The following is a 55,573-nucleotide window of genomic DNA, read 5'->3' on the forward strand; positions in this document are numbered from 1 at the left end:
CCTGGATGTGACCGCCGGATTGCGGTTATTCGAGCTTCCCCGACCGGGCCAGAAGCCGGCACCCCCGGCTTGGTCCCGGTGCACAATCTGGGGTGCGGCCTGCACTGTGGAGGAGTGCTTACAGCTTGGGCACGAGGGCGACGAGCACCGGCACGACGCCCAGCGCGATGAAGGCGGGAAGGGCGCACAGCCCCAGCGGGAGTACAAGCCGGGTGCCGAGTGCGGCCGCGCGCTGCTGGTCCTCCTGGTGCCCGCGCCGCCGCAGCTGGTCGGCTTGGGCAAAGAGCACCGCCGCCGAGGGCGCACCCGTTGCGGCACCGAAGCGCAATGAATCACGCAACACGTCGAGTCCGGAACCGGGCTCGGCGAGCGCCCAGGCCTCCTGCCAGTCCACGCCCAGCAACAGCGCCGAGGCAACCTGGTCCAAACCCGCCTTCGTCGTTCCCCGGCTGGTGGCGGCGAGGGCGGCCACGGCGTGGGGCAAGGGCAGTCCCGCTGCCAGCATCGCGCCCAACAAGTCCAAATGCAGGGCCGGATCGTCGGCCGCTTCGTCCCTGCCGCCACCCTTCCGGGTTCCGCCTGAAACCATCGGCCGCTTCGCGGGGACGCGGCGGGCGCCGACCAGTCCCGGATTCAGCAGCCAGGCAGCAGCAAAGAGCAATACACCGGTCAGCACCGGGATCACAGGCCCTCCCGTCCGGCAGCATGGCGCACGAGTTGCCGGGACCAGAGGCGTGCGCCGACCATGAGCGCCGCCCCGGCGACCAGGACCGGCCACCCCGTCGGTGACAGCAGCAGCGTGGCGACCGGGTCGGCACCCATCGCGGCGCCGAGCCCAAGTCCCAGCAGCGGCAGCCACCCGAGCAGGGCCGCGGTGGTCTTCGGTCCCGCCAGCGCGGTTCTCCGGGCAGCCCTGGCATCAAGCCGATGCTGCAGGTGCCGCGCATAATTCTCCAGCAGCAATGACAGTGGTGCCCCGGTCCTCTCGGAAACCTCCCAGCAGGAAGCCAGATCATGCCACATCCGTTGCACGGCGGCGGCCTCGGGGCGTACCCGCCGCCCGTCACCCGGCCCCTGCCTGCGCAGAACCGGCCCAATTCCCAGGCCCAGGTCCGCGGCCTGTGCTGCGGCCTCAAGGGTCGGCAGCAACAGCCCGGCTTCCCGCGCTGCCGCACCTGGCGCCAGCCCCGTTCCGTCCCGCCGCCGTGCACCCGGAGTGGACCGGTCGGGCGGTCCCGCCGCCGCGTAGACCGAGAGCATGTCCGGCCAGAGCTGGGCCGGCGTGCGCCCGGCATTCAACAGCGCCGCGAGCTGCCGCACGAAGAGGGGCAACTGGTCCAATTCGGCGACGTCGGACCGCCGCCTCGTCCCGCTGCCGGCCGACGCCCGGCCGAAGCCACGGCGCACCTCGGCTGACCAGGATCCGCGCTTCGGCAACAGCAGCAGGCAGGCGGCCGCAGTCAGCAGGAAGACCGCGAGGCCTGTCATGGGAACAACCGTTCGTGGAGTTCGTCCGCTCCAGGCGAGTGCCTGATGCCGGCTCCGTCGGCGGCCAGCGCCGGAATGGTCTGCAAGCCACCGGAGGGATCGCGCTGCAGCAGGCAGATCTCCCGCACGCAGCGCCCTTCCCCGGTCCGGTGCATCGAGATCACCAGGTCCAGTGCGCTCGCCGCCTGAAGTACGACCGCTTCGGCGCTCATCCCGGCGAGCGCGCCCATGGCTGCCAGCCTGGCCGGGACCGCCGCGGCGGAGTTCGCGTGGATGGTGCCGCCGGCTCCGGCGTGGCCGGTGTTCATCGCCGCGAGGAACTCGCGGACCTCCGCTCCGCGGCACTCTCCGACCACCAGCCGGTCCGGCCTCATCCGCAGGGCCTGCCGAACCAGCTTCGCCATGCCGATCGACCCGGTGCCCTCGACGTTGCTGGTCCGGCTCTGCAGGCCCACCACATGCGGATGGTCCGGGTCCAGTTCGGCGGCATCCTCGACCAAGACCATCCGTTCCTGAGGACCGGCGATCCCCAACATCGCCGAAAGCAAGGTCGTCTTGCCTGACCCGGTGGCTCCGCAAATCAGGAAGTTCAGGCGCTGCCCGACGATGGCTTCGAGATAGGGCTGCCACTGCGGCGCGGCGATGAGCAGTTCCGCGAGCGTGAAGCGGCGCCGACGATGGAGCCGGATCGAGAGCAGCGTCCCGCCGGTCGAAACCGGTGGCAGCACGGCATGGATTCGGTAACCCGCCAAGCGCACATCCGCGCACGGGTTCCCGTCGTCGAGCCTGCGCCCGCCGGCTGCGACCAGGCGTACGGCCAGCGCCCGGACCTCGGCGTCGTTGGCAAAAGCGACGGAGGCACGGACCAGACCGCGTTCGCCGTCGGTCCAGATGTCCTGCGCGCCATTCACCAGGATGTCCGTGGCCCCCGCGTCCGCCAGCGGTTGCAGCGGCCCCAGTCCGCGCAAGTCGGCGGCCAGTGAGTCCACCGCCTGCAACGTACCGGCCGTTCCCAGCAAACGGCCGCTCGACTGAACGGCTGCTGCCAGTCGGGCTCCCGTCACCGGCGATGGATCGGAGAGCAGCGCCCGGCGGAAGGGCTCCAGACCGATGCCGGGGGCCGCTGCCGGGGCAGCCCGCCTGCGTCCCGCCCCGTTCATGACCTGTTGCCCTGCCCCGGTGCGGGGTTCAGGCGCTCCAGCAGGCCGGCGCACATCGCGCGGATCCGCCTGTTCGAGGCCAGATCCAGCAGGCGCCCGCCCCGCTGTGCCGCCGGGACCGCGCGCAGGTGCGGCACGTAGCCGGCCAAGGGCAGCCCCAGCTCGTCGGCGATCAGCTGTTCGTCGGCTCCCGCCGGCAACGGTCCCCGGACCACCAGGTGCAGGTTCGTTCCGGTTTCGGCCGCTGCCGCCGCTGCCGCCGCGGCCCGCAGGGAGCGACTGTCAGTCCTGGCCAGCAGCACAGTGTCGTGAGCCGGCGGCCCGGTCTGGGGCGGTCTTCTCAGCCGTCCGGCGTCGACAACCACCAGGCCAAAAGCACCTGCCGCGGCCGTCATGATCTCCGCCGCCACCTCGTCCTGCGGGGCGCCGTGCAGGGCGGGGTCCCCTGTCCCCGGCCAAGAGAGCAGGGAGAATCCGCCGGTCGCCGGCAAGGACGCCGCCAGTTGGACCGGGTTCACCGTTCCCTGCACCGCCGCCAGATCCGGCCAGGCCAGGCCCGGGACGTCGGCGGCGCCCAAAGCCGCCGAGAGCCCTCCGCCGAGCGGGTCGTCGTCCACCAAGACCGTGGCCGTTTCCGACCGGGCAGCCTCCGCGGCCAGCCAGGCCGCCAGGGCAGAAGCGCCTACTCCACCGCTGGCCCCGTGCACGACAACCACCTTCCCCGCCGTTTCACGCCGCCAGGTCCGGCTCAGGTATTCCGCCAACCACACCGCGCCCTCGGGCAACACCGCCACCCCGCCGGCGCCCGTGGAGGCCGCCAGATCCCACAGGGCCGGTGCTTCGTCGATGAATCCGACCACGATGATGTCCCCGCCGCTCCGCTGCACCCGGTGATGCCCGGCGGTGCCCAGAAGCATCGGGGCGGCTCCACGAGCGGCATTCGGGGTCCCCGGCAATCCGTCGGGGCGAAGTGCCAGCCCGGCCGCCGCCGCGATCCTGGCCACTTCATCCCGCAGCCGGTCGGTGCCGCCGACGAGGACGACGTCCGTCGCTTCCGCGGGTTTCCAGCGGGACCGCGCGGCGGCAGTGTGCTGACTTGGCATGCCCTGATCTTCGCTGAGCTCCCGGCCCGCGCCCGCCACGGCAACTCCTGATGTGGACCGTGAGGGACGGCTTGGAGCGTGTGGAGGACCGGTCGGTGCAGAATTGAGGTGTGTATATGGTCCTGGCCTCCGCCGCGCGGAACATTTCCGTGCCGGAGGGCACAGAACCCGTCGCTTACCTGCAGCGCACCGACGCGCACGGCACCCCCTCCGGGCCGCCCGTCGTCGTGCCTCAGGGACGACTCGCCTCGACGGTCCGGAGCCTAGATGGCGAGGGACCCCGCTGGGTCTTCGAAGCCACGCGCGCCGCGTACCAGCCGCTGCTGGCCGCCGGCACCGGCGTGGACCGCAGCCACGATCTCACGCTCGCCCGCAACATCCTGGCGCTGTCGGTCCACGCCCCGGACACCGGGTATATCCGGGCGCTGCGGGAGGCGCCGGCCACGCATCAGGACGAAGAGCTGCCCCGTCAGCTGCAGCCGCCGCAGCAGTCCCCGGACCAGTTCACCCTTTTTGACGAACCACAGCCCGGCGGCACGGAGCTGGAGGACCTCGTGGCCGAGCTGCAGGACCAGTTGGCGGCCGTGGCCGCGTCGGTCCACCGCGGCCGGCTGCAACTGCTGCTGGCGGCCGAGTCGGCCGGCGCCCTGATCGCCACCGAGATGGAGCACGCCGGCGTGCCGTGGCGCGAGGACGTGCACCTGGGCATCCTGACGGACCAACTGGGTGAACGCCCGCGGGAAGGCCAGCGGCCGGACAAGCTGGAGGAGCTCGCCGTCAGGCTCGGACAGGAGCTGGCCAATCCCGCGTTCAACCCCGACTCCCAGCAGCAGCTCATCCGCGCCCTGCACCGGGCCGGCATCGAGGTCAAAACCACCAGCTCCTGGGAATTGAAGCAGCATGCCCATCCGGCGATCGAGCCGCTGCTGCAATACCGCAAGCTCGCCCGCCTGTTCACTGCCAATGGCTGGGCGTGGCTGGACGCCTGGGTCCGGGACGGCCGCTTCCGGCCCGAGTACGTGGTGGGCGGCGTGGTCACCGGGCGATGGGCCTCACGCGGCGGCGGGGCCCTGCAGATACCCGGCCAGATCCGGGACGCCGTCCGCCCTGATCCCGGCCACAAGCTCATCGTCGCGGACGCAGCCCAGCTGGAACCCCGGGTGCTGGCGGTGCTGGCGCAGGACGAGGCCCTGGCAGCGGCCGGCCGCGGCAAGGATCTCTATCAGGGCATTGCCGACGCCGGATTCGCTGGCGACCGTGCCAAGGCGAAGATCGCGATGCTCGGGGCCATGTACGGTGCGACCACCGGCGAGTCCGGCCGGCTGATGCCCCAGCTCACCCGGACGTATCCGCAGGCCATCGCGGTGGTCGAGAGCGCGGCCCGGGCCGGCGAGGCGGGGCAGGTGGTCAGCAGCTACCTGGGCCGCAGCTGCCCTCCGCCGTCGGAACGCTGGCTGGCCTCCCAACGGACCGCCACAGCCGAAGAGCAGCGACGGGCCGATACCCTCGCCCGCAGCCGCGGCCGCTTCACGCGCAACTTTGTGGTGCAGTCGACGGCCGCTGAATGGGCGTTGTGCTGGCTGGCGGAATTACGACGGCGGCTGCGCGCCTGCGCGGCCGAAGGAACCTTCGTGGGGGAAATGGTGTTCTTCCTCCACGACGAGGTCATGCTGCACGTCCGCGAGGACCGTGCTGAACTGGCCTGCCGGCTGGTGGAGGAATCCGCCGCTGCCGCCACCCGCCTGGTCTTCGGCCGCATCCCTGTGGCCTTCCCGGTCAGTGTGGCAGTGGTCGATTCCTACGCCGAAGCCAAGTAAGGCAGCGCGCTCCCCCAGCCAGATTGGCCCCCGGCCAGGCCATGACCGCCAGCCGGCCGCGGGGCGCGGGGCGCAGGCTGCAGGGACCGGGCAACCGTCAACCGGCCGCGGGGCGCAGACTGCAGGCCGCGGACCTGGCGTCAGCCGGCCGCAGGGCGCGGAGCGATCGGTGCCGGGATTTCGCGCGACCTGTCCCAGTCCAACGACCACCCCAGGTCGTCAAAAAGATGACTAAGCACAATGGCGGTAAAGCCCCAGACCACCACTCCGTGGACCAGGAACGCGGGGCTGCGGAAGACCTGGCCGCCGCGGCGGAGCACCGACATGCGCCGGTTGGCCGGATCCAGCAGGTCGGCGACCGGCACACGGAAGACCTGCGACGACTCGGCAAAGTCGACGACGTCGACCGGCGAGGGAGCGGCCCACCAGGCCAGGACCGGCGTCACCAAAAAGTTGCTGACCGACAAAGGGATGTCCGGCAAGACACCCAGGACTTCGACGCCGGCCGCGTCCAGGCCGGTCTCCTCGACCGCTTCGCGGACCGCGGCGGCGGCGGGCCCGTCGTCGTCGGCGTCGATGCGGCCGCCCGGAAACGCCACCTGCCCGGGATGCGAGGAGAGGCCCGCGGCGCGTTCCACGAAGAGCAGGTCAAGGTCATCCGGGACGGCCGAATCGTGGAAGTGGGCCGGTGCGTCGTCCAGGGCGCCGAAGAGCAGGAGCACCGCGGCCGGGCGGGCCGTCCCCTGGTCAAGGGCGACGTCGTACCAGCGCTCCCGGCCGCGGACGGAGAGCCGCTGATCCATCGGCACCTCCACCAGCCGCTGCAGGTCCTGCTTGGCGCTCATCGTCAGGCTCCCAGCGGGAAGCCCGCCGCGCGAAGCTCCCGCCTCGTCTCCCCGGCCATCATCCGGGCCAGCAGTTCTTCACGTCCCGGCGCGAGTTCGTACTTCAGCAGTTTCCGCGCCTTGTCCGGGTCCACCTCTCCCTCGCCGTAGGAGGGGCACCATTGGGCGACGGGGCAGGCGCCGCATGCCGGCTTGCGGGCGTGGCACACCCGCCGGCCGTGGAAGACAACACGGTGCGAGAGCATGGTCCAGTCCTTGGGCTCGAACAGCTCCGCAACATCGAATTCCACCTTGACCGCGTCGGTCGATTCGGTCCAGCCGAAGCGGCGGGACAACCTGAGGAAATGCGTGTCCACCGTGATCCCCGGGATGCCAAAGGCATTGCCCAGCACCACATTGGCCGTCTTTCGGCCGACCCCGGCGAGCTTAACCAGGTCGTCCAGGTTTCCCGGGACCTCGCCGTCGAACTCGTCGACGATCTGGTTGGCCATCTTCAGCAGGCTCTGGGACTTGGCCCGGAAGAAACCCGTGGGCTTGATCAGCTCCTGCAGTTCGGCCTCATCGGCTGCTGCGAGCGCGCGGGCGTCCGGGTAGCGCTCGAAGAGCACCGGAGTGGTCATGTTGACCCGGACGTCGGTGGTCTGCGCGGAGAGGATGGTCGCCACCAGCAGCTCGAAGGGATTGGAGAAATCCAGTTCCGCCACCGCATACGGGTAGTGTTCGGCGAGCTCTTTGTTGATCCGGCGGGCGCGGCGCTTGCGCGCCAGCAGGGACTCTTCGGTCTTGCGCCGGCGGGTGGCCGGCGCCCGGTCAGGCACGCTCAATGTTCGTCAGGTCCCTCAAAACGCCCACCCGGCCGTCCGTATGCTGCACCAGGAATTCGTCGCCGCGGTCCTGCAGCGCCAGGATCCACGACCCCGGCTCCACCGTGAACATGACCTGGCCGGTGTTCTCGTCCAGCACCGGGCGGGTGCGCCCGACGGCGAACCAAAAGGCCTCGTATTCCCCTTCGGCTTCCTCGTCCTCGTAGTGCTCCCTGGTGGCGCTGATCGGAGCAGACGCCGAGGCAGCGTCGGCGACGGCGCGGGCGGCGGCCTTCTCCCCGACCGCCGGCATGGCCGTGGTGGCTGCTGTCGCCGTCTGGTCGGCGGCAGCGGGTGTGGCACTGGCTCCGGCCCCGGTCGGCTTGGCGGCTGCACCGCCGACGGCCGCACCGGCCGTCGGTGCACCGGCGGTCGGCTCGGCGGCTGCACCGCCGACGGGCCCGCCGGCGGGAACGGCCGACTCGTCCTGCCGTTCGGCTGCGCCGTGCTCGCCTGTGCGGCCGGCAAGATCCGCGGTTCCGGTGCGGCCCGTTGTGGCAGGCTCCCGGGACTGCCGGCCGCCGGCGGACGCGGCAGATCCGCCCACCACCGTTCCGGCGGAGTAGCCGACGTCCGTGGCCACGCCGCTCGCCGAGGACGCGGCGGCGCGCGCAGTTGCGGATCCGCTCGCATCGGCGGTCACGGGGATGCCGACGGCCTCACCGTCTGCCGCCCCCGGCGACAGGGAATCGTCCGGTTCAAGGTTCTCGGCCCGCTGCGTGCTGATCGGGCTGGCGTCGGTGTCCCGTCCCGACGTGATCGTCGCGGTGCCGGTGCCGTGTTCCGGCGGGTTCATGGCGTGGGCGGCCGCGGCGGCGCCTGCCACCCCGGCCGCTCCCTTACCGGAGGGTGCAGCGAACTGCCCGGTAGACGGTTGATGCGCTCCGGTGTGATGTGTACCGGACGGGGTATGGGCTGCGGAACCGGCAGGGACACCTGCACCCCGCGTTTCCGGCGCCGCCTCGTCAATCCGGACGCCACCTGCCCTGGCCGCACCCTTGCCGGCGGCTCCGCCGTGGGCGGCCGGTTGTCCGGCCCCCGGCTGGTTCGCGCCGGGCTGCCCGGCGGCCGGCTTGGGTTGCTTCGGCCGGGGTGCGGCCGGGACAGCGTCGCGCGCCACGGGGTGGGCGACTGCCTCGGGACGGCCGGCGAAATCGACGGCAAGCTGCGGAATCCAGCGCGCGCAAACGGTTCCCGCAAAGAGCACCACCGCGCCGATGAATCCGATGACTCCGCTAACGCTGAAGACGGTGACGATGGTGAGGAAGTAGAACGCCAAAGCCAGCGAAGCGACCACCGAGGCGAATTGGTCGACCGACAAAGAGCCCACCCGCAGCGGCGTCTGCGGGGCCAGCCGCCGCACGACAAACAGGACCAGAACCACCGCCGGAAGCAGGATGCCCAGCCCCAGCTGGAACAGGCCGCCCGAATTCCATAGGTTCACGCCGATGCCCTGGAGAACTTGCAGGGGCATCACCGACGAGAGGAAAAGCAGGACGATGCCGGCGCCCACCACCATGTCTCGCGCGGTGAACGGGCCGGCCACCGCAGTTCCTGCCGTGCCGTGAGTCTGGGAGCTCTGGGACATCTTCGATCCTCCGGTCGTTACGGTTGCAGCGCGGGCCGGGCCCGCCGTGGGTCGTTACGGTTGCACCGCGGGCTTGGGCCGCCGTGCAACCTTCTGGCACTGGTCTCAGCGTAGTCAAGGAACCCACCCTTCACTAGCCGGATTCCCGCGGGCGACGGCGGCACCGGGTGCCGTTCACCGCAGATTCACCTCCATTTACATCGTGCAGTGTGACGCTCAACACCGCTGCCGGCGCGCAAAGGATTAGGCTGGCAGCAGCAGGTGCGCCCGGCGAAGCCGGGGGCACGCCAATGACCCAGCACGACGAAGGGGCCCCCACATGTCTGAAGCCAACGCAACGCAGTCGACCGCCGCCACCGGCGACGCCCTGGAAAACCTGCTCCACGAGAACCGTAGATTTGCGCCAAGCGCTGAATTCGCCGCCGCGGCCGTAGCCAAACAGGACGTTTACGCGGACGCAGAGGCGGACCGCCCCGCATTTTGGGCCAAGCAGGCCCGCGAGGTCCTCTCGTGGGACACGGACTTCAGCCAGGCGCTGGACTGGTCGGACGCACCGTTTGCCAAGTGGTTCGTCGGCGGCGAGCTGAACGCGGCGTACAACGCGCTGGACCGGCATGTGGAGAACGGGCTGGGCGACCGGGTGGCGATCCACTTCGAAGGCGAGCCCGGCGACACCCGCACGTACACCTACGCCCAGCTGACCGAGGAGGTGAAGAAGGCCGCCAACGCGTTCGAGTCCCTGGGCGTAGCCAAGGGCGACCGGGTCGCCGTCTACCTGCCGATGATCCCCGAGGCCGTGATCACCATGCTGGCCTGCGCCCGGATCGGTGCGGTGCACTCGGTGGTATTCGGCGGTTTCTCCGCCGACGCGCTGCGCTCCCGCGTCGACGACGCCGAGGCCAAACTCGTGGTCACCGCCGACGGCACCTGGCGCCGCGGCAAGCCGTCGCCGCTGAAGCCCGCCGTGGACGAGGCCCTCTCGGCCCCCGGACACACGGTGACCAACGTGGTGGTGGTCAAGCGCAACGGCGAGCCGGTGGACTGGCAGCAGGGGCGCGATGTGTGGTGGGCGGACACGGTGGAGACGGCGTCCGCCGAGCATACGCCGGTGCCGCACGACGCAGAGCACCCGCTGTTCATCCTCTACACCTCCGGCACGACCGGGAAGCCCAAGGGCATCCTGCACACCACCGGCGGCTACCTAACGCAGTGCGCCTACACGCACAAGGTGGTGTTCGACCTGAAGCCGGAGACGGACGTGTTCTGGTGCACCGCGGACATCGGCTGGGTCACCGGCCACTCCTACGTCACCTACGCGCCGCTGATCAACGGCGCCACCCAGGTGATGTACGAGGGCACCCCCGATTCCCCGCACCAGGGCCGCTGGTGGGAGATCGTGGAAAAGTACAAGGTCTCCATCCTCTACACCGCCCCGACGGCGATCCGCACCATGATGAAGTGGGGCGAGGAGATCCCGGCCAAGTACGACCTGTCCTCCATCCGGGTGCTCGGTTCGGTCGGCGAACCCATCAACCCGGAGGCCTGGATGTGGTACCGGCGGGTGATCGGCGGCGACAACGCACCGATCGTGGACACCTGGTGGCAGACCGAAACCGGTGCGCACATGATCGCCCCGCTGCCCGGGATCACCGCCGCCAAACCCGGCTCCGCACAGGTCGCGATCCCGGGCATCGCCGTCGACGTCGTGGACGAACTCGGCGACTCCGTCCCGGACGGCCACGGCGGCTATCTGGTGATCCGCGAGCCCTGGCCGGCCATGCTGCGCGGCATTTGGGGCGACCCGGAACGGTTCAAGGAAACCTACTGGTCCCGGTTCGAGAACATGTACTTCGCCGGCGACGGCGCCAAGAAGGACGAGAACGGCGACATCTGGCTGCTCGGCCGGGTCGACGACGTCATGAACGTCTCCGGCCACCGCCTCTCCACCACCGAAATCGAGTCGGCGCTGGTCTCCCATCCCGCCGTCGCGGAGGCCGCCGTCGTCGGCGCCAAGGACGAAACGACCGGCGAGGCAGTGGTCGCGTTCGTCATCCTGCGCGGCGAAGCAGCCACGCAGCACGGCTCACACGAGGACATCGTCGCCACCCTCCGCGCGCACGTCGGCAAGGAAATCGGCCCCATCGCCAAGCCGCGCACCATCCTGGTGGTGCCGGAACTGCCCAAGACCCGCTCCGGCAAGATCATGCGCCGCCTGCTCAAGGACGTGGCCGAAGGACGCGAGGTCGGCGACGCCACCACCCTGGCCGACAACACCGTCATGCAGCAGATCGCAACCTCCCTGAAGGCCTGACGGCCAGGCGAGCCGGACAGCCAACTGAATGCCGGGCCCGCCCGCTGCCCCTGGCGGCGGGCGGGCCGCGGCCTTCACGCCGCGCGGAGAGGCGCCCCGCCTGCAACAGGTCAGCTCCACCGGGACGCGATTGAGGCATAGTAAAAGGCATGACTGCAGACATCCCCGGCACCCGCCGCGTCCTGATCCTCAACGGCCCCAACCTGAACCTGCTGGGCACGCGCGAGCCGGACGTCTACGGCACCGCCACGCTGGCCGACGTCGAGCGGCTCGCCACCGACGCCGCGGCCGCCCGCGGCTGGACCGCGGAGTGCGTGCAGTCCAATCATGAAGGGGAGCTGATCGACGCGGTCCACGCCGCCCGTGGCACGGCCGATGCGATCATCATTAATCCCGGCGGCTACAGCCACACGTCCGTGGCACTGCGCGACGCCCTTTCCGGCGTGGCCCTCCCCGTGGTCGAAGTGCACATCACCAACATCCACCGGCGTGAAGAGTTCCGCCACCACTCCTACATCTCCGGCGTCGCGGACGCCGTCATCGCCGGAGCGGGCATCACCGGCTACCGGCTGGCGGTCGAATACCTGACCGAGGCCCTGTAGAGGGCGGCACGGCGCGATGGGTGGACAGCGAGGGGACACCGCCGGCTGGTACCGGAACTTCGGCCTGCACGAGGCCGAAGGCCAGTCCCCGGTGTACGTCGAATGGACCCTGGGCATCAGCGACGATCCCGAGGTCCTGGCGCTGATCGACGCCCTGCCCGCGTCGAAGCGCCAGCCCAACCTGATCCTGGCGGCGGCCCGCTCGCTTGGCGCCGGCGCCACGGAGTACGCGGGCTTCCGCGACTTCCTGCTGTCGCGGTGGGACTCGGTCCGGGACGTGGCACTGGCGCGCACCACGCAGACCAATGAACCCGGCCGCTGCGCCGTCTTCCTGCCGTCCCTGGCGGCCATCGCCGCCTCCGAAGCCAAGCCGCTGGCGCTGATCGAGGTGGGCGCCTCGGCGGGGCTGCTGCTCTATCCGGACCTGTACCGCTACCAGTACGACGGCGGGGCGGTCCTCGCGCCACGGTCCTCGCCTGCCGCCGTGGCTGGGACGGGGGCGGAAGCCGGGGAAACGGCGTCGGCCGGGGCCGGGCCGGGCACCGCGGAAGCCGCGTCAGCCGCGTCGGGGGCGCAAGCCGCGTCCGCCGGCCGTGAAGCGCAGCCTCCGCTGCTGGAATGCTCCACCTCCGGCCGTCCGCCGCTGCCCGAGTCGCTGCCCGAAATCTGCTGGCGCGCCGGAATCGATCTGAATCCGTTGGAGATTAACGATCCCGACGATGTCGCCTGGCTCGAGGCCCTGATCTGGCCGGGCCAGGAGTTCCGCGTCCGTCGTCTGCACCAGGCCATCGAGGTTGCCCGCCGCACACCGGTCCGGCTGGTGGCCGGCGACCTGATCGAGCAGCTGCCGGCACTGGTGGCCCAGGCACCCGGGGATGCCGCCGTCGTCGTCTTCCATTCGGCAGTGCTGGCCTACCTGCCCGAAGAGGACCGTCGTCGGTTCCGCACCCTGGTGGAGGGGCTCATCCGTGAGCGGGGCGTGCACTGGCTCGCGCACGAAGGCCCCGGGGTGATGCCGGTGCCGGATGATGACTCCGGCATTCCCGGCCTGGACGACCGGACCCGCCGGGGCCGCTTCCTGCTCTCGCACAACGGGCGCCCCGTGGCAGTCAGCGGTCCGCACGGCCAGTTCCTGGAGTGGCTACCGCAGGAGAGCCGCTAGCGGGTCACGCATTGGCCGGCGGAGATCGTCTCCTGATAGCCGAGGGCTTCGTCGACGACCGGCTGGACCTCCGCCAGGGTCAGGGCGTAGCCCACCGGCACGTTTTCCGTGGATTTGGCGAATACCACGCCGGCCACGTTTCCGTCCGCATCCAGCAACGGTCCGCCGGAGTTGCCCTGCTGTACGTTCGCCGCCAGCGTGTAAACCTCGAGCGACGACGGGTCCGCGCCGTAAATGTTCTGCACCAGCACCTGCGAACGGCCCTGCACGGTGGCCGGCTTGCTCTGGAAGGGACCGCCGGCCGGGTAACCCTGGAACGCCGCCAGGTCGCCTTCGGACAGTTCGCCCCCCAGCGGCAGCGGCCGCACGTCCAACCCGTCCACGGCCAGGACGGCCAGGTCGCGCACCGGGTCGAAGAACACCACCCGGCCGGGCAGCACCCGGCCGTCGGCAACCTCCACCACCGGTTCGTTGACGCCGGCCACCACGTGAGCGTTGGTCAGCACGCGGTCCGGGGCCACCGCGAAGCCGGACCCGGTCTGGTTCTGCCCGCATTGGAAGGCCGTCCCCGCGATCCGCAGCACGGAGGCCGCCGCCTCGTTCAGGGCAGCGGTATCGGTGCTGGCATCGGGAACCGGCGCCGACTCCTGCGGCACGCGCGGGTCGAGGACCAGCGGGATGCCGTCCGCCACAACGATCGAGCGCACCTGCGCCGCCCATGCCTTCACCGGATCCGGGGTGAGGTTTTCGATCGAGGCGATCACCTTGGACGCGGCAATCTGCTGCGAGATGAACGGCACGCCCATGGTGCCCAGGCTGAACGCCAGCATGGAGATCACCAGCGCGGTCACGGCAAGGTTCATCACGCCGCCCAGCAGCCGGTCCAGCGGCCGCAGCGGCGGGAAGTCCATCCGGCGCCGGATGGCCGCGCCGATACCCGTCCCCAGGGCGTGCCCCAGCACCACAAGCAAGATGGCCACGGCAATGGCTGCGGTCAGCCGCCAGGCGCTGTCGGGAACCCACTCACTGACCAGGGGGATGGCGAAGAAGGCTGCCACCGCTCCCAAGGCGATGCCGGCGATGCCGCCGAGGGTGAGCAGGAACCCCTTGCGCAGACCTGAGACCAGGTACGCCAAGAGGATCAGCAGCAGGACAACGTCCAGGATGGTCAGGCCGAAAATCACTCATTCTCCGTTGCGGTGGGATGTGCATTAGTCTAGGCGGTTCGCCCGCGGGAATTATTAACCGCCGTTGCGGGTTGTCACCTCCGGCAGCCCTTGCCGGTGCTCGATGCCGGCGCTTTCCTCCTCTGGGAGCGAAAAGCCTTGTGGAAGATGTCACACGGGCTTTACATACGGCAAAATGGAAAACAGTGCCCCCACGGGAGAGCAGCTTGAACCCCAGCCGAACAGTACTAACTTGGAGAATTCATGGACGTAGAGATCCTTCGCCGCGCACCTCTTTTTGCCACTCTTGACGACGACGTTTTCGCCGCGCTGACCGACGAGCTGACCGAGGTCGACCTGTCCCGCGGCGCATCGGTGTTCCGCGAAGGTGACCAGGGCGACCAGCTCTACTTCATCGTCTCCGGCAAGATCAAGCTGGGCCGCACCGCTGCCGACGGCCGCGAGAACCTGGTGGCCATCCTCGGTCCGGGCGAGCTCTTCGGTGAGATGGCCCTCTTCGACCCGAGCCCGCGCAGCACCTCCGCGACCGCCGTCTCCGAGACCCGCCTCGCCGGGCTGAAGAACGAGAACCTGCGCGGCCTGCTGGAGACCCGCCCAGAGGTGTCGGCGCAGCTGCTGCAGGCTTTGGCCCGCCGCCTCCGCCGCACCAACGACTCGCTGGCCGACCTGGTCTTCTCCGACGTTCCGGGCCGCGTGGCCAAGGCCCTGCTCGACCTGGCCGACCGCTTCGGCCGCCCCGCAACGGACGGCATCCTGGTGGCACACGAACTGACGCAGGAAGAGCTGGCCCAGCTGGTTGGCGCCTCCCGCGAAACCGTCAACAAGGCGCTGGCCGAGTTCGTCCAGCGCGGCTGGCTGCGCTTGGAAGCGCGCGCGGTAGTCATCCTGGACATCCAGCGGCTGCGCCAGCGTTCGCGCTGATTTTCGACAAAAAGTACGACGGCGGGGGCTCACCGATGGTGGGCCCCCGCCGTCGTTGTGGCTTGCGAGGTAGGTGCCGTTGGCCGGCCGGCACGGACCGTCGGGGCTGGGGTCCGTGCCGGCGGAGCGGCTCAGCGTCCCCGCTGGGCGGCACCGCCTTCGGTGGCCGAGTTGGCCGCCACCTGCAGCATGGGCACCCCGTCGACCTGGATCAGTTCCGGGTGGTAGAGCCGCTGCGGGCGTTTGTGCGAGAGGTAGGCGATGCAGCCGCGGGCGCCGGCGATCTTTTCCACGATGATTTCCACCGCGGGCGAGGTCACCTCGCTGAACGTCAGCCCGCGGGTGTCGGGCTGGTCCACCAGATCGCCCAGCGCCGTGGTCGTCCGCCCGGCCATCAGTTCCTGCGCCGGCAGCCAGGAGGCCCACACGCCCTTGCTTTCCAGCAGGGACGGCCGTTGGTTGGCCGGCTGGGCCGCAGCGAAGTAGCGCGTGTCGAAGCGTCGATGGGCAAAATCGGGGCTGAGCCAGTGGGCCACGGGTTTGAGCAAGTCGGTGCGGACGCCGAGCCCGCGCTTGCCGAGCGCTTCGCCGAAGGACACCTCCTGGTCGGCGACGGCCTCGCGGGTCCGCATCCAGTCGGCACCGGAGGTGGACTCCGGCAGAGTGGATTCATCAGGACCAGCCAGCAACACGCCGGTTTCCTCGAACAGCTCGCGGATGGCCCCCACCACGTGGGCGTGGGCCAAACGGTGGTCGTCCAGCCCTAGCATCTCGGCCCATTTGGTCGGCGAGGGACCGTACCAGGTCACCGGGTCGCCGTCGCTCTCCTCCACGCTGCCGCCGGGAAAGGCCACCGTGCCCAAGGGAGAGGACCCCGACCGGTAGCCGAGGTACGTTTCCGTGCCGGCCGCGCCGTCCCGGACGAGGACGACCGAGGACGCCATCCGGGGCTTGCGCGGCGTGCGTTCCCCGTGGTGGAACCAGCTGTGGGCCGCGCCCAACTGGTCCGGCGCCACGGGGAAGAGGCGCTGCTCCTCGCGAAGCGGACTAGCTGAATTCGGCAATCAGTTCTACCTCGACCGGCGAATCCAGCGGCAACACGGCCACGCCGACGGCGGAGCGGGCATGCGCGCCGGCCTCGCCGAGGACCTGCCCCAGCAGCTCGGAGGCGCCGTTAATCACACCCGGCTGGCCGGTGAATGCCGGATCGGAGGCCACGAAACCGACGACCTTGACCACCCGGGTGATCCGGTCCAGGTCACCGATGACGCTCTTGACCGCTGCCAAGGCGTTCACGGCGGCCGTCGCGGCCAGGTTTTTCGCCTCGTCGGCACTGACCAGGCCGGCACCGTCGCCCACCTTGCCGGCGGCCGGAAGTTCGCCGTTGACGAACGGCAACTGCCCGGAGGTGTACACATAGTTTCCGGAGACGACCGCCGGGACATAGGCGGCCACCGGAGCTGCCACGTCCGGCAGGGTCAGTCCCAGACCGGCCAGCCGCTCTTCGACGGTGGACTTCCGGGCTTCAGTGGTTTCCGTCATGGCTACTGCTTCTCCCGCTTCAAATAGGCAACCGGATTGGTTCCGTTCGGGCCGGGGAACACCTGGACGAGCTCCCAGCCGTCCTCCCCCCACTGGTCAAGAATCTGCTTGGTCGCGTGGATAATGAGCGGAATTGTCGCGTATTCCCATTTGGTCATAACTCAAAGGGTAGCGCTTGCTTGTAAACTGAACCCCATGGCCGCTCGCAAATCCCCCTTCTTCGACACTGCGACCACCCTAGGCAAAGTTGTTGGCTTCCTGGGTATCAGTGCGCTCTGCGGCGTGCTCGCAGCCGGTCTGCTGGTTCCGGCCGCAGCCGTGGCCGGTGTCGGGGCAACCTCATCGATCGAATACTTCGACCAGTTGCCGGACGAGCTGCAGACGCAGCCGCTGTCCCAGCCGTCGCGGATCCTCTCCGCCGACGGCAAGCTGATTGCCACGTTCTACGCCGAAAACCGCGTCCCGGTGACCTTGGACAAGGTGTCCCAGCACATGCAGGACGCCATCATCTCCATCGAGGATGTGCGGTTCTACGAGCACAACGGTGTGGACCCCCAGGGCATCATGCGTGCGGCGGTGACGAACATGGCCGGCGGGGACCTGCAGGGCGCGTCGACGCTGACCATGCAGTATGTGAACAACGTGCTGATCGACGCCGGCGCTTCCGCGGGCAAGGGGGCCGAAGAGCTGACCATCAGCGGCACCAAGGACATCGGCGACAAGCTGCGCGAGGCGAAGCTGGCCATCGCCGTCGAAAAGGAATTCAGCAAAGAAGAGATCCTGCAGGGCTACCTGAACATCGTGTTGTTCAGCGGTCAGGTGTACGGCATTGAAGCCGCTGCGAAGACCTTTTTCGGTGTCCCGGCGGCCAAGCTGAACATCCAGCAGTCGGCCATGCTGGCCGGCATGGTGCAGTCGCCCAACTACTTCAATCCGGTGAACAACCCGGAAGCCACGGTGGAGCGCCGCAATACGGTGCTGGCAGCCATGCGCAATGCGGGCAAGATCACCCAAGAAGAGTACGACAAAGCCGTTGCCAGCGACCTGGACCTGAACCTTAAGCCGGTACGTTCCGGCTGTGTCGCGGCAAACTTCGCCGACTACTTCTGCAGCTACGTGCAGCACGCCATCATGCAGTCCGACGCGTTCGGTGCGGACTCCACCGAGCGGGCGAAGCTTCTGGCCCGTGGCGGCCTCACCATCAAGACCACGCTCGACTCCCGCCTCCAGAAGGAAGGCCAGAAGCAGATCGAGCAGGAAGTCCCGGTGGGCGATGAGTCCGGCGTCGGCTCGTCCATGGTCTCGATTGAGCCGGGCACCGGCAACATCCTGATGATGGCCCAGAACACCAACTACAGCCCCGAAGACGGCGCGGCCAACACGGAGCTGAACTACAACGTCGACGCCGACATGGGCGGCGGCAACGGCTGGCAGCCCGGCTCCACGATGAAGCCCTACACCATGGTCGCCTGGCTCGAAGCGGGCAAGGCGCTCAACGCGTCGGTCGACGCGCGCCGGACGGAGTACCCGGCACAGTACAACTGGAACGCCAGCTGCCTGCCCCCGGACGCTTGGTTCAGCGAGTGGGACTTCCAGAATGCGCTGCCCGGTTTCGAGCGGACTATGACCGCCAGCCAGGGCCTGACCTGGTCGATCAACTCCGCTACCGCAGCCATGGCCGCGCAGCTGGACCTCTGTGACATCCAGGATGCGGCAACCCGCCTCGGCGTTCGGACGGCGACGGACAAGGAACCGATCAGCATTGAGCACCCGTCCTTCATCATCGGCACGACCAACGTGTCCCCGATGACGATGGCGGCTTCGTTCGCGGCGTTCGCCAACGGCGGCGTGTACTGCAAGCCGATCGCTCTGACCTCCGTGACCGATGCCCAGGGCAACGAGTACGAGGTGCCGAAGAAGTCCTGCGAACGGGCGATCTCGGAGGAAGTAGCTGCTGCCGTCAGCGTCCCGCTGGAGAATCTGGTCAACCTGCAGCTGGGCGGAATCCATCCGATTGGTGTTCCCGCCGCTGTGAAGACCGGCACGACCGACAAGTCTGAGTACACCTGGACGGTGGGCTACACCAAGGGCATATCCACTGCTTCCTGGGTGGGCAACCCTCATGCCTACAAATCGATCAACAACATCCCCATCAACGGCGTGACGCGCGACTACGTGGACGGTGCGACCATCGCCGGCGGGCAGTGGACCGATTACATGGAGAAGGTCGCCGGCCTGTACAAGACGGGCAGCTTCGGCTCCGCGCCGAGCAGCATGATGTATCCGCCCCGGCCGGTCCAGACCCCGGCGCCCGCCGAGTCGAACAACAACTCGAATTCCAGCGACGGCAGCGACGACGGGGATTCGGGCGGCGACTCCGGCGATTCCGGCAACGGAAACGGCGGGGGTAACGGCAACGGCGGAGGCAACGGCAACGGCAACGGCGGAGGAGACGACGACTAACCGTGGACACTGACTTGCTGCGAGCACGGCTCCGGACCGCAGGCACCCTGGCCCTTGGGGCCACGGCCGCGGGCGGGGCCGCGCTCGTCTACGGCTCCGTTATCGAGCGGAACCTCTTCAAGGTCCGCGAAGAAACGCTGCCCATCCTGCCTGCCGGGCGAGGCCCCCTGAAGATCCTGCACGTGTCCGACATCCACATGACTCCCGGGCAGACGCTGAAGCAGAGGTGGCTGCGGCAGTTGGCGTCGCTGGAACCGGACCTGGTGGTCAACACCGGCGACAACCTCAGCCATCACGACGCCGTGCAGCCCCTGCTGGAGTCGCTGGCACCGCTGATGGACGTTCCGGGCGTGTTCGTGCCGGGCTCCAACGATTACTACTCCCCGGTGATGAAGAACCCGTTCTCCTACCTCACCGGCCCCTCCTCTCAGCCCAAGGACTACGCGGAGCGTGAACTGCCGTGGCGGGAGATGCATGCGGCTTTCGGCACCGCGGGCTGGATCGACTTGACCAACAGGCACCAGTCGGTGGTGGTGGGCCGCATGCGGCTGGACTTCACGGGCGTGGACGATCCGCACCTGCAGCGCGACCGTTATTCGGGTTTCCCCAACGGTTCGACGTCCGCCGATGAGGCCGCATTCCTGCGGATCGCGGTGGCCCACGCTCCGTACCAGCGGGTGCTGGACCGGTTCACTGCCGACGACGCCGACCTGATGCTGGCCGGGCACACCCACGGGGGCCAGGTCCGCCTCCCCGGCTACGGTGCCTTGACCAGCAACTGCGATCTGCCCACGTGGCGTGCCCGGGGGCTGACGTACTGGGAGCACGAGGGGCGTAGCGCCCCGTTGAATGTGTCGGCGGGGTTGGGAACGTCCCGTCTGGCTCCGGTGCGCTTCGCCTGCCGCCCGGAAGCTGTGCTGCTGACACTGAAGCCGGCTGCTCCGGCCGGCGAAGTCCCTGCCGAAGGCCGCCGCCCCGGGGCCGGCCCCGGGCTCAGCTGAGCACAGAAGCGCGCTGTGCGGCTGGTCTCACACCAGCTCTCGCCTTCTTCTGTGCAGCCCGCACATGCATCTTTAGATGCGCCCTTGCGTGCCGGCCAGCTAAGACTTCCTCAGCTGCGCCCTGCGCACCCGCCTGTGGAGACTTCCTTAGTGCGCCCTGCGCGCCCGCCCGCTAAGACTGCCTCAGCTGCGCCCTGCGCACCCGCCCGCGCCGAATCGCTGGGTCAGGCCAGGAGTGGTTGGGGTGGGATGTGGGTTTGCCAGTAGGAGTTGCGCAGGGGTTTGCGGCGGGGGTCGATGTAGTCCGGCGGCGTGAACCAGGGGATGCCGTCGACGACGTTGATCTCCCAGTTGCCTTGCTCGATCAGGTCGTGGTGGAGCAGGCACAGGCACACCCCGTTGTTGACGTCGGTGCGGCCGCCGGCCCACCAGGGGATGATGTGGTGCGCCTCCGTCCAGAACGCGGGAATGCTGCAGCCCGGGAACGCGCAGCCCTTGTCCCGGGCGACCAGTGCCCGGCGGATTGCGCGGTTGAAGAACCGTTGCGACCGGCCCAGGTCCAGGATCTCGCCCTCGGATCCGAGGACGGCCGGGATGATCTCGGCGTCGCAGGCCATCCGGCGCACGGTGGTGGCCGAGACCGGGCCGTTGAAGACCGCGCTGCCGCCGCCGGAGAGCAGCCCGGCCAACTGCTCGTACCCGGTGGTGACGATCACCTGGGTGCGGTGCCCACCCGAGTCCGGAAGCCTGCCGGTGTTCAGCGCGATCCGGCAGGCCCCTACCAGTCCCGCGAGCAGCTTCTGCGCCCGTGTGGCGTCATCCATCGCCTCCACCACGGCCGGATCCACACCGGCGGGGCCTCCACCGCCGGGGCGACCGGATCCAGCAGCCGTGCTGCCCTCCGCAACGGCCCCGTCCGTCCCATCAGCCTCAGCGGCACCGACTCCGCCCCTGCCTGCCCCCGTGGTACCGGCGCCGGTGCCGGTTCCGGTACCGGGAACATCATGGTTACCGCCGCCGCTGGCCGTGCCGGCGACCGTGGTTCCGCCACCTTCTGTGCGGGACTCCCCAGCACCGGCCGGGCCCGCCTTTGCGGTGTTGGCGTTGCCGGTTCCGTCTGCTTCCCCTGTGTCTGCAGGGGTGCTGCAGACGGCGGCGGTTTCGATGGCGTCGGGGCGGATCCGTGGGTTGGCGGCGCTGTTCATCACGGTGGCGAGGGCTTCGTACTGGGCGTCGGTGGTGTTGATGACGAACTGGTGCAGGCCGCGGCGCCGGCCGCGGTAGAACATGCCCTGCCTGGCCCGCAGTTCCTCCTCGGACGGTTCGGCACCGTCCTGGTCGACGGCGGTTTCCCACGTCCTGGCCACCATCACCAGGGTGTCCGCGTCGGCGTCCACGGCCTGCCGGACCAGCGACGCTTCCATCGCCTGCAACGCCTCCGGGCTGCCGGCGTGGCGGGCCCGGTCCAAGGAATCAACCACCAGGGCCGCGGCCTGGCCGCTGACCTCCCCGCCGGCCATGGCCTCGGCCAAGACCGGCAACGCCGGCGCACCCGGTTCCCCGTCCAACCGCACCGGCGCGGTGATCGCCTTGCCGACCCGCAGCCGGCGCCGCGCCTCGACAATCCCGATCCCCAACCGGGAGCGCAGATACTCCGCCGTGTTCGCAAACTCCGTCTTGCGGCCGCGCCGCACGTGCTGCGCCCCGGACCTGTCCGGGGCCGCGGCGCCCACGCTCCCGGTGCTGATCGCCGCCGCCGGGTCCGCCCACTCCCCCGCCCCCGCCGTGCCCGGCCCGACGTCACCGGGCTCTGCGCCGGGCCCCGCGGTGTTCGACCCGGCGTCACCGGCCTCTGCGCCGGCCCCGGCGCTGCCTCCGAGTCCTGGGGCCGCCGCGTGTTCCCCGGTGGCGGCGATGTCCGCCCGCTCCACCGCGTGGGCGCCGACGGCCTGCAGGAACTCCACCAGCTTCGAAACGCCCTCCACCGCCGCCACCGTGTTGGCCAGGTCCCGGGAAGACAGGGACGACAACTCATCGGGGAAGCGGTCGGCGGCATCTTGCAGCAGCGCAAACGCCTGGGCCAGGGGTGCTTCGATCTCCCCGGTGCGGTCCAACGGTGCAAGAGCCATACCACAATTTTATTCGTACACACATTCGATAGCCATCAAAAGGCCCCAGTGTGTAGGAGTAGTGCCGAAAGGCAGGGCATGTGGGTAACAATGCGAATGGCCCGGGATGCCTCCTGCCTAGATTTGCGGCCATGGCCTTGCATCGCATCCGTTGGAGCTCCAGCCGGCCTACTTTCCCAGACCTCCTGCAGCAGGCTCGGCCCCCTGCCCCTTGCTCGCCCTTTGCCCCTTTGCCGAACGTGCAGCCCGCGAGCGCGCGATCAGGTGGAAGGCCAGCAGCGCGCGAATCCGCGGTCCCAAGCGGCTCGGCGCCAGGCCTAAGCACGGCGCCGCGATGCTACGTCGAAGCGGCCGTCTCCGCATGCGCCTCGCGCCATTTGGACCAGCCGTACAGACTCAAAATTCCAAGCAGGACGGTGAACACGATGCCGTCCAGAGCAAACAGGACCTGCGGGTTTGCGTTCGCTGCCCCTCTGGCCAGCCCCATCAGCGAGAGGGCGACGCCGATCCACCACGCTTCGATAACGCCGCGCGCGAGACCGAGGTACAGCAGCGGAGTCAGGAGGCTAACGACCGCCGCTTCAGCAATCGCCCACGGGTCCGCCATGAGCATCAGCATCATGGGCAGCACGTCTATGCCGAAGAAAAACAGGACGAGTGCGATCAGCCCGGCCGCGGCCAGCCAGTCGGACCGCTCTACCGGATGGACCGGAACCCCGCCGGTCGCCGGCTGCCGGCGCGGCCGCCGGCCCCACCGCCACCGCCACCATCCGTAGGCGGCCACCGCAGGCAACACCAGGACGGCTAAGCTAAATCCGCCCGCCACGCCCATCAACACCATGGACAGGACCGGTTCCGCCAGCAGCACCAGCCAGCCGGCCGGCTTGCGCAGCACCAAGAGCAGGACGCCGGCCACCCGCAGCAGCGAAAAGAGCATTGACATCCCCAGGAACACCCCGAAGCCGTTCGCGACGTCCGCCAGATCCATGCCCGCCCCCGTAGGTGAATGGTTTCGCACAGCCTAGCAAGGATCGGTTTCCCAACGTGTCGCCTCGGGCCGGGTTATCAGTGACCAGCGCCTCAATGCGGTCGCTAGGATAGTTGCTGCAGTACACGAAGCCCTCCGAACCACTGCGACGAATCGACCACATGACTGAGTTATCCCTCTGGCGCTCGATCGCCCGGCTTAAGCACTATGTCCGGCCCATCCTCCCCCGGCTGATCCTGGGATTCTTCAGCGCCCTCGGCGCCAGCCTGGTGGCACTGGCCATTCCCCAGGTCTTGCGCGGCCTGGTGGACACCATCCACACCGGCGGCCGCCCCTCGGAAGTCTGGGGCCCCGCCGTCGTCATTGCCGTGCTGGGCGTGGCCGAGGCCGGCCTCGTGTACCTGCGGCGCGTGTTCGCGATCGCGCCCGCCACGGACGTGGAGATGGGCATGCGCACCAGCTTCTACCGGCACGTGCAGTACCTGCCGGCCGCGTTCCATGACCGCTGGGGCTCGGGCCAGCTGCTCTCCCGAGCCATGGCCGACCTGGGCCTGATCCGCCGGTGGCTGGCGTTCGGGTCCCTCATGCTGGTGGTCTCCTTCGTGACGGTAGTCGCGGGGCTGGCGCTGATGTTCGCGCTGAACCAGTTGCTGGGACTGATCTTCCTGGCCGCCGCCGTGCCCCTTGTCTGGCAGGGGTTCCGCTTCCGTACCGCGTTCGGCGCTTCCTCCCGGCTGAGCCAGGACCAGGCCGGCGACCTCGCCACCACGGTGGAGGAATCGGTGCACGGCATCCGGGTGCTCAAGGCCTTCGGCCGCGGCAAGTACGCGCTGGAGAACTTCCACGGGCAGGCCGAAGAACTGCGCCAGACCGAACTGGCCAAGGCCCGCACGCTGTCCAAGTTCCTCGCCACCGTCGTGTCGCTGCCCGATCTGGTGCTGGGCGCCGCGTTGGTCATCGGCATCATGCAGGTCTCCGGCGGGCACATGACGGTGGGCGACCTGGTCGCCTTCTTCGCCACCGCCGCCGTGGTGGCCGGTCCGGTGGAAGCGATCGGTTCCCTGATGGGCATGACGCTGACGGCGAAGACCGCCCTGGACCGGCACTTCGACGTGATGGATACGAAGAACACCATCATCGACCCGGAAGTACCCGCACCGGCCGGCCCCGTGCGCGGGGAACTGTGCCTGTCCGACGTCGTCTTCCGGTATCCCGACGCCGCCGCGGACGCGGCCCCGGTCCTTGACGGGGTGGACCTGCACGTGCGCGCGGGCGAAACCCTGGCGCTGGTTGGGGTCACCGGCTCGGGCAAGAGCACCCTGCTGCAGCTGATCCCCCGGCTGTACGACGTCACCTCCGGCGCCGTGCTCCTGGACGGGACGGACATCCGTCATCTCCCGCTGGCCGAGCTGCGCGCCCGCGTGTCGGTGGCCTTCGAGGACTCCACGCTGTTCTCCACCTCGGTCCGGGACAATGTGCTGCTCGGTGCCCGTCCGGGCAGCGACAAGGACCTCCTAGACCGGGCGCTCGAGGTGGCGCAGGCCGGGTTCGCCTACGACCTGCCGCAGGGCGTGGATACGCGGATCGGCGAGGAAGGGCTGAGCCTGTCCGGCGGGCAGCGGCAGCGGATCGCGCTGGCCCGGGCCATCGCCGCGCAGCCGGCCGTGCTGGTGCTGGACGACCCGCTCTCGGCCCTGGACGTGCGGACCGAAGAAGCGGTGACGCAGCGGCTTCGGGAAGAACTCCGCGGCACCACCACCGTGATCGTGGCCCACCGACCCTCCACCGTGGCGCTGGCCGACCGGGTGGCGTTGCTGCAGGACGGCCGGATTACGGCGGTCGGCACCCACTCGGAGCTGCTGCGCAGCAGCACACACTACCGGTACGTGATCGCCTCGCTGGCCGCCGAACCCACCGTCGAAGACGTCCTGGACGCGAAGGAAGCCCGATGAGTTCCATGACCGGAGTCGCCGGCGAAGACAACATCAATCTGGACCGAACCGACCGCAAAGCCGTCAGGCGGCGCTCCCTGCGGCTGCTGGGCGAACTGGTGTCCCCGCACAAGCGGCTGTTCGCGCTCTCCATCGTGCTGGTGGTGGCCAGCAACGCCGCCCGGGCGGCCGGTCCGGTGCTGGTGGCCTTCGGCATCAACAACGCGCTGCCGGCCTTCACCGCCGGCGACACCATGCCCCTGGCGCTGGTCGGCGCCGCCTACGCCGCCGTCGCGATCGCCGGCGGATCCCTGCTGGCGGCCTACATCTACGTCACCGCCCGGCTCAGCCAGGCCATGCTGCTGGCCCTGCGGGTCCGGGTCTTCCGGCACACCCAACGGCTGAGCCTGGAGTTCCACGAAACCTATACCTCCGGCCGGATCATCTCCCGGCAGACGTCGGACCTGGAGGCGCTGCGGGAACTGCTGGACAACGGCGTCACCCAGCTGACCTCCGGCGTGATGTTCATGCTCTTCACCGCCATCAGCATCGCCGGACTGGACTGGAAGAGCGGGCTGATCATCCTGGTCGCCGCCATCCCCATCGCCTTCGTCACCCGGTGGTACCAAAAGGGCTCAGAGCTGGCCAACCGGGCCTCCCGGGTGGTGTCGGCCCGGCTGATCGTGCACTTCGTGGAAACCATGACCGGCATCCGGGCGGTCAAGGCCTTCCGCCGCGAGCGGGACAACTCCAAACGCTACAACGAGCTGGCCGCCGACTACCGCGGCGCGACCCTGCGGAACATCAGGTACTTCGGCGTGCTCCAGCCGGTTCTGAATGGCGTCGGCAATCTGACCGTGGCCGCGGTGCTGCTGATCGGCGGCTTCCGGGTGCTCGACGGCGACCTTGCCATCGGCACCCTGGTCGCCGTGCTGCTGGCCACCAAGCAGGTCTTCCGCCCCACCGAACAGATTGCCATGTTCTACAGCTCCTTCCAGTCCGCGGCCTCCGCGCTGGAGAAGGTCTCCGGGCTGCTGGAAGAAGAGCCGACCATCGTGCCCCCGGCCCGGCCGGTCCCGCTCAAGGACGCCCGCGGCGCGATCCGGTTCCGCGATGCCGTCTTCGGCTACGGCGACGGCCGGGTTGTGCTGCCCAGGCTGAACCTGGACATTCCCGCCGGCCAGACGGTCGCCGTCGTCGGGCAGACCGGGGCCGGCAAGTCCACCGTGGCCAAGCTGATCGCCCGCTTCTACGACCTGACCTCCGGGTCGCTCACCCTGGACGGGATCGAGCTGCGGCAACTCTCCAACGAAGACCTGCGCCGCGCCGTCGTGATGGTCACGCAGGAAGCGTTCCTGTTCAGCGGCAGCGTCGCGGAGAACATCGCCCTGGGCAACCCGGAGGCGAGCCGCGCGCAGATCGAGGACGCCGCCCGCGCCGTCGGCGCCCACGAGTTCATCCTGTCGCTGCCCGAGGGCTACGACACCGACGTGAACAAGCGCGGCGGCCGCGTCTCGGCCGGCCAGCGGCAGCTCATCTCCTTCGCGCGCGCGTTCCTGGCCGACCCGGCGGTGCTGATCCTGGACGAGGCCACCGCGTCGCTGGACATTCCCAGCGAGCGCCAGGTCCAGGAGGGCCTGCAGACGCTGCTGGGCAACCGCACGGCGCTGATCATCGCGCACCGGCTTTCCACCGTCGAGATCGCCGACCGGGTGCTGGTCATCCACGAGGGCCGGGTGGTCGAGGACGGCTCGCCGGCGGAACTGATCGCCGGCAACGGCCGCTTCGCCCAACTGCACGCGGCGTGGAGGGACTCGCTGGTCTGACCGAGGCCGGGCCGGGCCGCCGTCTGGTCTGACCGAGGCCTGGGCCGGGCCGCCGCCTGGCCTGACCGAGGCCGGGCCGGGCCGTCGCCGATTTCTCCTTTGGGGGCTGTCTCCGCTATCCTTGAACAGTTGCTTTCGCGGCCATCACGACGACGGCGGGGGCAACGGTATCGGGGTGTGGCGCAGCTTGGTAGCGCGCGTCGTTCGGGACGACGAGGTCGCAGGTTCAAATCCTGTCACCCCGACCAACCACGGAACTCCCGCTGCTCTTCGGAGCGGCGGGAGTTCTTGCTTTTCCGCTCCCGGAACCGGTTTGTACCGGACGAAAGTTGTGAACCCGGCCCAAAAGCGGGAAGTATGGACCCATGGGGTCTCTGCAGCGCTCGGCGCTCATCGTAGGGGCCGGGATCGGCGGGCTCGCCACTGCGCGGGCCTTGCAACGAACCGGCTGGAAAGTCCACGTGGTCGAACGCGCCGGAACGCTGCAGCAGCTGGGCACCGGGTTGACGATCTGGGCCAACGGGACGCGCGCCCTGCAGCGGCTCGGCGTGCTGGACGCCTTTGAAGAGGCCTCCCTCCCGGTCGGCGGCAGCTCGCACGACCAGTTCGGCAACGTGCTGTCCACGTTCAGCAGCGACGACCTCCGGCGCCGCTACGGCCACCCGCTGCGTTCCATCCACCGCTCGGACCTCACCACGCTGTTGAACGACGCGCTCTATGTGAACACGGTGCATCTGGGCCTGCAGGCGGTGAAGTTCCGGCGCGATCCGCACGGCGGAACGGTCACGCTGGACAACGGCGGCTCCCTGCACGCCGACCTGGTGGTCGGCGCAGACGGCCTGCGCTCGCTGGTCCGCCACGACCTTGTCGGCGACGGCGCCCCGCGTGCCTCCGGAATCACCGCAATGCGCGCGGTCTGCCCGATCGGCGACCTCGATCCCGCCTGGCTGCCCTGGGGTGAGTCCTGGGGCAACGGGGAAGTCTTCGGCATGGTCCCGCTGCCCGGTAACCTCATTTACTGGTACGCCACCATGCCCAACCATGTGCTGGCGCAGGACGACGAGGTCCTCTGGCGCACCCTGGCCCTGCAGCGCTTCGAGGGCTGGCACCCGGCCGTCCGGGCGGTCATCGGCGCCACCAAGAGCCAGGACATCATGGCGCACGAACTGTTCGACCGGAAACCCGCCGCCGTCTGGTCCGGCAGCCACGCCACCCTGGTGGGCGACGCCGCGCACCCCATGCTGCCGTTCCTCGGCCAAGGCGCCGGCCAGGCCCTCGAGGACGCCGTCGCGCTGGCCGACGCGCTGAACGCCGACTGGAACATCACCACGGCCCTGCGCAACTACGAACGGGCCCGGGCCCCGCATACCGCCAAGGTCGTCGAGCGTTCGCGCAAGATGGCGGCCATGGCACGGCAGCAGAAGCCGTGGAAGCAGAAGCTCCAGCGGACGGTGATGAGCAAGGCGCCGCAGGCCCTGGTCCTCAAGCAGTTGGACGACGTCGTCGGCCGCGTCCACAAGTGACCCGCGGGCGCCGCGGCGCCCTCACCATTGACTCTGCCGGCGCCGCGTACTGGAATGGAAGATAACTCCGTCAGCAGGGGTGTCTATGTTCCTCGCAGAGTTCGCGCAGCTGGCCGTGGCCACGGCCGTGCTGGCTGCCGTGGTTTTCCTGACCTCCTACGCGGTGGAACGCGGCCTGCGCCGCCGCCCCGATCCGGACACCGCGTTCTGGTACTGCTTCTCCGGGTTGTGCTGCGCCCTGGCCGTGGTGCTCGCCGCCGCGGTCGTCTTTCCGTCCGCCGTGCCGCTCTGGCTGCTGCTGGCTGCCGGCTGCGCCGCGCCCGCCGTCTGGCGGATCAGCCGTTCCGCCGCCGCCGCCATCCGCTACCAGGACAGCCGGGACTGGCATGAAGCCGCGGCCCGGCACGACGCCCTCCGGTCCCGCTGGCTGGCCTACGAACTGGATCCGGCGCTGGCCATCGATTACCCGGACATGTCGGACGTCTCGCGCCCGGCGACCGCTGCCATGCTGCGGGCCCTGAAACGTGCGGACGCGCTGCATTCCCTTGGTCCGGCCGACGACGGCGGTGCCGGCGACTATGCCACGGCCGTCGCCGAAGCCGCGGCCCGGCTGGCGGCCGCCGAGCGCGCAGCTGGCCGAATAGCGGAACCCGCTTCCGACTCCCCCGCGGGCCCGGCCGGGCTGCTGGCCCGTCCTCTGCCGGCCCGCCCTCTGCCGGACCCCCTGGGCGCGGCCGGGAGCGCCCGGCACGGCCCCGCGCCGCTGCCGGTCAGGCGAACGTCCGGCCGGTGAGCCGTTCGTAGGCTTCGACGTAACGCGCCCGCGTCTTCTGCACGATGTCCTCCGGCAGGGCCGGCGGCGCGGCGTCCGAGTTCTTGTCCCAGCCGGAGTCGGGCGACGTCAGCCAGTCACGCACGAACTGCTTGTCGAACGACGGCTGCGCCTGGCCCGGCTCGTAGGTGTCCGCGTCCCAGAACCGCGAGGAGTCGGGGGTCAGCACCTCGTCGCCCAGGGTGATCTCCCCCGTCGTGGGGTCGACGCCAAACTCGACCTTGGTGTCCGCCAGGATGATTCCCCGCTCCCGTGCGATCGCTTCGGCGCGCGTATAGATCTGCAGCGTCTTCTCGCGCAGCCGGGCAGCGGTCTCCGCCCCGACGGTCTGCACCACGGCGTCGTAGGTGATGTTCTCGTCGTGCTCGCCCACCTCGGCCTTGGCCGAGGGGGTGAAGATGGCTGGCTCCAGCCGGGAGCCGTCCACCAGGCCGGCCGGCAGCGGCAACCCGCACACGGTCCGGGATTGCCGGTACTCGGCGAGGCCGGACCCGGTCAGGTAGCCGCGGGCGATGCATTCCACCGGGTACATGTCCAGTTTCTTGCAGACCATCGCCCGGTTGGCCACCGCGTCGGGCACCTCGGTGGACACCACGTGGTGCGCCACCGGGTCGTCCCCCTGGGCGAGCTGTTCGAACCACCACAGGCTCAGCTGGGTGAGGATCCGGCCCTTGTCCGGGATCTCGCTGGACAGCACGTGGTCGTAGGCGCTGATCCGGTCGCTCGCCACCACCAGCACGGTGTCATTGCGCCGGTCCAACAGGCCCTCGGCTGCAATGTCGTCGCTGGCCGTCTCCACCTGCTGCGGGGCGGCCGGGACGTACAGGTCGCGGACCTTGCCGGAGTAGACGTGCTTCCAGCCGGGCAGTTCGAGTACTTCGGGGGCAAATGCCATGGTTGACGGTCCTCAGTCTCTCTGTGCGCCGGCCCGGGAGTTCGTGCCGGACGCGGGCACCTTGATCTTGCCCTCGGCGGCCAGCAGGGCAATGTCGCTGCGGTACTGCGACCCCTCCAGGCTGATGGCTTCGATGCCTTCGTAGGCACGTTCGCGGGCTTCCACCAGGTCTTCACCCAGCGCGACGACGGCGAGTACCCGCCCGCCGGCGCTGACCACCTTGTCGTTCTCGTCCAGGGCGGTCCCGGCGTGGATCACGTGCACGTCGGTCAAGGCATTGGCCTTCTTCAGGCCCCGGATCCGGTCTCCGGTGCGCGGGGTTCCCGGGTAATTCTCCGAGGCCAGCACTACCGTGACGGCGGACCGCCGGGACCAGACCAGCTGTTCGGTGTCATCCAGTTCCCCCTTGGCGGCCGCCAGCAGCAGCCCGCCCAGCGGTGTGCGCAGCCGGGCCAGTACCGCCTGGGTTTCCGGGTCTCCGAAGCGGGCGTTGAATTCGATCACCCGCAGGCCGCGGCCGGTCACGGCCAGCCCGCAGAACAGCACGCCCACGAACGGGGTGCCGCGGTGGGCCATCTCGCGGATGGTCGGCAGCGCGACGCGGTCCATGACTTCGTCCACGAAACCGGGCGGCAGCCAGGTCAGCGGCGTGTAGGCGCCCATGCCGCCGGTGTTCGGGCCCTCGTCGCCGTCGAAAATCCGCTTGAAATCCTGCGCCGGCACCAGCGGGATGGCGCGTTCGCCGTCGGAAATCACAAACAGGGAGACTTCCGGGCCGTCGAGGAATTCCTCGATGACCACGGAACCGCCGGCGTCGAAGCAGGCCTGGGCGTGCGCCAGGGCGGCATCGCGGTCTTCGGTCACCACCACGCCCTTGCCGGCCGCCAGCCCGTCGTCCTTGACCACGTAGGGGGCCCCGAACGAATCCAGGGCCTCGGCCGCCTCGTCGGCGTTGGTGGCAACATGCGCCATGGCGGTGGGCACGTTCGCCGCGGCCATGACCTGCTTGGCGAAGGCCTTGGAGCCTTCAAGCCTGGCCGCTTCCTTGCTGGGGCCGAATACCGGGATCCCCGCCGCGCGCAGCGGGTCGGCCACGCCGGCGGCCAGCGGGGCCTCCGGGCCCACCACCACCAGGTCGGACTCCAGCCGCCGGGCCAGCTCGGTCACCGCCGCCGGGTCGCCCGCATCCACCTGGTGCGTGGGCACCAGCTGCGCGATGCCGGCGTTGCCGGGGGCGGCGTGCACCTCGGTGACAAAGGGATCGGCCAGCAGGGAACGGATTATTGCGTGCTCGCGGCCGCCGGGGCCGATCACAAGTACCTTCACAAGGAACTAGCCTACTGGTCGCGGGGCGGAGCCTCGAAGTTGTTGCACCGGCCCTAAACTAAGTCCATGCCCGAGACATTCAAAGCCGCGGACGCCGTGGAACTGGCCGTCGTTGAACGCAACGGTTTCATCGAGTCCCGCCATCTGGGCTCCGCGGTGGTCATGGCCGCCGACGGCACCGTGGTGACCGAACTCGGCGACATCACCGCACCGATCTTCCCGCGTTCAACCCTCAAGCCGTTCCAGGCCCTGGCCGCCATGCAGTCCGGCGTCCCGCTGCGCGGCGACCAGGTGGCCCTGGCCTGCGCCAGCCATGTGGGGTCGCTGGAGCACATGGACGTGGTGGAGGGCATGCTCAAGGCCGCCGGCCTGACCGACGCCGATCTGCGCTGCCCGCCGGCCTGGCCGCAGGACGAGCAGGCGCGCGGCTGGCTGGTCCGCACCGAACGCGGCCAGCAGCGGCTGTCCTTCAACTGCTCCGGCAAGCACGCCGCCTTCCTCTGGGCCTGCGTGGAGAACGGCTGGAACACCCACACCTACCTGGAGCCGAACCACCCCCTCCAGCGCCGCGTGATGGAGGTCATCGAGGAGTACGCCGAAGAAAAGATCGAGCACATCGCCGTCGACGGCTGCGGCGCCCCGGCACCCGCGCTGTCGTTGACCGGACTGGCCCGCGCCGTCGGGAAGCTGGCGAAGGCGCCCGCGGACAAGAACGCCGATGCCCGCGCCGCCACCATCGCCACCGCCATGCTGGACTACCCGTGGGCGGTGCACGGCTGGGGCCAGGAAAACACCGTGGTGATGGAGCAGCTGGGGGTCGTTGCCAAGTCCGGCGCCGAGGGCGTGATGGTGATGGCCACACCCAACGGCGTCTCGGTGGCGGTGAAGATCCTGGACGGCAGCGGCCGCGCCGGTTCCCTGATCGCGCTGACCCTGCTGGCCGCCTGCGGCGCCGTCGACGTGGAGAAGGTGGGCCCGGTACTGGAGGACGTGGTCAAGCCCGTCCTCGGCGGCGGCCACCCGGTCGGCAGGCTGCGGCTGGCACCGCCCATGGTCGCGCTGCTGGACTGAGCCCCGGAAGGACCTTAATCGATGGGAGTACGACGCCGGATCCCGGCTCGGGAGGGCGACGCCGCCGTGGGTGCGTGGCGCGGCGGCGCCACGGACCGGAAGACCACTGCCACGGCGGTGCGGTACGCGTTGGAGGAACTGGCCGAGCGTGCCCCCGGCAACAGCGTGGAGGTGCGGGTGCCGCCGTTCGGCGTCGCCCAGTGCATCGAGGGCCCCCGGCACACCCGGGGCACACCGCCGAACGTAGTGGAAACCGACCCCGCCACCTGGCTTGCCCTGGTGACGGGGGCGCTCGGATGGGACACCGCCATCGCCGAGGGCAGGGTCGCTGCCTCCGGGCTGCGGGCCGAACTGGCGGACAAGCTGCCGCTCTTCGCCCGGTAGGCTGGATCGTATGACTTCTGAGCAAGAACCGGCTCGCGACCGCAGACCCATCGAGCCGGAGCGCCGCGACGTCACCGTTCGCCGGGCGCCGAAGTACGCGCCCTTCATCGCCGTCTGGGCCGTGCTGGGCGTCGTGCTGGCCGCCGTGTCTGCCTACACCGGGCCGGAGAACGCGGAGTTCACGCGCGGCACCGTTTTCGCCTTCCTGGCCGTGCTGTTCGGCCTGGCCGGCATCCTGGTTGGATCGCTCCTGTTCCTGCTCATCGACCGGGCCAGCGTCAAGCGCGCGAAGCACGTGACGGCAGTTGCCGAACCCGGGCAGGAAGACTCCGCGGACTCCGCCGCGGATCCGGGCCCCGCCGACCTCCCTGCGACGCCCGGTGGCCGGGACGGAAGCACCGCAGTCCCCCGCGAACGGGACCGCGAAACCGGTGGCGGGGCCGAGAGCGGAACCGAGGGCGAAACCGGGGGCAGCATCGAGGGCGAACGCCGGGCGTAACCTGCCGGCCGGCGCCCGTAATGCCGGTCACCTCGGTGCGCCCGAGCGGCGGGGTGCATGAGAGAATGGGCGGGTGGCACGCGGTGACGGAAAACTCTCCCATGAACTTCTCCCCGGTGAAAAGGGACCCCAGGACGCCTGTGGCGTTTTCGGCGTCTGGGCACCCGGCGAAGAAGTAGCAAAACTTACCTACTACGGCCTGTACGCCCTGCAGCACCGCGGACAGGAGTCCGCCGGTATTGCCACCAGCGACGGCAAACGCATCAATGTCTACAAAGACATGGGCCTGGTGTCCCAAGTCTTCGACGAGACCACCCTCAACACGCTGAGCGGGCACATCGCCGTCGGCCATTGCCGCTACTCCACCACCGGCGGATCCACGTGGGCGAATGCGCAGCCGACGCTGGGCGCCACCGCCACGGGCACCGTCGCGCTGGCCCACAACGGCAACCTGACCAACTCCGCCGAGCTGTACGAGAAGGTGCTGGAGAAGTTCGGCAAGCCCGACCGCGGCGAGCTGGCCCAGGGCAACACCACGGACACCGCGCTGGTCACCGCGCTCATGGCGGGCGAGGAGGGCCAGACCCTCGAGGAACGTTCGCTGGAGCTGCTGCCCAAGCTGCGCGGCGCTTTCTGCTTTACCTTCATGGACGAAGGCACGCTGTACGCCGCCCGCGACCCGGCCGGGGTCCGCCCGCTGGTGCTGGGCCGGCTGGAGCGTGGCTGGGTGGTCGCCTCCGAGACCGCGGCGCTGGACATCGTGGGCGCATCCTTCGTCCGCGAAGTCGAACCCGGCGAATTCATCGCCATCGACGAGAACGGCCTGCGCTCCCAGCGCTTCGCCGAGAAAAAGCCTGCCGGTTGCGTCTTCGAATACGTCTACCTGGCCCGCCCGGACACGTCCATCAACGGCCGCAGCATCCACGCTGCCCGCGTGGAGATGGGCCGGAAGCTGGCCAAGGAACACCCGGCCGAGGCCGACCTGGTGATTCCGACGCCGGAATCCGGGACCCCGGCCGCCATCGGCTATGCCGAGGCGTCGGGCATCCCCTACGGCCAGGGACTGGTCAAGAACGCCTACGTGGGCCGGACCTTCATCCAGCCCAGCCAGACCATCCGCAAGCTCGGCATCCGGTTGAAGCTGAACCCGCTGCGGTCGGTGGTGCAGGGCAAACGGCTGGTGGTGATTGACGATTCGATCGTCCGCGGCAACACCCAGCGGGCCTTGGTCCGGATGCTGCGTGAAGCAGGTGCGGCCGAGGTGCATGTGCGCATCTCGTCTCCGCCCATCAAGTGGCCGTGCTTCTACGGCATCGACTTCGCCAGCCGGGCCGAGCTGATCGCGAACGGCATCGGGGTCGAAGATGTCAGGGCGTCACTCGGCGCCGACAGCCTGGGATACATCTCCGAAGAGGGCATGATCGAGGCGACCGAACAGCCCCGCGAGCGGCTGTGCACCGCGTGTTTCACGGGCGAGTATCCGATCGAACTGCCCACCGCCGACCGCCTGGGCAAGAACCTGCTGGAACGCGGCGAGGCGGACCAGGAACACGGCTCGTGCGACCCCGGGCCGGATTCGGAACTGGAGAAGCTCCTGACCGCCGACGACAAGAAAGAGCGAGTATGACCTCCCCCGAACAGGGCCAGATCACCTACGCCAGCGCCGGCGTCGACGTAGAGGCCGGAGACAAGGCCGTCGAGCTGATGAAGGGGGCCATCAAGGCCACTCACAACGCCAACGTCATCGGCGGGGTCGGTGGTTTCGCCGGCCTGTACGACGTTTCGGCACTGCTGAAGTACCGCAAGCCACTGCTGGCCACCTCCACCGACGGAGTGGGCACCAAGGTCGCCATCGCCCAGGCCATGGACATCCACGACACCATCGGCTTCGACCTGGTCGGCATGGTGGTGGACGACATCGTGGTGGTCGGGGCGGAGCCGCTGTTCATGACCGACTACATCGCCTGCGGCAAGGTGGTCCCGGAGCGGATCGCCGACATCGTGCGCGGCATCGCCGCCGCCTGCGAGGTGGCCGGCACCGCGCTGGTGGGCGGGGAGACCGCCGAGCACCCCGGCCTGCTGGGCGAACACGAATACGACGTTGCCGGCGCCGCCACCGGCCTGGTCGAGGCCGACGACCTGCTGGGCCCGGAGCGGGTCAAGGACGGGGACGTCGTCATCGGCATGGCCTCCTCGGGCCTCCATTCCAACGGGTATTCGCTGGTTCGCCGGGTGATCAACCATGCCGGCTGGGCGCTGGACCGGCAGGTCAGCGAATTCGGCCGGACACTGGGCGAGGAACTCCTGGAGCCCACCCGCGTCTACGCGGCAGACTGCCTGGACCTGGCACGCTACGAAGCAGCCGGCGTCCACGGCTTCAGCCACGTCACCGGCGGCGGCCTGGCCGCGAACCTCGCGCGCGTGCTGCCGCAGGGACTCATGGCCACCGTGGACCGTTCCGCCTGGGAGCTGCCGGCCATCTTCAAGCTCATCGGCGAACTGGGCAACGTCCCGCAGGCCGACCTGGAACGGACGCTGAACCTCGGCGTCGGCATGGTTGCCATTGTGGACCGCGCCGGTGCCGATGCCGCCCTGCAGCGCCTGAATGAGCGCGGCGTGCCCGCGTGGGTGATGGGCCAGGTCGGTCCCGCCGATCCGTCCCTCGGCGGCATCGATTATGTCCAGGGCGCCAAGGGCGTCGACGGCGGTGCCGTCCACCTGGTGAACTCCTACGCCTAGCCCGCCCGCACACCGGCCCGCCCCTGCACCGCGAACGCGACGGTGCGGGGGCGGTTTTGTCCGGCATACCGGCCGGCTGGCCCGGGTGGCACACTGGACGGATGGGTGCGTACGTGGTGGTGGCGTTCGTCAGGCCGGTGACCGCCGGCTACACGTTCCCGCGCAGCCGGTGGCCGCTGCACATCACGCTGGCCCGCTTCGATACGCGGGAGCCGGCCGTGGCCGTCAGGGAACGCGTCGGCCGGGCTTTCTCCGGCTGCCCGGGGTGTGACGTGCGCATCGGTGCCGACGCGTTCTTCGGCCGGGGCGGATCCGTGCCGGTCTCGCTCGTAGAGCCGGAACCACAGCTGCAGTTGCTGCATGACAGCCTGCTCGACGCGCTGGGCGATGAGGTCCACCTGCTGAGTCCGCACCACCTGCGGGAGAACTTCCGCCCGCACGTCAGCCATCAGGTAGAAGGCCGGCTCCACGCTGGCGACACCGTCCACGTGGGCCAGGCGGCGCTGGTGGACATGCGTCCTGACGGAGACCCGAAGCATCGCCGGGTGGTCGACGTGTGGGCCCTGACGGACGCCCCGGAGCCGCAGCGGTCCGGCGCCTGAGTCCGGGAGTCCGGGCAGGCACTTCCGCGCACGCCATGCGCCCCCGCCGATCGGCCACCCCATGAGGGTGCGGGAGGGTGAGGCTGGTGCGTGATCCCGTCCGGGAAGAAACGACCGAAGCCGGCTAGCCTACGTTTCGGCTGCCGTGGTCTTCGTCGTCGTCGTACTGATCTGCGTACTTGTCCTCGTAGTCCGAGTAGTCCGGCTCATATGGCTCCTCGGAAAACGTGTCGGAGTTATGGCGTTTCGCAGCGCCGAGTTCGCGCTGGAGAGCAGTCAAGTCAGTGGCCGGGCTGAAATACTTCATGTCCCGGGCCTGCCTGGTTGCTTTTGCCTTCTGACGGCCGCGCCCCATGGCGTGACCCCCTTTGTACGTCGATCCGGAAGTGGTCGCACGACTGGCGCACGAGGTCCCGGAATAATTGATCAATTCTGTCGTACCTATAGGGTACATGGTTTTCACGACCGCTCGTGGCACGCGGACAGTGCCCGCGAGGGGGCCCGCCCGGACCCCGAAACAACTAAATCGTGCGGCGACGCGGGATTGTTGGCTAAAGTCATCGTGGACCGGTTCTCCCCTTCTCCCGGAGGACAACACGCACGGAAGGCAAGTTTCCCCATGAGCGAACAGGACAAGCGGCCTGACGACGACGGGAGGCCTCCGCTGGAGCGCCCCGAGAGCCTCGAGAGCCTCGAGGTACCCGACCCCAGCCTGCACGTCAGCGCGGACGAGGTGGAGCTGGCCGAGCCAACACTGGGACAGGCGCGCATCAGCGAGGATGCCGCGACCGAGGCCGACCTGGCCAAAGCTGCCGCCGAAGCCGAAGAGGTGGAGAAGGAAGCCGATGCCGCCGGCCAACTGGTGGGCGGCGCCCGGGAGGACCGCGCCATCAAGGCCCGCGGCACCGCGCCCGCGGGAGCACCCGCCGGCGACCAGGGCCCGGCGGGCGAGGCCCCGGCCGGCGACCCGACAGCGGCGGAAACCCCGGTACGGGACGCGGCTCCGAAGCCCGCCCGCGGGGCCGCCGCGCCGGGAGCACCGGCGCCCGACGCGCCGCAACCTGCCCGCGGGGCCACCGCGGTCACTGGCACGCCGGAAACCTCGAAGCCCGACGCGGCTCGCAACCCCGACCCCGGGGCCGCTCGCAACCCCGACCCCGGGGCCGCCGCCGCGACCGGGGCGCCGGCATCACCGGCTGCGGCCGTCCCGCCGTCGGCCTGGGAGTCCGCGCCGTCCGGCACCGACGGCTCCGCGCCGGAGAAGAAGTGGTACTCCACCGCCGCCGACGGCCTGCGCCGCAGCGGGACCGGTGACGAAGCGTCCGGCGATCCCGCCGCGGGCCCGGCGCGGAAAATGGACTGGAAGCCGCTGGTCATCATCGGCGCGGTCGTCATTGTGGCCATCGTGATTATCGCCATGATCGTCTCCAGCCTGACCAGCGGCTCGCCTGCCGGCGGGGCGGCCAGTCCGGCGTCGTCGCAGACCGCCGCCGAGACGCCCAACGGCGACGGAGTCGTCGCGGAGAACGTCTCGCCGTTCGATTTCCAGCAGGGCCAGTGCTTCACTGACTTCGAGGCCGTCATGCAGGAGGCAACCGTCGTCACCTGCGACACGCCGCATACGGCGCAGCTGGTGGGCACCTTCTCCTACGGGGACGACGAAGAGTTCCCGGGCGCCGACGAACTGAACATCAAGGCACAGGAGGTCTGCACGGCCGTCGCCCTCAACGACTCCGCGGCCGACCAGCCGGATATCAAGGACTCCTACGGCATGCCTTCGAAGGAGACGTGGGCGCAGGGCGATCGCCGGATCGACTGCTTTAAGATCGCCGAGGAGGGCGAGGAGATCACCGGGTCGCTGGTCGACCAGTAACCCGACACAGAACTGTCCGGCGGCCCGCCTTGGCGGGGCCGCCGGACTTCTCCCGGGACTCTCCGGGGCTGCTCAGGTCAGCCCCGGACCGCCCCCACCTTCGACTGCACGATCAGGCCGCCGGCCCCGCCGTCGACGTCGATCTCCGGCACATCCACCAGCACGGTGTCGCCGTCGCTGATCGCGCCCGCGAGCAGGCCGCGGGCCAGCTTGTCGCCGATCTCGCGCTGGACCAGTCGGCGCAACGGCCGGGCGCCGTAGGCGGGATCGAAGCCGGTCAGGGCCAGCCACTCGCGGGCCGCCTCCGTGACCTCGAGGGTCAGCCGGCGTTCGGCCAGCCGCGCAGCCAGCGCCGCCACCTGCAGATCCACGATCCGGGAGAGTTCCTCGATGCTCAGCGGGTCGAAGATGATCACGTCATCCAGCCGGTTGAGGAACTCCGGCTTGAAGCTGGCGTTCACCACGTTCAGGACCGCTTCGCGCTTCGTGTCCGCGTCCATGGTCTGGTCCACGAGGAACTGCGAGCCGAGGTTGGAGGTCAGCACCAGGATCACATTGCGGAAGTCCACGGTGCGGCCCTGCCCGTCGGTGAGGCGTCCGTCGTCGAGCACCTGCAGGAGGATGTCGAAGGCCTCGGGATGGGCCTTCTCCACCTCGTCCAGCAGCACCACGGAGTAGGGACGGCGCCGGACGGCCTCGGTCAGCTGGCCGCCTTCTTCGTAGCCCACGTAGCCCGGAGGGGCGCCCACCAGGCGCGACACGGAGTGCTTTTCCGCGTACTCGCTCATGTCGATCCGGACCATGGCCCGTTCGTCGTCGAACAGGAAGTCCGCCAGCGCCTTGGCCAACTCGGTCTTGCCGACGCCGGTGGGACCCAGGAAGAGGAACGAGCCGGTGGGCCGGTCCGGGTCGCTGATGCCCGCCCGGGCGCGCCGTACCGCGTCCGCGACCGAGGCAACCGCCTTGGACTGGCCGATCAGCCGCGACCCGATGTGTTCCTCCATCTGCAGCAGCTTCTGGCTCTCGCCCTGCAGCATACGGCCGGCGGGGATGCCGGTCCACGCGGAGATGACCTCGGCGATGTCGTCGGCGGTCACCTCCTCGGAGACCATCTGGTCCCGGCCCGCGCCGCCCTGTTCCTCGGCCGCCTGTGCCTGGGCCAGATCCTTTTCGAGCGTGGGGATTTCCCCGTACAGGATCCGGGAGGCCTCGGCCAGGTCGCCCTCGCGCTGGGACTTGTCGGCCTGCGAGCGCAGCTCGTCCAGCTTGGCCTTCAGGTCGCCCACCCGGTTCAGCCCGGCTTTCTCCGCCTCCCACCGGGAGTTCAGGGCCGCCAGCTGCTCCTTCTTGTCGGCCATGTCGGCACGCAGCGCCTCCAGCCGTTCCCGGGAGGCCTCGTCCGTCTCTTTGGCCAGCGCCAGTTCCTCCATGGTGAGCCGGTCGACGGCGCGGCGCAGTTGGTCGATCTCCTCGGGCGCCGAATCGATCTCCATCCGCAGCCGGGAGGCGGCCTCGTCCACCAGGTCGATGGCCTTGTCCGGCAGCTGCCGGCCGGAGATGTAGCGGTTCGACAGCGTCGCGGCGGCCACCAGGGCAGAGTCCCCGATCGATACCTTGTGGTGCGCCTCGTAGCGCTCCTTGAGCCCGCGCAGGATGCCGATGGTGTCCTCGACGCTCGGCTCCCCCACGTAGACCTGCTGGAAGCGCCGCTCCAGCGCCGGATCCTTCTCGATGTTCTCGCGGTACTCGTCCAGCGTGGTGGCGCCGATCAGCCGCAGCTCGCCGCGGGCCAGCATCGGCTTGAGCATGTTGCCGGCGTCCATCGAGCCTTCGGAGGCCCCCGCGCCGACGACGGTATGCAACTCGTCGATGAAGGTGACGATCTGCCCGTCCGAGTTCTTGATCTCCTCCAGCACGGCCTTCAGCCGTTCCTCGAACTCGCCCCGGTACTTGGCGCCGGCCACCATGGCCGCGAGGTCCAGCGACATCAGCGTCTTGCCGCGCAGCGATTCAGGCACGTCGCCTGCCACCATCCGCTGGGCCAGGCCCTCCACCACGGCGGTCTTGCCGACCCCGGGTTCGCCAATCAGCACGGGGTTGTTCTTGGTGCGGCGCGAGAGCACCTGGACCACGCGGCGGATTTCCGCGTCCCGGCCGATCACCGGATCCAGCTTCCCGGCGCGCGCGATGGCGGTCAGGTCGGTGCCGAACTTCTCCAGCGCCTGGAAGGTGTTCTCCGGATCGGCGCTGGTGACCTTCCGGTCTCCGCGCACGCCCGGCAGGGCGGCGAGGAGGGCTTCGTGGGAGGCACCGGCGTCGCGCAGGATCTTCCCGACGGCGGCGTTGTCGGCCGCGAGGCCCAGCAGCAGATGCTCGGTGGAGACGAAGGAGTCCCCCAGCTTCTCCGCCTCCTGCTGGGCGGCCTTCACCGCCTGGAGCAGGCCCCGGGAGTACTGCGCCTGCGCCACGGAGGATCCCGACGACGACGGCAGGGCCCTGATCGCGGTGCTCGCCTGGACACTCACCGAGTCCGGATCGGCCCCGGCGGACTTCAGCACGGCGACGGCCACGCCCTCCCGCTGATCCATCAGGGCCTTGAGCAGGTGGGCGGGCTCGATCTGCGGATTGCCCGCCGTCGAGGCGTTCATGGCCGCGGCCGACAGCGCTTCCTGGCTCTTGGTGGTGAATTTAGCGTCCAACACAAATCTCCGTTCGCTCCGGAATGGATCTGGCCAGCCCTGTTAGTGCCGGCCCTGAAACTAAGTTGAGTCTACTGCACTCAACTTTGCATGTAAAGTTATCCACAGGGTGCAAAGCGTGTTTCCCCGCCACCGGAGCCTGCTTGTCCACCACCATCTTGTCGCTCCGGCACCCCTGCCCGGAAGGACGTCCGGCGAATAGGCTGTAGCGGGGACGTACAGGAAGCGGAACGGAGGTGGCCCTGACGGAAACCATGTTGGAAACTGCCCGGCTGCTGCTGAACCAGCCGACGCCGGAGGACATCAGTGCCATGTTTCGGATCCTCTCCGACCGGCGCACCACGAGGTTCAATCCTTCCGACGCGCTCATTTGGAACGAGGAAGCCGAGGGCCTTTTCCAGCGCTGGGAAAGGCAGTGGGAGGACCACGGCGTGGGCTACTTTGCCGTCCGCCTGCCCGGCCATGAAGACCCCATCGGCTTTGCCGGCGTCAAGCACGTGGCACTGTCCGGCCGCCCGGTGCTCAATCTCTACTACCGTTTCGACCCCGCCGTGTGGCACCGCGGCTACGGGCGCGAGGCGGTGGTTGCCGTCGTGGCCCATGTCAACGAGTTTTTGGAACTGCCGCCCATCCTGGCGCTGGTCCATCCGGGCAACACCGCGTCCCTGCGCATCGTCACGTCGCTGGGGTTCGAACGGAACGAGGCCGCGGCGGTCAGCGGCCCGGACGGCTACCAGGACGCTTATGTGCTGAACTGGGACCGGCAGCTTTAACATCCGGTCAAGGAGTCCCAGTGGAGATCATTCGCGCAGCCGCGCTCAAGGAACAGCGGTGGCGGAACGGCGGCGGCACCACCAGGCAACTGGCGGCCGGCGACGTCGGCGCGGACGGGCTCCCCGGCTGGCGGTTAAGCCTGGCGGACATCACGTCGGACGGCAGCTTCTCCGAATATCCGGGCGTGGACCGGATATTCACCATCGTGGACGGCGACGTCGCCTTCCTGACCGTGGACGGCAGCCAGCACCGGATGGAACGCTACCGACCGTTCCGGTTCGACGGCGGCAGCAGCACGGACTGCAGCCTGCCCACCGGGCCCTGCCGTGCGCTGAACGTCATGACCCGCCGCGGGACCTGGGGCGCCGGCCTGCTGATCGTCGAGCTCTCGAAGAAACAGCCGCTGCGGCTGGCGGACGGACAGTACCTGATGCTGCTGCAGGGCCAGGCGCAGGCAACGTCGGGCGGCACCGCCCAGCCGCTGAATCCCTATGACACCGTGGTCGGCTCGGTGGCGGCCGAGGTCAGCGGCCGAGGGTTCGCGGCACTGGTCTCGGTCTATCCGGCCGGGGACTGAGGGCGGCGGGGCATCCGATCGCACCGGGTCCTTACGGCACCGGTTCCCTACTGCGCGGCGGCGTCCTCGACCTTGACGGCGGAGACCTCGAACTCAAGCATCACGCGGTCCGACACGAGCATGCCGCCCGAGTCCAGGGCAGTGTTCCATTTGACCCCGAACTCCTGCCGGTCGATGCGCCGGGAGCCCTCAAAGCCCGCCCGGAGCTGCCCGCCCGGGTCCCGCTCCACGCCGATGAAGTCAATAGGAACCGCCACCTGCTTGGTGATGCCGCGGATGGTCAGGTCGCCGTTCACAATGAAGTTTGCGCTTTCCACCTGATCGATGCGGGTGCTGACGAACGTAATCTCCGGATAGTTCGGCGCATCGAAGAAGTCGTTCGTGCGCAGATGTTCGTCGCGTTGCGGGCTGCGGGTATCGATGCTGGCGACCTTGATCGTGACCTTGACGGACGAATTGGCCGGGTTGTCCACGTCGGCCTGGATGATGCCTTCCACGTCGTTGAACGCCCCGCGGACTTTGGTCACCATGGCATGCCGGGTGGAAAATCCGATCCGGGTATGCGCCGGGTCGAACCGCCACTCGCCGGACAGATCAGGAGATAGTTCGGACATGGCAGCGCTCCTCCTCTGGCACAGGCACTGCCCTCCCCAAAAGCCAGATGGATGCCCGGCCGTCTCCTTCAGCCGCGTGCGGCTCGTGTGGTAATTCCAACACAAAATGGGACCCAGTGCACCACCTCCGCGGGTGAATTTCGGGCCGCGCCGGCGACCCGCAACCGCACCCGGCCGGCGGGATGCGCGCCCTATCCCAGCCTGTCAGGGATCAATAGACTGATGCCATGAGCACCGCGAACGAGATGCCTTCGACGACGCAGCTGCCTGTGGCCGATTGCTGGAAATTGTTCCGCAGCGCCGACTTCGGCCGGCTCGGAGTCGTCGTCGATTCCCACCCGGAGATCTTTCCGGTCAATTACGTCGTGGACCACGGCAGCATCGTGTTCCGCTCCGCCCCGGGAACCAAGCTCGACGCCGCCCTCGCCGGCGAAGTGGTGCTCGAGGTGGACGGCTTCGACCCGGCCACCGGCGTCGCCTGGAGCGCCGTCGCGCGCGGCAGCGCCCAGCGGATGAACAGCATCGAGGACGTCCTGGAGTCGGCAATGCTGCCGCTGTTCCCCTGGCAGTCGGGCGAAAAGAACAATTTCGTCCGCATCGTTCCCACGGTGGTCACCGGACGGCGTTTTGTGGTGCCGGCATCGGCCCGCCGCACGCCGGGGCTCAGCGACAGCCGCCGGTTGCAGATCGAGTAACCGCCCTTGTGGCCTCGTGGCCGGCCGGCAGCATCGACCGGTCAGCGCCAAGTAACGGTCAACGCCAGCCAACGGCGCCCGGCTGGTAGCCGGGAATGTAGCCCGGGAACGCCCGGTCGGTGGGCACGATCTGCTTGCCCAGCGGCGTCAGGGACACCGGAATCATCTTGAGGTTGGCGATCGCCAGCGGGATGCCGATGATGGTGATCGCCTGCGCCACCGCCGTCAGCACATGCCCGATCGCGATCCAGATGCCGGCGACCAGCAGCCAGATGATGTTCCCCAGGGTGGACATGAAGTAGGTGCGCCCGCCGCGGTCCACCACCATGCGGCCGAACGGCCACAGCGCGTAGCCCGCGATGCGGAACGACGCAATGCCGAACGGGATCGTCACGATCAGCAGGCAGCAGACGATGCCGGCCAGGAAGTAGCCCAGCGCCAGCCAGATGCCGCCGAACAGGAGCCAGATAACGTTCAGGAGTGCCTTCATCCCACCATTCTGGCGGCGGACGCGGTCGGCCGCCATACGGGATGCCCCTGAGTGTCCCCCGAGGTGCTGTTGGGGCGCGGGTCGTCGGTGGAGCACCCACAGCGCGGCTCCCGGCACGACAAGACTTCCCCTGTCCGGAAACCAAAGAGGCCGCAGGGCGGCCCCTTCCGTACGGAGGGGACCGCCCTGCGGCCTTCGGCTCTGGGCTCGGCTTAGCTTGTCCGGCGCTTTTCCTGCGAAGCCGGTGCCGTGGCGCGGCGCGGGCCGCGGCGGGCCGGACGCTCGGCAGCCGGGGTCTCCGACCGGAAGACCGGGCGGGTGCCGCCGGCCGTGGAGCGCTGCGGGCCGCCGGCGGTGCGCTGTGCGCCGCCCGACCGGGCCGGGGCGCCGGAACGGGCCGGTCCCGAGCTGCGGCCGCCTGCACCGGTGCCCGACTGGCCGCGGCGCCCGGCGGAATCCGCTCCGGCGGCGCTGCGATGGCTGCCATGGCTGCGGGCCGCAACGTCCCTGCCGGCCTGGCCGCGGTTTTCGCCGCGGGCCGGCTGGCGCTGGCCGTTCTCCGGACCGCCGGCGCGTGCGGCGCCGGAGGTTTGGCGGGCTTCACCGGTACGGGTCCGTCCGCCGCGGCCGCCGGACCGCATGGCCCGCTTGCGCTGGGCGTTGGCGCCGGTGGAGGTGCCGCCGCCGTGCTGCGGCAGGTTCGCTGCCTGCTGCTGGGCCCGCAACTGCGGATCGACCGGTGCGGCCACCTCGCCCACCAGTTTCGCCAGCAGTTCCGAGGACGCGGTGACGCTTTCGAAGGCGACGTCCACGCCGGCGGCCTTCATCAGCTTGCCGACTTCCAGCCGCTGTTCCGGCAGCGCCAGGGTCACGACGGTGCCGTCGGAACCGGCGCGGGCGGTGCGGCCGGAACGGTGCAGGTACGCCTTGTGTTCGGTGGGCGGATCCACGTGGATCACCAGTTCCACCTCGTCCACGTGCACGCCGCGGGCGGCCACGTCCGTGGCGACCAGCACGCGCACATGGCCGGAGGAGAACTCGGCGAGGTTGCGGTCGCGGGCGTTTTGCGACAGGTTCCCGTGCAGGTCCACCGCCGGGATGCCGGCGGCGGTGAGGGCCTTGGCCAGCTTGCGGGCGTGGTGCTTGGTGCGGGTGAACAGCACGCGGCGCCCGGCACCGGCGGCCAGCCGGTTGAGCACCTGCTTCTTTTCGGAGGCATCGCGGGTCACCAGCACGTGGTGTTCCATGGTGGTGACCGCGGCCTGCGGGTCGTCCACGGAGTGGGTCAGGGGGCTGGACAGGTAACGCTGCACCAGCTTGTCCACGCCGTTGTCCAGGGTCGCGGAGAACAGCATGCGCTGCCCGCCCGCCGGGGTCGTGTCCAGCAGCTTCTTCACGACGGGCAGGAAGCCCAGGTCCGCCATGTGGTCGGCCTCGTCCAGGACGGTGATTTCCACCGATTCCAGCGTGATGATCTTCTGCTTCATCAGGTCTTCGAGCCGGCCCGGGCAGGCAATCACAATGTCGACGCCGGCGCGCAGCGCCTTTTCCTGGCGTTGCTGCGAGACGCCGCCGTAGATCACCGTGGTGTTCAGGCCCAGCTCGGCCGCCAGCGGCTCAATGGTGTTGTTGAGCTGGGTGGCCAGCTCACGGGTCGGCGCCAAGACCAGGCCCAGCGGGCGTCCGGGTTTGCGGAAATGGGCGGCCTCGCGCTCGGCGAGCCTGGCGACCAGCGGCAGCGCGAACGCGAGCGTCTTGCCGGAGCCGGTGCGGCCGCGGCCCAGCACGTCCCGGCCGGCCAGCGTATCGGGCAGCGTCTCGGTCTGAATGGGGAACGGGGCGTCAATGCCAGTGGCAGCGAGCTTCGAAGCAAGGGCCTTGGGCACGCCAAGGGCAACAAAAGTAGTCATAAGAAAGTGAGAATGTCTTCCGGTCAGTGTCCCCGCGGCAGGTTAGCCCAGGGTCGCCGAAGAAAAATCAGACAGTGCCAACCGCCCGGACCTGTCCGGTCACGTCGTTAGACGGAAAGCGGCGGCGCAATTGAAAGCGTTCATCGACGCAGGGAAACGCGTCAAACTGCGCCTCCGAGTAGCACCAGTCTAGCAGCACGTCCGGGCCGGCCGCGCACGGGCGATACTCTGGTGGGGATGACCAGCGACTCCCCCACCCCTGATTTTCCCGCGAACGACGACGGTGCGCGCCCCACGCAGCCCACCCACCTTGCCCGTCCGGTCAGCTTTGTGCGCCGCGGCTCACGGCTGCAGGGCCGCCGCCAGCAGGCCTGGGACGACTACGGCCCCAGGTTCGCCGTGGACCTCCCGCGCCACGGCGGCGACACCACCGTGGACCCGGACTATGTCTTCGACCCGGCGGCGGCATTCGGACGCGAGGCGCCCCTGGTGGTGGAGATCGGATCCGGCCTCGGCGAGGCCGTCTGCCATGCCGCGGAGCAGCATCCGGAGTGGAACTTCCTGGCCCTGGAGGTCTACCGGCCGGGGCTGGCGCAGACCCTGCTGCGGATCGGCCAGCACGGCCTGTCCAACGTGCGGGTGGCGCAGGTCAACGCGCCTGACGCCCTCGCGACCATGCTGCCAGAGTCCTCGGTGGCCGAACTCTGGGTGTTCTTTCCCGACCCGTGGCACAAGACCCGCCACCACAAACGCCGGCTGGTGCAGGAGAGCTTCGCGGACCTCGCCGCCCGCGTCCTGCAGCCGGGCGGGGTCTGGCGGCTGGCCACCGACTGGTCTGACTACGCGATCCAGATGCGCCGCGTCGCGGATGCCTCGGCGGACTTCCGCAACCTGCATGCCGGCGAGCGCACCGGCAAGGACAGCCCGTTGACCCAGGTCTGGGAAAGCGGCGTGGAAGGCGTAGTGGGCGGCGCCCCGGTGCGCGAAGGCAAGATCCCGGTCAGTACCGGCAACGCCAGCACCGGTGAAGGCATGGACGAGCACGGCGGCTGGGCGCCCCGCTTCGACGGCCGGACCATGACCAGCTTCGAGCAGAAGGCCCACGACGCAGGCCGGATGATCTTCGACCTCGCCTACCGCCGGGACTGATGTCCGGGGCCGTGCTGCCGGGCCTGCTCTGCTCAGTCCGTGGCCACGGCCGCCAGCGTTGCGTCCGCCCCGTTGCGCAGTTCCACCTGGACGATCTCGTCGGTGGCCATGGCGCAGGCTGCGGTGAGCGTGGCGCGGCCCGCCGGCGTCGCCTGCCAGGAGGCCACCTGATAGGTGTAGCCGGTGTCTCCGGTCACCCACAGGGTGAGCAGGCCGTCCCGGGGCAGCTGCTCCCCGGCTACCCGCATCTCGGTGCCCCAGGCCTTGTGCACCAGCGCCAGTTCCAGTTGCAGGCCGCCGTCGGCGGTCATCACGTAACTCTCCGTCGCCGGCGGCTGCTGCTGGGTCAGCAGCGGCCCGATGGCCGCCCCGGCGACCAGGCACACGCCCGCCGCGGCGGCCACCACGCCGGCCCACCGCCGTCGCTCTTTCCGCCGCCGGCGGGCCAGTTCGCCCACCAGTTCCCGGGTGCGTTCCTCGACTTCGTGCTGCGGCGGCGCCGCCAGCTCCAACGCGGCCTCGCGCGGCAGCGCGTCCAGCAGGTCGGGCAGCGTTTCCAGCTCCGCGGCCTCCCGGCGGCACTGGGGGCAGAAGGCCAGGTGTTCTTCGAAGCCCGCCCGCTCGGCGCGGTCCAGCCCGCCCAGCACGTAGAGGCCGAGCAGTTGGTGCAGTTCCTCGTTGGCGTTCACGGCTGTCCCACCCCCATCTCGTCCAGCACGGCGCGCAGGGCCTTGGCCGCGTAGAACGCCCGCGACTTCACCGTGCCCAGCGGAATGCCCAGCGACCGGGCGGCTTCGGACGACGTGAGCCGCTGGTAGTGCAGGGCGAGGATAATGTTGCGGTGCTCGGGGCTGATGCGTGCCAGCGCTTCCTCCATGACCACGCGGAGCAGGAGCCGCTCCAACTGGTCTTCTTCGCTGGCCGGCTCGTCCTCGCCCAGGCCGGTCTCGCCCGGCCGCCGGGTGCGGCGCCGGTAGCCGTCGATAATGACGTGACGGGCGGTTTGGTAGAGGTAGCCGCGCATGTTGTCGGTTTCCGGGCCGCGCTTCCACACCCGCAGGATCGTCTCCTGCACCACGTCCTCCACCTGGTCCGCGTCGGAGGTCGCCGCGCGCACGAACCGGCGCAGGGCCGTGGCATGGTCGCGGTAGAGGCGGGCCACGGCCTCGTCGTCCAATGCCACGGCCGCCTCCTTCCTCCCGGCAGCCCCGGCCGCCCACCGGCGGCGGAACGTCCCCGCGCAGCGTTCCACGCGGCGTCCTACCGGGTACGACGACGGCGGCGGCGTTCCGGTTCATCCAGCCCGCGGGATTCACCCCGCCCGACGTTGAACCATTGTGGGCGCGGCCGGCGTCTTTGCCAATAGCGGGCCGCGCCCCGCGGCACCACGCTCCGGGCCCGCCCGGGAGACGGCAAAGGAACCCCCATGAACATCACACAGACAGCCGCGACAGCCCTGCTGGCCGCCGCCATGCTGGGCCTCGCCGGGTGCGGCGGCGGCTCGGGTACGGAAACGCCTGCCGGCCCGGAGGCACCGCCGGCAGGCGAGGCGCCGACGACGGGCGCGCCCGGAAGGACGACGCCGGCGGCGCCGGAGACAGACGGCGGGGAGACCGGCGGCGCGCAGGCATCCGGGCCCGCCTCTACCCTGACCACGGCCGAATCCGACCTGGGCGACATCGTGGTGGACGGCGAAGGCATGACCGTTTACTACTTCACCAAAGACGTCCCGGACTCAGGCGAGAGCGCCTGCACGGGAGACTGCCTGGCCGCATGGCCGCCCGTCCTGGCCGAGGAAGAGCCGGAACTCGACGGGGTCACCGCGGAGGTGGGCCTCATCGACACCCCGGACGGGCAACAGCAGGTGACCCTGAACGGCATGCCCATCTACTACTGGGCGCAGGACAAGGCACCGGGAGACACGACCGGACAGGGCGTGAACGACGTCTGGTATGTCGTCGCCCCCCACGGCGAAATGATTAAGTAGCTCCACGCCGCCATCCTGCCCGCAGCCGCCCGCCCCAGGCCGGCAGCCCGGGGCCGGCAGCTGCGGGCGTTCGATCACGGGCGCCGGCAGCCGGGCGGGTCAGCGCTGCGGACGCCAGACCATCAGCGCCTGGCTGCGCGGACGCGGCCGCTGGCCGCGGGCCAGCGTCACCACGTCCCCGGCGAGGCCGGCGGCGAACACCCGGCTGGAGTCGGTGCCCCGGCGCTGCCGGGCCATCAGTTCCTCGGAGAGGTCCCGGACCTGGGCCTTGAGGGCGGCGACCTCGTTCTCCAGCTGGAGGATGCGCTTGATCCCTTCCAGCGAGACGCCTTCCTGGGACAGCCGCTGGACCTCGCGCAGGGTGTTGACGTCCTTCTGCGAATAGCGGCGCTGCCTGCCTCGCTGGCGCGACGGAGAGACCAGGCCGAGACGGTCGTACTGGCGCAGGGTCTGCGGGTGCATGTCCGCCAGTTCGGCCGCCACCGAAATCACGAAGATCGGCGCGTTCATATCGATGCTCATGGTGCTCTCCCTCCTGCGCTTCGCGCGTTTCCCGTCCGGACTGTCCCGACCTGTCGTAACGTCCCGCTACAGCCTGGCCTTGGCGGCAAGGTTTCCGCGCGGGTCGGACCCGGCGGTCGCCGCCGCGAAGGCGTTGACTGCGTCTTCGGCCTCTTTCCCCAGGTTCTGCGGGACCACCACGTCGATGGTCACGAGCAGGTCGCCGGTGTTCTTCGAGGTCTTCACCCCGCGTCCCTTCACGCGGAGCGTCCGGCCGGAGGGTGTCCCTGCCGGGATCTTGACCTTGACGAATTCGCCGGTCAGGGTCGGCACGTCGATCTGTGCGCCCAGCGCGGCCTCCGGGAACGTGACCGGGACGTGGATCCTGATGTTGTCGCCGTCGCGCTGGAAGAACGGGTGTGGCTTGACGTTGACGGTCACCATCAGGTCGCCCGCGCCGGCGGGGCCGGCCTGGCCCTTGCCGCGGACGCGGACCTTCTGGCCGTCTTTAATCCCGGCCGGGATCCGCACGTCAATCACCTCGCCGCTAGGCTCGCGCAACCCGATGGTGGTGCCGTTGATGGAACCGGCGAAGGAAATGCTGGTGGTCGCGGTGCGGTCGGCGCCCCTGCGCGGCGGCTGCTGCTGCGGGAAACCGCCGAACCCGCCGAACAGATCGGCGAACTCCGGCGGCACGGTGCCCCCGGAGCCGGCGCGGGTGCGGGTACTTTGGCCGAACAGGTTGCCGAAGATGTCCTCGAAACCGCCTGCGCCCGGCCCGCCGGCGCTGCCGGGTCCCCCGGCGCTGAAGCGCGCACCGCTGCCCATGGCGCGGATTGCGTCGTACTGCTCGCGCTCCGCGGGGTCGGACAGGACCGAGTAGGCCTCGGAGATGTCCTTGAACTTCTTTTCCGAACCTTCATCCCCCCGGTTGGTATCCGGATGGTGGGTCCGCGCGAGCTTGCGGTACGCCTTCTTGATGTCCGCATCGGACGCGTCCTTGGAGACACCGAGGATCTTGTAGAAGTCCTTTTCGACCCAGTCCTGGCTAGCCATGCAGGCGCCTCCTTTCAGTTGTCACAAAGTCTATGGGCACGGGAGCCCCGGACGATGACGGGTTGGCCTCCGGCGGTCCGGAGGCCAACCCGTCATCTGCGGCTGGGCGCCGGGGCGCCCCCTGCCGGTGTCATTCCGCCGGTACGGCTACCACTACCTGGGCGGCGCGTAGCACGCGGTCGCCGGCCCTGTAGCCCAGGCGCAGGACCTGGCTGACGGTGTCTATTTCCACCTCGGCGTCGGGCTGCTGCATCAAGGCCTCGTGGATGTTCGGGTCGAATTCGACGCCGGTCTCCTCGATGCGGGCCAGGCCGTAGGTCTTGAGCACGCCGTCCAGCTTGGCGGCAATGGCCGCGAACGGTCCGTCCGCGAGATCGCCGTGCTGGCGCGCCGCGTCGATGTCGTCCAGGACGGGCAGCAGCGAGTTCAGCACGCCGATGACGGCCATCTCGCCGGCCACGGCGCGGTCGCGTTCCACCCGCTTGCGGTAGTTCACGTACTCCGCCTGCAGCCGGAGCAGATCGTTCTTCAGCTCCTCGGCTTCCTGCGACGTGGTCCCCTGGGCAACAGATTCCCCCGCCGGGACCTCAGCCCCGTTCAGGATCTGCTCCGCCTGGGCCAGCGCGTCGGCGTCGGCGCCCTGGCCGGCCGCGGAGGTATCTCCAGCGGCCTGCCCGGCGTTCCCGGTGGCTCCCGCGGCGCCGCGGACCTGTCCGGTTTCCGGATCGATCTTGCGGTTGTCGCGGAAGTTCACCGGCTCGCTCTGGTGTTCTTCTTCGTTACCCTTTTCGGCCATGGTTACTTCTTCTCGTCTTCGTCGACCACTTCGGCGTCCACAATGTCCTCGTCGGCCGCGCCGGAGCCGGCCTCGGCGGAACCGTCACCGGCGGCTGCACCGTCACCGGCCGCGCCGGAGGCCTGCGCCTGCGAGTAGATGGCCTCGCCCAGCTTGGTCTGGGATGCCTGCAGCTTCTCGAACGCGGCCTTGACCTCGTCGTCGTTGTCCTGCTTTTCCAGGGCGGACTTCAGGGCGTCGACGTCGGCCTTGACTTCGGTCTTGACCTCTTCGGGCAGCTTGTCGTCGTTGTCGGCGAGCAGCTTGTCCACGGAGTAGGCCAGCTGCTCGGCCGAGTTGCGGACGTCGGCGGCCTCGCGGCGCTTCTTGTCCTCGGCGGCGTGCTCTTCGGCCTCCCGCACCATGCGGTCGATGTCGTCCTTGGACAGCGCGGTGCCGCCGGTGATGGTCATCGACTGCTCGGCGCCGGTGCCCTTGTCCTTGGCGGACACGTGCACAATGCCGTTGGCGTCGATGTCGAAGGTGACCTCGACCTGCGGCACGCCGCGCGGCGCCGGCGCGATGCCGGTCAGCTCGAAGGTGCCCAGCGGCTTGTTGTCGCGGGTGAACTCGCGCTCGCCCTGGAAGACCTGGATGGCCACCGACGGCTGGTTGTCATCGGCGGTGGTGAAGGTCTCGGACCGCTTGGTCGGGATCGCGGTGTTGCGCTCGATCAGGTGCGTCATGATGCCGCCCTTGGTCTCGATGCCCAGCGACAGCGGGGTGACGTCGATCAGCAGCACGTCCTTACGCTCGCCCTTTAGGACGCCGGCCTGCAGGGCTGCGCCCACGGCCACGACCTCGTCCGGGTTCACGCCCTTGTTCGGCTCCTTGCCGCCGGCCATTTCCTTGACCAGTTCGACGACGGCCGGCATGCGGGTGGAACCGCCGACCAGGACGATGTGGTCGATGTCGGAAACCTTGATGCCGGCTTCCGTGATGACGTCGTGGAACGGCTTCTTGGTCCGGTCCAGCAGGTCCTTGGTGAGGTCCTGGAACTTCGCACGGCTGAGGTGCTCGTCCAGGTGCACCGGGCCCTCCGGCGTGACCGAGAGGTACTGCAGCGAGATGTTGGTGGAGGAGGCGGAGGACAGTTCCTTCTTGGCCTGCTCGGCCGCTTCCTTCAGGCGCTGCAGGGCGATCTTGTCCTTGGACAGGTCGGCGCCCTTGGCCTTGGCCTGCTGCAGCAGGAAGTCCACCACGCGCTGGTCCCAGTCATCGCCGCCGAGGCGGTTGTCGCCCGAGGTGGCGCGGACCTGGATGGTGGAGAACTCGTCCTCGTCCTTGCCGACTTCCAGCAGGGACACGTCGAAGGTGCCGCCGCCGAGGTCAAAGACCAAAATGAGTTCGTCTTCCTTGCCCTTGTCCAGGCCGTAGGCCAGCGCGGCAGCGGTCGGCTCGTTGACGATGCGCAGGACGTTCAGGCCGGCAATTTCGCCGGCTTCCTTGGTGGACTGGCGCTCGGCGTCGTTGAAGTACGCCGGCACGGTGATCACCGCGTCGGTGACCTTCTCGCCCAGGTAGGACTCGGCGTCGTGCTTAAGCTTCTGCAGCACACGGGCCGAGATTTCCTGTGCGGTGTAGTTCTTGCCGTCGATCTCGACCTTCCAGTCGGTACCCATGTGGCGCTTGACCGAGGCGATGGTGCGCTCGATGTTGTTCACGGCCTGGCGCTTGGCGATCTCGCCGACCAGCACCTCACCGGACTTGGAGAACGCGACGACGGACGGCGTGGTGCGGCCACCCTCGGCGTTGGCGATGACGGTGGGTTCGCCACCCTCCAGAACAGAAACAACGGAGTTGGTGGTTCCGAGGTCGATACCTACTGCACGAGACATACGCGTGTCCTTCCTTTGCGGCAGCTTTCGCGGCCTTGATTACTGTTGCAGCCCGACATCCCGGGCGTACCCGGGCGGCACCGCATGAGCGGCAGCCGATGTGAGCCTTCTGCACTCAAGTTTACTCGGGCGACGGACTTTGTCAATCAAGTTGAGCGTGCTGGACTCAAGTTCTGCTCCGCCGTGTCCCGTGAGAGGCCCCGCCGGGACAGCCTGGCCGGCCACCAGATTTTCGGTCCGAGGTCGTAGGAAAGTGCCGGGATCAGCAGCGACCGCACCAGGACCGTGTCCAGCAGGACACCGAACGCCACGATGAACGCCAACTGGACCAGGAACAGGATCGGGATCACCGCGAGCGCGGCGAAGGTCGCCGCCAGCACCACCCCGGCCGAGGTGATGACGCCGCCGGTGGTGCCCAGCCCCCGCAGGATGCCGGGCCGGGTGCCCAGCCGCAGGGACTCCTCGCGCACCCGGGTCATCAGGAAGATGTTGTAGTCGATGCCCAGCGCCACCAGGAACACGAAGCCGAACAGCGGCACCGACGCATCCGCCCCCGGGAAGCCGAAGACATGGTTGAAAACCCACGCCGAGACCCCCAGGGCCGTGAGGTAGGACAGCGCCACGGACAGGACCAGCAGCACCGGGGCCAGGATCGAGCGCAGCAGCAGGATCAGGATGAGCAGGATGACGCCCAGCACCATCGGGGTGATCTTCAGCAGGTCCGCCTGCGCCGTCAGGTTGGTATCCAGCGCCACCGCGGTGACGCCGCCGACCAGCGCGCTCGGATCCGCGCCGTCCAGCGCCCCGCGCAGGTCGGCAACGGTGCCCTCGGCGGCTTCGGAGTCCGGCACGTCCCGGAGCGTGGCATTGATCAGCACCCGGCCGTCCAGTTCCACCACCGCGTCGCCGCGGGTGTAAAACTCCGCGGACGCCACGCCCTCCTGGTCGCTGACCACGTCCAGCACCTCGTCCCGCACGGCGGCATCGGCGACGACGACGGCGGGGCTGCCGGTACCGGCGTCGAAGTGCCGGCCCAGGGCCTCCTGCCCGTCGGCGGAATCCGTCTGCACCATGACCAGCTCCGACTGCGGCACGCCGTGGGCCTGCAATTGCAGCACGCCCAGCGCCCCGGCCACCAGGACCAGCACCGAAGCCAGCCAGGTCACCCGCGGCCTGCGGGCAACCAGCCGGGCCACCTGCAGCCAGAGCCCGCGCAGGCCCTCGGTGCCGGCCACGGGGCGGTCGGGCCGCGCGCGGTGCAGGTGGTGGCCGGGGCGGGGCACGATCGGCCAGAAGGCGGCGCGGCCGGCCAGGAGCAGCACGGCGGGCAGGAAGGTCAGCGCTGCCAGGACGGCGAACACGATGCCGATCGCGGCGATCGGCCCGAGGCTGCGGTTGGAGTTGAGGTCCGAGAACAGCAGGCAGAGCAGGGCCAGGATCACCGTGGCGCCGGAGGCGGCGATCGGCTCGACGGAACCCCGGTAGGCGGTTCTCATCGCCGCCCATTTCGACTCCTGCCCGCCCAGCGCCTCGCGGTAGCGGGCCGTCAGCAGCAGGGCGTAGTCGGTGGCGGCGCCGATCACCAGGATGAACAGGATCCCCTGGCTCTGCCCGCTGAGCTGGATCCAGCCCTGCAGGGCGAACCAGTACACCACGAGGATGGCCGCGCAGAGGGCGAACACGGAGGTGAGCAGGACCAAAAACGGCAGCAGGACCGCGCGGTAGACCAGCAGCAGGATGACGAACACGGCGCCCAGCGCCACGGCCAGCAGGAGCC

At 69.5% G+C, this 55,573-nt stretch carries 50 protein-coding genes and 1 tRNA gene (1 of these 51 running past the window's edge); 24 read left to right on the forward strand and 27 right to left on the reverse strand.

Translation table 11 applies throughout. From position 1 onward, the window contains the following. Positions 1–118: 118 nt before the first annotated feature. Genes AC5RVZ_RS06035 through ssd form a run of 4 tightly spaced genes read right to left on the reverse strand, consistent with a single transcriptional unit; the run spans position 119 to position 3,751 of the window. Positions 119–685 (reverse strand): type II secretion system F family protein, encoded by a 567-nt coding sequence (locus tag AC5RVZ_RS06035; RefSeq protein WP_494064885.1) that lies wholly within the window; start codon positions 683–685, stop codon positions 119–121. Beyond that, entirely contained in the window at positions 682–1,488 is an 807-nt protein-coding gene (locus AC5RVZ_RS06040; protein ID WP_494064886.1) for a hypothetical protein, read from the reverse strand. Before AC5RVZ_RS06040 ends, AC5RVZ_RS06035 begins: the two co-directional genes overlap by 4 nt. Further along, positions 1,485–2,648: a TadA family conjugal transfer-associated ATPase gene (locus AC5RVZ_RS06045; protein WP_494064887.1), complete on the reverse strand. Its 1,164-nt coding sequence runs from the start codon at positions 2,646–2,648 to the stop codon at positions 1,485–1,487. Before AC5RVZ_RS06045 ends, AC5RVZ_RS06040 begins: the two co-directional genes overlap by 4 nt. After that, positions 2,645–3,751, reverse strand: a complete 1,107-nt coding sequence (gene ssd, locus AC5RVZ_RS06050) for a septum site-determining protein Ssd (protein WP_494064888.1) — start codon at positions 3,749–3,751, stop codon at positions 2,645–2,647. Before ssd ends, AC5RVZ_RS06045 begins: the two co-directional genes overlap by 4 nt. 116 nt (positions 3,752–3,867) lie before the next feature. Between ssd and AC5RVZ_RS06055 the strand changes: the two genes are divergently transcribed. Further along, positions 3,868–5,568 carry a bifunctional 3'-5' exonuclease/DNA polymerase gene (locus AC5RVZ_RS06055; RefSeq protein ID WP_494065500.1) on the forward strand — a complete coding sequence of 567 codons (1,701 nt, stop codon included), beginning with the start codon at positions 3,868–3,870 and terminating at the stop codon, positions 5,566–5,568. A 140-nt stretch (positions 5,569–5,708) separates the two neighbouring features. Here the strand turns inward: AC5RVZ_RS06055 and AC5RVZ_RS06060 are convergent, their stop codons facing one another. The 3 genes from AC5RVZ_RS06060 to AC5RVZ_RS06070 are packed head-to-tail and all read right to left on the reverse strand — an operon-like array spanning position 5,709 to position 8,864. Then, positions 5,709–6,413, reverse strand: coding sequence for an NUDIX hydrolase (locus AC5RVZ_RS06060; RefSeq protein WP_494064889.1), 705 nt, complete (start codon positions 6,411–6,413; stop codon positions 5,709–5,711). A 2-nt stretch (positions 6,414–6,415) separates the two neighbouring features. After that, entirely contained in the window at positions 6,416–7,231 is an 816-nt protein-coding gene (gene nth, locus AC5RVZ_RS06065) for an endonuclease III (RefSeq protein ID WP_494064890.1), read from the reverse strand. After that, positions 7,224–8,864: a hypothetical protein gene (locus AC5RVZ_RS06070; RefSeq protein ID WP_494064891.1), complete on the reverse strand. Its 1,641-nt coding sequence runs from the start codon at positions 8,862–8,864 to the stop codon at positions 7,224–7,226. The genes nth and AC5RVZ_RS06070 overlap by 8 nt, the downstream gene beginning before the upstream one ends. A gap of 319 nt (positions 8,865–9,183) precedes the next feature. Between AC5RVZ_RS06070 and acs the strand changes: the two genes are divergently transcribed. The 3 genes from acs (at position 9,184) to AC5RVZ_RS06085 (ending at position 12,939) form a co-directional block, all read left to right on the forward strand. Then, positions 9,184–11,175, forward strand: a complete 1,992-nt coding sequence (gene acs, locus AC5RVZ_RS06075; RefSeq protein WP_494064892.1) for an acetate--CoA ligase — start codon at positions 9,184–9,186, stop codon at positions 11,173–11,175. 149 nt (positions 11,176–11,324) lie between these two features. Next, positions 11,325–11,777 (forward strand): type II 3-dehydroquinate dehydratase, encoded by a 453-nt coding sequence (aroQ, locus tag AC5RVZ_RS06080; RefSeq protein WP_494064893.1) that lies wholly within the window; start codon positions 11,325–11,327, stop codon positions 11,775–11,777. 16 nt (positions 11,778–11,793) lie between these two features. Continuing rightward, positions 11,794–12,939 (forward strand): DUF2332 domain-containing protein, encoded by a 1,146-nt coding sequence (locus tag AC5RVZ_RS06085; protein ID WP_494064894.1) that lies wholly within the window; start codon positions 11,794–11,796, stop codon positions 12,937–12,939. Here the strand turns inward: AC5RVZ_RS06085 and AC5RVZ_RS06090 are convergent. After that, a complete protein-coding gene (locus tag AC5RVZ_RS06090) occupies positions 12,936–14,120 on the reverse strand; it encodes a MarP family serine protease (protein ID WP_494065501.1) in 1,185 nt (394 codons plus the stop codon). The genes AC5RVZ_RS06085 and AC5RVZ_RS06090 overlap by 4 nt on opposite strands. A gap of 249 nt (positions 14,121–14,369) precedes the next feature. On the opposite strand from AC5RVZ_RS06090, the gene AC5RVZ_RS06095 reads away from it, so the two are divergent. Next, positions 14,370–15,047, forward strand: coding sequence for a Crp/Fnr family transcriptional regulator (locus tag AC5RVZ_RS06095; RefSeq protein WP_493966729.1), 678 nt, complete (start codon positions 14,370–14,372; stop codon positions 15,045–15,047). A gap of 131 nt (positions 15,048–15,178) precedes the next feature. Here the strand turns inward: AC5RVZ_RS06095 and AC5RVZ_RS06100 are convergent, their stop codons facing one another. The 3 genes from AC5RVZ_RS06100 to sp36 are packed head-to-tail and all read right to left on the reverse strand — an operon-like array spanning position 15,179 to position 16,747. Next, entirely contained in the window at positions 15,179–16,111 is a 933-nt protein-coding gene (locus AC5RVZ_RS06100) for an NUDIX hydrolase (protein ID WP_494064895.1), read from the reverse strand. Beyond that, a complete protein-coding gene (locus AC5RVZ_RS06105) occupies positions 16,095–16,589 on the reverse strand; it encodes a RidA family protein (RefSeq protein WP_494064896.1) in 495 nt (164 codons plus the stop codon). The genes AC5RVZ_RS06100 and AC5RVZ_RS06105 overlap by 17 nt, the downstream gene beginning before the upstream one ends. 2 nt (positions 16,590–16,591) lie before the next feature. Next, positions 16,592–16,747, reverse strand: a complete 156-nt coding sequence (sp36, locus tag AC5RVZ_RS06110; RefSeq protein WP_493978079.1) for a Sp36 family protein — start codon at positions 16,745–16,747, stop codon at positions 16,592–16,594. Positions 16,748–16,784: 37 nt separating this feature from the next. On the opposite strand from sp36, the gene AC5RVZ_RS06115 reads away from it, so the two are divergent. Together AC5RVZ_RS06115 and AC5RVZ_RS06120 are read left to right on the forward strand one after the other, a co-directional pair. Further along, entirely contained in the window at positions 16,785–19,052 is a 2,268-nt protein-coding gene (locus AC5RVZ_RS06115; RefSeq protein WP_494064897.1) for a transglycosylase domain-containing protein, read from the forward strand. Positions 19,053–19,054: 2 nt separating this feature from the next. Continuing rightward, the gene (locus AC5RVZ_RS06120) at positions 19,055–20,053 is read left to right on the forward strand and encodes a metallophosphoesterase (RefSeq protein ID WP_494064898.1); all 999 of its coding nucleotides are present in this window, start codon (positions 19,055–19,057) and stop codon (positions 20,051–20,053) included. A 224-nt stretch (positions 20,054–20,277) separates the two neighbouring features. Here the strand turns inward: AC5RVZ_RS06120 and AC5RVZ_RS06125 are convergent, their stop codons facing one another. Continuing rightward, positions 20,278–22,182, reverse strand: coding sequence for an HNH endonuclease signature motif containing protein (locus AC5RVZ_RS06125; RefSeq protein WP_494064899.1), 1,905 nt, complete (start codon positions 22,180–22,182; stop codon positions 20,278–20,280). Positions 22,183–22,519: 337 nt separating this feature from the next. After that, on the reverse strand, positions 22,520–23,170 hold the full coding sequence (locus AC5RVZ_RS06130; RefSeq protein ID WP_494064900.1) for a nicotinamide mononucleotide transporter: 651 nt from the start codon (positions 23,168–23,170) through the stop codon (positions 22,520–22,522). Between the two features lie 161 nt (positions 23,171–23,331). On the opposite strand from AC5RVZ_RS06130, the gene AC5RVZ_RS06135 reads away from it, so the two are divergent. From AC5RVZ_RS06135 to AC5RVZ_RS06155, 5 genes are all read left to right on the forward strand, one after another. Beyond that, positions 23,332–25,122, forward strand: coding sequence for an ABC transporter ATP-binding protein (locus tag AC5RVZ_RS06135; protein WP_494064901.1), 1,791 nt, complete (start codon positions 23,332–23,334; stop codon positions 25,120–25,122). Then, entirely contained in the window at positions 25,119–26,927 is a 1,809-nt protein-coding gene (locus tag AC5RVZ_RS06140) for an ABC transporter ATP-binding protein (RefSeq protein WP_494064902.1), read from the forward strand. Before AC5RVZ_RS06135 ends, AC5RVZ_RS06140 begins: the two co-directional genes overlap by 4 nt. A gap of 171 nt (positions 26,928–27,098) precedes the next feature. Next, positions 27,099–27,175: transfer RNA gene (locus AC5RVZ_RS06145), tRNA-Pro, on the forward strand. A gap of 117 nt (positions 27,176–27,292) precedes the next feature. Further along, positions 27,293–28,450 (forward strand): FAD-dependent monooxygenase, encoded by a 1,158-nt coding sequence (locus tag AC5RVZ_RS06150; protein ID WP_494064903.1) that lies wholly within the window; start codon positions 27,293–27,295, stop codon positions 28,448–28,450. Between the two features lie 85 nt (positions 28,451–28,535). Continuing rightward, positions 28,536–29,243: a hypothetical protein gene (locus AC5RVZ_RS06155; protein ID WP_494064904.1), complete on the forward strand. Its 708-nt coding sequence runs from the start codon at positions 28,536–28,538 to the stop codon at positions 29,241–29,243. Here AC5RVZ_RS06155 and AC5RVZ_RS06160 read toward each other — a convergent pair. Together AC5RVZ_RS06160 and purD are read right to left on the reverse strand one after the other, a co-directional pair. Further along, a complete protein-coding gene (locus AC5RVZ_RS06160) occupies positions 29,221–30,177 on the reverse strand; it encodes a phosphoribosylaminoimidazolesuccinocarboxamide synthase (RefSeq protein ID WP_494064905.1) in 957 nt (318 codons plus the stop codon). The two genes, AC5RVZ_RS06155 and AC5RVZ_RS06160, sit on opposite strands and share 23 nt — an antisense overlap. A 12-nt stretch (positions 30,178–30,189) precedes the next feature. After that, complete coding sequence (gene purD, locus AC5RVZ_RS06165) at positions 30,190–31,503, reverse strand: phosphoribosylamine--glycine ligase (RefSeq protein WP_494064906.1); 1,314 nt, start codon at positions 31,501–31,503, stop codon at positions 30,190–30,192. A 66-nt stretch (positions 31,504–31,569) separates the two neighbouring features. Here purD and AC5RVZ_RS06170 point away from each other — a divergent pair, with 66 nt between their 5' ends. The 6 genes from AC5RVZ_RS06170 (at position 31,570) to AC5RVZ_RS06195 (ending at position 36,798) form a co-directional block, all read left to right on the forward strand. Then, positions 31,570–32,574, forward strand: a complete 1,005-nt coding sequence (locus AC5RVZ_RS06170) for an asparaginase (RefSeq protein WP_494064907.1) — start codon at positions 31,570–31,572, stop codon at positions 32,572–32,574. 21 nt (positions 32,575–32,595) lie between these two features. Next, entirely contained in the window at positions 32,596–32,958 is a 363-nt protein-coding gene (locus tag AC5RVZ_RS06175) for a sterol carrier family protein (RefSeq protein WP_494064908.1), read from the forward strand. A 10-nt stretch (positions 32,959–32,968) separates the two neighbouring features. Next, positions 32,969–33,457: a hypothetical protein gene (locus AC5RVZ_RS06180; RefSeq protein WP_494064909.1), complete on the forward strand. Its 489-nt coding sequence runs from the start codon at positions 32,969–32,971 to the stop codon at positions 33,455–33,457. Between the two features lie 73 nt (positions 33,458–33,530). Next, complete coding sequence (gene purF, locus AC5RVZ_RS06185; protein ID WP_494064910.1) at positions 33,531–35,084, forward strand: amidophosphoribosyltransferase; 1,554 nt, start codon at positions 33,531–33,533, stop codon at positions 35,082–35,084. Then, positions 35,081–36,196: a phosphoribosylformylglycinamidine cyclo-ligase gene (gene purM / locus AC5RVZ_RS06190; RefSeq protein ID WP_494064911.1), complete on the forward strand. Its 1,116-nt coding sequence runs from the start codon at positions 35,081–35,083 to the stop codon at positions 36,194–36,196. Before purF ends, purM begins: the two co-directional genes overlap by 4 nt. Before the next feature lie 101 nt (positions 36,197–36,297). Next, a complete protein-coding gene (locus tag AC5RVZ_RS06195; protein ID WP_494064912.1) occupies positions 36,298–36,798 on the forward strand; it encodes a 2'-5' RNA ligase family protein in 501 nt (166 codons plus the stop codon). 124 nt (positions 36,799–36,922) lie between these two features. Here the strand turns inward: AC5RVZ_RS06195 and AC5RVZ_RS06200 are convergent, their stop codons facing one another. Beyond that, the gene (locus AC5RVZ_RS06200; protein ID WP_493978099.1) at positions 36,923–37,153 is read right to left on the reverse strand and encodes a DUF3073 domain-containing protein; all 231 of its coding nucleotides are present in this window, start codon (positions 37,151–37,153) and stop codon (positions 36,923–36,925) included. A gap of 264 nt (positions 37,154–37,417) precedes the next feature. On the opposite strand from AC5RVZ_RS06200, the gene AC5RVZ_RS06205 reads away from it, so the two are divergent. Beyond that, complete coding sequence (locus AC5RVZ_RS06205; RefSeq protein ID WP_494064913.1) at positions 37,418–38,671, forward strand: septum formation family protein; 1,254 nt, start codon at positions 37,418–37,420, stop codon at positions 38,669–38,671. Positions 38,672–38,748: 77 nt separating this feature from the next. Here AC5RVZ_RS06205 and clpB read toward each other — a convergent pair whose 3' ends face one another. Then, on the reverse strand, positions 38,749–41,370 hold the full coding sequence (gene clpB / locus AC5RVZ_RS06210; RefSeq protein ID WP_494065502.1) for an ATP-dependent chaperone ClpB: 2,622 nt from the start codon (positions 41,368–41,370) through the stop codon (positions 38,749–38,751). Positions 41,371–41,606: 236 nt separating this feature from the next. Between clpB and AC5RVZ_RS06215 the strand changes: the two genes are divergently transcribed. Continuing rightward, the gene (locus tag AC5RVZ_RS06215; RefSeq protein ID WP_494064914.1) at positions 41,607–42,143 is read left to right on the forward strand and encodes a GNAT family N-acetyltransferase; all 537 of its coding nucleotides are present in this window, start codon (positions 41,607–41,609) and stop codon (positions 42,141–42,143) included. A 20-nt stretch (positions 42,144–42,163) separates the two neighbouring features. After that, positions 42,164–42,721, forward strand: a complete 558-nt coding sequence (locus tag AC5RVZ_RS06220; protein WP_494064915.1) for a HutD/Ves family protein — start codon at positions 42,164–42,166, stop codon at positions 42,719–42,721. A gap of 47 nt (positions 42,722–42,768) precedes the next feature. Here the strand turns inward: AC5RVZ_RS06220 and AC5RVZ_RS06225 are convergent, their stop codons facing one another. Beyond that, positions 42,769–43,335: a YceI family protein gene (locus AC5RVZ_RS06225; RefSeq protein ID WP_494000684.1), complete on the reverse strand. Its 567-nt coding sequence runs from the start codon at positions 43,333–43,335 to the stop codon at positions 42,769–42,771. Between the two features lie 227 nt (positions 43,336–43,562). Here AC5RVZ_RS06225 and AC5RVZ_RS06230 point away from each other — a divergent pair, with 227 nt between their 5' ends. After that, complete coding sequence (locus tag AC5RVZ_RS06230) at positions 43,563–44,030, forward strand: pyridoxamine 5'-phosphate oxidase family protein (protein ID WP_494064916.1); 468 nt, start codon at positions 43,563–43,565, stop codon at positions 44,028–44,030. Between the two features lie 58 nt (positions 44,031–44,088). Here the strand turns inward: AC5RVZ_RS06230 and AC5RVZ_RS06235 are convergent, their stop codons facing one another. Further along, positions 44,089–44,520: a YccF domain-containing protein gene (locus tag AC5RVZ_RS06235; RefSeq protein ID WP_494064917.1), complete on the reverse strand. Its 432-nt coding sequence runs from the start codon at positions 44,518–44,520 to the stop codon at positions 44,089–44,091. A 212-nt stretch (positions 44,521–44,732) separates the two neighbouring features. Further along, positions 44,733–46,430, reverse strand: coding sequence for a DEAD/DEAH box helicase (locus AC5RVZ_RS06240; protein WP_494064918.1), 1,698 nt, complete (start codon positions 46,428–46,430; stop codon positions 44,733–44,735). Positions 46,431–46,667: 237 nt separating this feature from the next. On the opposite strand from AC5RVZ_RS06240, the gene trmB reads away from it, so the two are divergent. Next, entirely contained in the window at positions 46,668–47,579 is a 912-nt protein-coding gene (gene trmB, locus AC5RVZ_RS06245; RefSeq protein ID WP_494064919.1) for a tRNA (guanosine(46)-N7)-methyltransferase TrmB, read from the forward strand. A 32-nt stretch (positions 47,580–47,611) separates the two neighbouring features. Here the strand turns inward: trmB and AC5RVZ_RS06250 are convergent, their stop codons facing one another. Beyond that, on the reverse strand, positions 47,612–48,268 hold the full coding sequence (locus tag AC5RVZ_RS06250) for a zf-HC2 domain-containing protein (protein ID WP_494064920.1): 657 nt from the start codon (positions 48,266–48,268) through the stop codon (positions 47,612–47,614). Next, on the reverse strand, positions 48,265–48,762 hold the full coding sequence (locus AC5RVZ_RS06255) for a sigma-70 family RNA polymerase sigma factor (protein ID WP_494064921.1): 498 nt from the start codon (positions 48,760–48,762) through the stop codon (positions 48,265–48,267). Before AC5RVZ_RS06255 ends, AC5RVZ_RS06250 begins: the two co-directional genes overlap by 4 nt. 243 nt (positions 48,763–49,005) lie before the next feature. On the opposite strand from AC5RVZ_RS06255, the gene AC5RVZ_RS06260 reads away from it, so the two are divergent. Further along, positions 49,006–49,566 (forward strand): COG4315 family predicted lipoprotein, encoded by a 561-nt coding sequence (locus AC5RVZ_RS06260; protein WP_494064922.1) that lies wholly within the window; start codon positions 49,006–49,008, stop codon positions 49,564–49,566. Positions 49,567–49,665: 99 nt separating this feature from the next. On the opposite strand, the gene AC5RVZ_RS06265 is transcribed toward AC5RVZ_RS06260, so the two are convergent. From AC5RVZ_RS06265 to AC5RVZ_RS06285, 5 genes are all read right to left on the reverse strand, one after another. Beyond that, positions 49,666–50,088, reverse strand: a complete 423-nt coding sequence (locus AC5RVZ_RS06265; RefSeq protein ID WP_493978112.1) for a heat shock protein transcriptional repressor HspR — start codon at positions 50,086–50,088, stop codon at positions 49,666–49,668. 66 nt (positions 50,089–50,154) lie between these two features. After that, positions 50,155–51,123: a DnaJ C-terminal domain-containing protein gene (locus AC5RVZ_RS06270; protein WP_494064923.1), complete on the reverse strand. Its 969-nt coding sequence runs from the start codon at positions 51,121–51,123 to the stop codon at positions 50,155–50,157. Between the two features lie 130 nt (positions 51,124–51,253). Beyond that, positions 51,254–51,919, reverse strand: coding sequence for a nucleotide exchange factor GrpE (locus AC5RVZ_RS06275; protein WP_494064924.1), 666 nt, complete (start codon positions 51,917–51,919; stop codon positions 51,254–51,256). A gap of 2 nt (positions 51,920–51,921) precedes the next feature. Continuing rightward, on the reverse strand, positions 51,922–53,796 hold the full coding sequence (gene dnaK / locus AC5RVZ_RS06280) for a molecular chaperone DnaK (RefSeq protein WP_494064925.1): 1,875 nt from the start codon (positions 53,794–53,796) through the stop codon (positions 51,922–51,924). A 146-nt stretch (positions 53,797–53,942) separates the two neighbouring features. Continuing rightward, positions 53,943–55,573 carry the 3' portion of an MMPL family transporter gene (locus AC5RVZ_RS06285; protein ID WP_494064926.1) on the reverse strand. 514 nt of this gene lie beyond the right edge of the window, so the window shows 1,631 of its 2,145 coding nt (coding positions 515–2,145); the start codon falls outside the window, past its right edge — the gene reads right to left on this strand; it ends in the stop codon at positions 53,943–53,945.

The organism is Arthrobacter sp. Cza30, from assembly GCF_059090765.1.

Bases quoted from the DNA above. Each gene is read 5' to 3' on its own strand.
- AC5RVZ_RS06040 (WP_494064886.1), bottom strand. From the start codon at position 1,488: ATGACAGGCCTCGCGGTCTTCCTGCTGACTGCGGCCGCCTGCCTGCTG.
- AC5RVZ_RS06045 (WP_494064887.1), bottom strand. From the start codon at position 2,648: ATGAACGGGGCGGGACGCAGGCGGGCTGCCCCGGCAGCGGCCCCCGGC.
- ssd (WP_494064888.1), bottom strand. From the start codon at position 3,751: ATGCCAAGTCAGCACACTGCCGCCGCGCGGTCCCGCTGGAAACCCGCG.
- AC5RVZ_RS06055 (WP_494065500.1), top strand. From the start codon at position 3,868: ATGGTCCTGGCCTCCGCCGCGCGGAACATTTCCGTGCCGGAGGGCACA.
- AC5RVZ_RS06060 (WP_494064889.1), bottom strand. From the start codon at position 6,413: ATGAGCGCCAAGCAGGACCTGCAGCGGCTGGTGGAGGTGCCGATGGAT.
- AC5RVZ_RS06070 (WP_494064891.1), bottom strand. From the start codon at position 8,864: ATGTCCCAGAGCTCCCAGACTCACGGCACGGCAGGAACTGCGGTGGCC.
- acs (WP_494064892.1), top strand. From the start codon at position 9,184: ATGTCTGAAGCCAACGCAACGCAGTCGACCGCCGCCACCGGCGACGCC.
- aroQ (WP_494064893.1), top strand. From the start codon at position 11,325: ATGACTGCAGACATCCCCGGCACCCGCCGCGTCCTGATCCTCAACGGC.
- AC5RVZ_RS06085 (WP_494064894.1), top strand. From the start codon at position 11,794: ATGGGTGGACAGCGAGGGGACACCGCCGGCTGGTACCGGAACTTCGGC.
- AC5RVZ_RS06095 (WP_493966729.1), top strand. From the start codon at position 14,370: ATGGACGTAGAGATCCTTCGCCGCGCACCTCTTTTTGCCACTCTTGAC.
- AC5RVZ_RS06105 (WP_494064896.1), bottom strand. From the start codon at position 16,589: ATGACGGAAACCACTGAAGCCCGGAAGTCCACCGTCGAAGAGCGGCTG.
- sp36 (WP_493978079.1), bottom strand. From the start codon at position 16,747: ATGACCAAATGGGAATACGCGACAATTCCGCTCATTATCCACGCGACC.
- AC5RVZ_RS06115 (WP_494064897.1), top strand. From the start codon at position 16,785: ATGGCCGCTCGCAAATCCCCCTTCTTCGACACTGCGACCACCCTAGGC.
- AC5RVZ_RS06125 (WP_494064899.1), bottom strand. From the start codon at position 22,182: ATGGCTCTTGCACCGTTGGACCGCACCGGGGAGATCGAAGCACCCCTG.
- AC5RVZ_RS06130 (WP_494064900.1), bottom strand. From the start codon at position 23,170: ATGGATCTGGCGGACGTCGCGAACGGCTTCGGGGTGTTCCTGGGGATG.
- AC5RVZ_RS06135 (WP_494064901.1), top strand. From the start codon at position 23,332: ATGACTGAGTTATCCCTCTGGCGCTCGATCGCCCGGCTTAAGCACTAT.
- AC5RVZ_RS06140 (WP_494064902.1), top strand. From the start codon at position 25,119: ATGAGTTCCATGACCGGAGTCGCCGGCGAAGACAACATCAATCTGGAC.
- AC5RVZ_RS06150 (WP_494064903.1), top strand. From the start codon at position 27,293: ATGGGGTCTCTGCAGCGCTCGGCGCTCATCGTAGGGGCCGGGATCGGC.
- AC5RVZ_RS06155 (WP_494064904.1), top strand. From the start codon at position 28,536: ATGTTCCTCGCAGAGTTCGCGCAGCTGGCCGTGGCCACGGCCGTGCTG.
- AC5RVZ_RS06160 (WP_494064905.1), bottom strand. From the start codon at position 30,177: ATGGCATTTGCCCCCGAAGTACTCGAACTGCCCGGCTGGAAGCACGTC.
- AC5RVZ_RS06170 (WP_494064907.1), top strand. From the start codon at position 31,570: ATGCCCGAGACATTCAAAGCCGCGGACGCCGTGGAACTGGCCGTCGTT.
- AC5RVZ_RS06175 (WP_494064908.1), top strand. From the start codon at position 32,596: ATGGGAGTACGACGCCGGATCCCGGCTCGGGAGGGCGACGCCGCCGTG.
- AC5RVZ_RS06180 (WP_494064909.1), top strand. From the start codon at position 32,969: ATGACTTCTGAGCAAGAACCGGCTCGCGACCGCAGACCCATCGAGCCG.
- purM (WP_494064911.1), top strand. From the start codon at position 35,081: ATGACCTCCCCCGAACAGGGCCAGATCACCTACGCCAGCGCCGGCGTC.
- AC5RVZ_RS06195 (WP_494064912.1), top strand. From the start codon at position 36,298: ATGGGTGCGTACGTGGTGGTGGCGTTCGTCAGGCCGGTGACCGCCGGC.
- AC5RVZ_RS06200 (WP_493978099.1), bottom strand. From the start codon at position 37,153: ATGGGGCGCGGCCGTCAGAAGGCAAAAGCAACCAGGCAGGCCCGGGAC.
- AC5RVZ_RS06205 (WP_494064913.1), top strand. From the start codon at position 37,418: ATGAGCGAACAGGACAAGCGGCCTGACGACGACGGGAGGCCTCCGCTG.
- AC5RVZ_RS06225 (WP_494000684.1), bottom strand. From the start codon at position 43,335: ATGTCCGAACTATCTCCTGATCTGTCCGGCGAGTGGCGGTTCGACCCG.
- AC5RVZ_RS06230 (WP_494064916.1), top strand. From the start codon at position 43,563: ATGAGCACCGCGAACGAGATGCCTTCGACGACGCAGCTGCCTGTGGCC.
- AC5RVZ_RS06235 (WP_494064917.1), bottom strand. From the start codon at position 44,520: ATGAAGGCACTCCTGAACGTTATCTGGCTCCTGTTCGGCGGCATCTGG.
- AC5RVZ_RS06240 (WP_494064918.1), bottom strand. From the start codon at position 46,430: ATGACTACTTTTGTTGCCCTTGGCGTGCCCAAGGCCCTTGCTTCGAAG.
- trmB (WP_494064919.1), top strand. From the start codon at position 46,668: ATGACCAGCGACTCCCCCACCCCTGATTTTCCCGCGAACGACGACGGT.
- AC5RVZ_RS06260 (WP_494064922.1), top strand. From the start codon at position 49,006: ATGAACATCACACAGACAGCCGCGACAGCCCTGCTGGCCGCCGCCATG.
- AC5RVZ_RS06265 (WP_493978112.1), bottom strand. From the start codon at position 50,088: ATGAGCATCGATATGAACGCGCCGATCTTCGTGATTTCGGTGGCGGCC.
- AC5RVZ_RS06270 (WP_494064923.1), bottom strand. From the start codon at position 51,123: ATGGCTAGCCAGGACTGGGTCGAAAAGGACTTCTACAAGATCCTCGGT.
- AC5RVZ_RS06275 (WP_494064924.1), bottom strand. From the start codon at position 51,919: ATGGCCGAAAAGGGTAACGAAGAAGAACACCAGAGCGAGCCGGTGAAC.
- dnaK (WP_494064925.1), bottom strand. From the start codon at position 53,796: ATGTCTCGTGCAGTAGGTATCGACCTCGGAACCACCAACTCCGTTGTT.